The sequence below is a fragment of the Ruegeria sp. YTSC106 genome (assembly GCF_059609765.1).
This window is the reverse complement of the sequence record NZ_JBXWMI010000014.1, coordinates 1-54,374: the sequence shown is the minus strand read 5'-3', so window position 1 is coordinate 54,374 and position 54,374 is coordinate 1. Positions and strand designations below refer to the sequence as shown.

The window sequence follows — 54,374 nt, the reverse complement described above, 5'->3', positions numbered from 1 at the left end:
GCTGCCGGACATCACACGGGTGACCTTTGACTGTTTCCGCAAGATTCTTACGCCATCCGCCGAGACGGCGCGACAGATCCGCCGTCTCGGCATTCAATCCGGAAAAGTTGCGGAATCACCGCCTTTGCGGATCAGCCCCGACCCCCGGCCCTGGCCGGAAGACGAGCTTATTGAAACCACTCACACGCTTGCGGGGCGCCCGGTTTGGTTGGCGGCATGGGTTCAGGACAAGGAATTTATCTCGGTCCTGACAGCCCACCGTCAGGCGCTGCGGATGCTGCATCGGCTGGTTCTGGTGCTGCACGTCGCAGATGAACCAGAAGTGATGCCGTTAAGACGGCGATTGGAATCGATGGACCTGCGCTGCGTCAATTGGGATGAAGGGGATCTGATTGAAGATACCACTCAGGTGGTCCTGACATCGGACCCCGAAAATCTGGGCCTGTGGCATCGCATGGCAGCAGTGACCTTCATGGGCAGTTCGCTTGAACGCGGAGCGGGCGGTCAAGACCCGTCCGAAGCAATCGCGCTGGGGTCTGCGATCATGTTCGGACCGTATGTGCATCGACATCAGGAATTCTATTACAGCCTGCAACAAGTGAACGCTGCCAAGGAGGTTAAAACGGCGACCGAACTGGGCGACGCCGTTGTGCAGCTTCTGGCCCCGGATCATGCGGCTGACATGGCGTTGGCGGGATGGCAATTGTTAACCGAAGGCGCACCACAGGCTGACGCCCTGATCGAATTGGTGCAGGATATTCTGGATCAGCGGAGTGCGGATCATGCGGGCACCTGATTTCTGGAACACGACCCCGGACCAACCGGATCTGAGGGCGCGTCTGCTGGCGCCTTTTGGACGCCTTTATGCAGCGGCAACCGCGCGAAGGATCGCCTCGGAGACCGGTGAAAAGCCCGGTGTGCCAGTGATCTGTATCGGCAACCTCAATGCCGGTGGAACCGGGAAGACGCCCACGGTGATCTGGACTCTCGAACAACTTAGAAATGGCTGGCATGAACCACATGTCGTCACGCGGGGGCACGGAGGCTCTTTGGAGGGGCCGGTGCGGGTTGATCCGGCCAAGCACAATGCTGCCGAAGTTGGGGACGAGCCGCTGCTTCTGGCGATGTTCGCCGAAGTCTGGGTTGCCAAAGATCGGGCGGCAGGCGCCCGTGCAGCTGCCGGGGCCGGGGCCTCGGTAATTGTTCTGGATGACGGCTTTCAGAATCCCTCGGTTGCCAAGGATTTCTCGATCATTGTTGTGGATGCACAACGCGGGTTCGGAAACGGCTTGTGTCTGCCTGCCGGTCCGCTGCGGGAACCGGTCGACATCGGGTTGAAACGGGCCGACCTTGTGTTGTCTCTGGGTGATGAGGCTGCACAACAGGCTTTCACCGATCAGTGGGGCGACAAGTTGTCCGTTCCCCATGTCACTGGTGCAATCGAACCCCTGAAAACAGGCATGGACTGGACCGGAACACGCGGTCTGGCATTTGCCGGTATCGGCCATCCCGAGAAATTCTTCAAAACCCTGCGGCAGCTAGGCGTGGAGTTGGTCCGCGCCGAAGCTCTGGACGATCACCAGCCCTTGACTCAGGCCCTGATGACCCGACTGGAAAACGAGGCGCGCCAGCTAGGTGCTCAGATGATCACAACTGAGAAAGATGCCGTACGCCTGCCTCCGGCCTTTCGGAGCAAAGTTATCACTCTGCCCGTTCGATTGCATATTGGCCAAGCTGACGAGGTCAGGGAAATGCTGCTGAACGCAGCACCTTCACCAAAATAGGCCCGGTCGGCCCAGACAGGGCCAACCGGAAAAGGGTGGTTAGCCACCCAATTCGTCTTCGATCAGCTTTTTGAAGTCAGCGTAGGACTGGTTGTCGACTTTCTTGCCGTTCACAAGGAACGACGGAGTCGCCTGGATGCCATCACGTTCGGCGTTTTCCTGATACCACGCAGCCAATGTCCGCGCCTTGGTGCCATCTTGCAGGCAAGCCTCAAGCTGGTCGCCATCGATACCGGCCAGACGACCGATCTTGCGCAGCTCGTCCACGATCTCGGCCGGACCACCAGCACGTGACCATTCGGCTTGCCCTTCGTAGATCAGGTCTGTGATACCGAAGAACTTCTCGGGGCCGGCGCAGCGGGCCACCATCGATGCCCAAAGGCCGTAGCGGTCAAAATAGACTTCACGGTAGGTAAATTTGACCTTGCCGGTGTCGATGAAGTCTTTCTTGAGTTGTTTATAGGCGCCAGTGTGGAAATTTGCGCAATGCGGGCAGGTATAGGATGCATATTCGATGATTTCGACAGGCGCATCCTCAGCGCCCTGGACCATATCGACGATCGTCGAAGTATCCAGGTCTGCCTCCTGCGCTTCGGCAGCACTGACCAGCGGAAGGGTGACGTTGGTGTTCGACTGTGTCAGCCAATAGCCGCCAGCGGCTACGGCGACAGCCGCACAGATTACGGTTGCAATACGGCTCATTCTCAGCCCTTTCTTAGCGTTTCTGTTTGGATAAAACGTTGCGCCCGAGACGTTCAAGGGCCGCGCGCAAATCTTCATCATTTACATTGCGTGACACTTTGTCAGCCTCGGCGGCAATGTCAGGCGCAATCTTGGGTTTAGCCTGCTTCGGCTTGTGGTCGAAACTGGCCTGCCCCTCGGCAAATCCGGTCGGAGCGGTCTGGGTAATGCGGACGCGGCTGATGGCGTTATAGCCATAGACCGCATTCACCTTGCCGCGAAGCTGTTCCTTCTGCATTTCCAGCATCGGAGCCTGTGGCCCGGTCGTCAGAACGGTCAGGGTCGCACCAAAACCGCCCTTGCTATAACCCACTTTGACTGGGCGTGCGATGGCGGCGATTTCCTGGCCGACGATCTCGGCCCAATGGGTCAAAAGCCGAGAGACGGCGAAACCCCGGCTTTCCCCGGCGCGCCTGATCTGATCGTTCAGCAAGGACGCGGTGCGTTTGAACCCACGGGTCGAAGAACGTCTGCGTTGCATCTGGTTTCCAGCTCCTACACCTCTATTGTACTGAGCAGGGCACCGGGTGCCAGAGAAACCCGACAGGGAGATGGATAAAACTTGCGTGACTCTGCTGAATTGACCGTCAGTGATGCGTTGCTGGAGTGGTACGACCGCCACGCCCGCGAAATGCCATGGCGCACGGGTCCGGCGGATCGCGCCGCCGGCATTCGTCCGGACCCGTATCGGGTCTGGTTGTCCGAAGTGATGCTACAGCAAACAACAGTTGCGGCGGTGCGTGACTATTTCCTGCGTTTCACCACCCTTTGGCCCACGGTTCAGGCCCTGGCCGCCGCACCGGACGAACAGATCATGGGAGAATGGGCCGGGCTTGGCTACTACGCTCGCGCCCGCAATCTGTTGAAATGCGCGCGTGCTGTCACGCAGGATCACGATGGCCGGTTTCCCGACAACTTTGAAGCCCTGCTGGAACTACCCGGTATTGGCCCCTATACAGCGGCTGCGATCTCGGCCATTGCATTCGATCAGCCCGAAACCGTGCTGGACGGGAACGTCGAACGGGTCATGGCCCGGTTCTATGACATTCACGACCCGTTGCCCGGCTCCAAACCCGTGCTGAAAGAAAAAGCGTCGGCTCTGACTCCGACCTCACGCCCTGGCGATTACGCGCAGGCGGTCATGGACTTGGGGGCCACCATCTGCACGCCGAAGTCACCGGCTTGCGGCATCTGCCCCCTGCGTGAACCCTGCCAGAGTCGCGTCGCAGGAACCCAAGCCGACCTGCCAAGAAAAACACCCAAAAAACCCAAGCCGACCCGCTATGGGCACGTGTATGTCGCGCGTATGGCAGACGGTGCCATGGTGCTGGAACGCCGGCCTGACAAAGGTCTGCTGGGCGGAATGCTGGGTTGGCCCGGATCAGAATGGAACGATGACCCCACCGAACGTGCCCCGTTCCCTTCGACATGGAAAATCTTGCCGGGCGAAGTGCGCCACACGTTTACACATTTCCACCTGATTCTGCGGATCTGGAACACGGATGCCGTCCATCGGGACGTACCCAAACATCTGACCGTGGTAGACAAGCACAGCTTCAGACCCAGCGACCTGCCAACAGTAATGCGAAAGGTCTTTGATCTGTGGAGAGGACAATAAGTCCGCTGTGCAAGTCTTCAGGTCATGGCTAGGGTATGCTCATAAAGTCGGAGCAGAAAAGATGATCGCAACAGGCACATTGTCCCGCTGGCAATCTGCATCTCCTTTCTGGGTGTCGCTGCTGTTGGTTCCGCTGGTCTGGTTTTCAGCTGCTACCGGTGGATGGTCACTGCTGCTGGTTCCTGCCGCAACCTGGTGGGTCTTTGCAGTGATGGACCGGATCACCGGGCTCAACACTCAAAACGCCGACCCCGAGGCACCTGACACGGCGCTGCAATGGTACATTTTGCTGACAAAACTCTGGGTCCCGATCCAGTTCATCACCCTTTTTGGTCTGATCTGGTACGCAACCCACAACACCCATCTGTCAACGCTTGAGAAAATCGGCCTCTTCTTTGGCATGGGCGTCATTTCGGGCACGATTGGGATTAATTACAGCCACGAGTTGATGCACCAGAAAAGCCGCTTGGAACGCTGGCTGGGTGACATCCTTCTTGCCATGGTGCTGTATTCTCATTTTCGGTCCGAGCACCTGTTGGTCCATCACCGCCATGTCGGCACCCCGCGCGATCCGGTAACGGCGCGCTACAACGAAGGGTTTCATCGCTTCTATCCCCGCGTTCTGTGGCAATGCTGGGTTTCGGCCTTCAGCGCCGAGCGCGACAAGCTAGCCCGCGTCGACAGACCGTGGACAGATCGATCAAACCCGTTCTGGCGGTACTGGGCGCTGCAGGGTGGGATGCTGGTACTGGCCGGCCTGATCGGAGGATGGTCCGGCGTGGCGCTGTTTCTGCTACAGGCTGGTGTCGCGATCTGGCAGCTCGAGCTGGTCAACTACGTGGAACATTACGGCCTGACCCGAAAACACCTGGGCGACGGACGGTACGAGCATGTCCTGCCACGCCATTCGTGGAATGCCTCGCAGAAAGCGTCGAACTGGTTGCTGATCAACCTTCAGCGCCATTCGGACCACCATTACAAACCCAACCGCCGGTTTCCGCTGCTGCAACATCACGCGTCGGACACAGCCCCGCAATTACCTTATGGCTATCCCGTCATGACCGTGGCCGCGATGATCCCTCCGCTGTGGCGGCGAGTCATGAACCCGCGCGTTCGCGCGTGGCGACGCCACTATTATCCCGAGATCACCGACTGGCACCCCTACAACAAATCTCTGAACCCCATGCCCAAAGCGTGACCGCAGCGCGCACAGGCGCGCTGCTTGGCCCAACTGTCTGCACTGCATCCTCGATGCGGTTCTGACGGGCGGGAGGACCTCAGCTTTTCATCACCCAGACATCCATAGGTGCCTCTACCCCTCGAACGGATTGGTCGCGATAGGCGACAAAACCGGCCATGGCCTCCGACATCGACGGGTTTTCTTCCGCAACTCGCAGGCGCAAGGCATCACTGACAATGACACGCGCCTTGAAATCTCGCGTCAGCGCTTCAAGCTTGGCAGCCACATTGACCGCATCGCCAATCACCGCGAATTCCAACCGGTTGGCACCGATGTCCCCAAGTACGACCGAGCCGTAATGCACCCCAACGCCGACATGGATTTCGGGCTCTCCGGCCCTGCGGCGTTCCAGATTCCAACGGTCGATTCCACCCATCATCGCACGGGCGCATTCCAGGGCATTGCTCGCGTCCAGCGGCGTTGGCACCGGCGTGCCAAAGGTCGCCATCAAACCGTCGCCCAGGTATTTGTCCAATGTCCCATGGTGCCGGAATACCTCGGTTTCCATACGGGCATGAAACCCGCGCAGCACCTCGATCACCTCATAGGGATCCCGTCCGGCGGCGTATTTGGTGAACCCGACAATATCGATGAACAGAACGGCCACATCCGCTTTACGGACTTGTTTCAGCGGTTCATCGTTCTGACTGAGCTCATCTACCACATTGGGCGAGAAATACCGTGACAGATTGGCCCGTTCCCTTTCCAGCCCCGCGTTGTTCATCAACAATTGATTGAGTCGCCGCATCGAGATGCCCAGCGTTACTGCAACCATCATGAACACGATAACCTGCTGAATACGTTGAGGGATCATGAAATTGTTGGGATCCAACAGCTCGGCGACATCCGGGTAGCCCTGCAAGGCCTCTGCAACCTTTTCGCTGATCTCCGGAATAGGCGTGGCCACCCACCAGGCGACGATCCACCCGATCGTCCACATCATTGCCGTCCACGAACCGATGGCAATCACCGTACGCCAGGAATAAGCCAAGGTTCCAGCCGCCAGAATGACGAAAAAATACTGAAAGTTGTCAAACCGATATTGCATGGCCAGCGGCCGGACATCATCGCTGAACGGGTTGGGTACGATCATCCCAAGGGTCATGATCAACAGATCAACAAAGATCAAAAGAAGCTCGACCCGGGATTGCCCCACCCGGCCCGCGCTACGGATCAGCCATCCATTGGCACAGATCAGCAGCAGGATGAAATGATACCACAGCACATCCCATTGCGGGTTCAGAAAAATAAGCAGAGCCCCGGTCAGGGCCATGGCCACCCAGCGCGCGCGTACAGCCAGTTCAAGCCCTTCGCGCTTGTGCCGCTCTAACGCGGCCTCCGTGTACTTATTGTCCAGATCGAACGTGTCAGGTTCCGTGAAAAACAGACTGCGGCGGGGCTGCGCGGTTGTCTCGGTCATGGCCGTGATCTTTCTTGCAGTGTCAGGGTTGTCTTCATGCAATCACTGTTGATCCAAAAACAAAAGACCCCGCCGTAGGATCGGCGGGGCAAGGCGTAGTGCCTTGTGTCAGGCCACAGGCACCGGCGGTGTTCTTGAAATCAGTTCATCTCGGCCCGGATCTGCTGACGCAGGACATCGATCGGAACCGTTTTGCCGTCGCGCTTGAAGCACCAATAGGTCCAGCCATTGCAGGACGGCGCATTTTCCAGATGAGCGCCTACCTGATGAATCGAGCCTTTGACGTTGTCGCCGACCAGCGTGCCATCGGCGCGAACCTTGGCCTTGTGGCGCTGGTTCATGGAATACAGCTCTTCGCCAGGGCGCAGCATGCCGCGCTCGACCAGCTGCCCGAACGGAACACGCGGCTCGGCACGTTTGCTCGCACTTACTTCCAGAGCCTCACGGTCGAACTTACGCACCTTGGCGATGCGTTTCTCGGCCACCTTGAGATAGCTTTCCTCGCGCTCGATGCCAATGAATTCACGGCCCAGCATCTTGGCAACCGCACCAGTGGTGCCGGTGCCGAAGAACGGGTCCAGCACCACGTCGCCGGGATTGGTCGACCCGATCAGTACGCGATGAAGCAAAGATTCCGGCTTTTGCGTCGGATGCGCCTTGTCGCCATTTTCATCCTTCAGACGTTCATGCCCGGTGCAGATCGGCAGCACCCAGTCGCTGCGCATCTGAACGCCTTCGTTCAGGGCCTTCAGCGCCTCATAGTTGAAAGTGTATTTGGCCCCTTCACGTTTGGACGCCCAGATCATCGTCTCATGCGCGTTGGTGAAACGCTTACCGCGGAAGTTGGGCATCGGATTTGATTTGCGCCAGACAACGTCATTCAGAATCCAGTACCCTGCGTCTTGCAACGCCGAACCTACACGGAAAATGTTGTGGTAAGAGCCAATCACCCAGATCGCGCCGTTTGGTTTGAGCAGACGGTGCGCCGCCTTCAACCACGCGCGGGTGAATTCGTCATACGCGCCGAAGCTGGAAAACTGATCCCAGTGATCGTCGACCGCATCCACCTGGCTGTTATCCGGGCGATGCAGTTGGCCTTTCAACTGCAAATTATAGGGCGGATCCGCAAAGATCAGGTCAACGGACGCCTCGGGAAGACTGTTCATCACGTCGATGCAGTCCCCAGATAGAATCGTGTTTAAAGGGGGCGCTTTCGCGCCCTTTTTGGTGGTTGTCGTCATATCACTGCCTCAAGTGTCCACGGCGCTTTTGCGCTCATTTGGTTGAGACTAGGATGAGTCAAAGACGATTCGCCGTCAATTTCTTTTTTGAATCAGCGACTTACGATTTACTCTTGATACAAGATGTTGTGCACCGGCTTGAACGAACGTCTATGGTGTGGGGTCACGCCAAGATTTTGCAACGCTTCCTTGTGTTGTTTTGACGGATAACCGGCATTGGTTTCCCATCCATATCCCGGGTGCTGTTGCGCCAAATCCACCATCACCTGATCGCGCCAGTTTTTCGCAAGGATCGAGGCGGCTGCAATCGACACCGACCGTGCATCCCCCTTCACGACTGCCTGCGACGGAATCTTCAGGCCGCACGGAATCATGTTTCCGTCAATCAGCAGGAAATCAGGTGCCGGCGACAGCGTCTCAACCGCACGTACCATCGCCAGATGCGATGCCCTCAGGATGTTGATCTCGTCAATCTCGGCGACCGAGGCTTCGGCCACCGCGAACTCAGCGCTGTGTCGAATTTCTGCATCCAGCGCGGCCCGACGTCTGGCCGTCAGCTTTTTGGAATCATTCAACCCTTCGGGGATGGCCTGTGGGTTCAGGATCACGGCCGCGGCGACAACTGGTCCCGCCAAAGGGCCGCGCCCGACCTCATCCACACCCGCGATGCGAAAATGGCCCCGGTCCAGCAGCGCCTGCTCAAGTTCGAAATCTGGTTTTGTCATACCCTTGGAAAACCGCGTTTCGCACAGCGCCGCAAGAAAAAAGAGAGGGCAGCCCACACCGCCCTCTCTCACACGGCGCTTCTTTGGCACCGCTCCTGCTCAACCGATGTTACTGATAAACGACACGGTATCCTTTCTGACGCAGGCACGCGGGTTCATACGCCCGCTTGACCTTTTGGCCGTTCCAGAAACCGACCTTGCACTCTTGCGGCAGGCTATTGGCATGTTTGTAGTGCTTCTTGAGACATTTCGGCCCAAGTAACGGATGATCCTGTGAGTACCCGTTGAATGTACGAAGGCAACGCTGGGGCAGATCGTATCGCGCCACGCGCGGCGGCAGCGGGCGCACGGGCTGCGGCGTGTACGGTGCAGGGGTATAGGTCTGGTGGCGAGCCGCCCGATCCTTTTTCTTTTCCTTGTTATAGTAGTGAACCCCGGCACCGATAATCGCGATGGCAGCCAGCCCGCCAAGAATGTCCTTTGCATCAGCAGCCCGTGCCTGAGAAGCAGAAACCCCGGTTATTGCAACTGCGGTCACAACGATGAAAGTGATGAATTTCTTGTGCATGATGCGTGTCCTTCATAGTGTTTGGGCGACCGTGTGACGGAGCGCGTCCTGATTGCCCTGACACTGGGGGCGGTCGGCTCAGACAAGCAATAACCGCCCGGTGTTATCGGATATCAGAGGCCGCAAACCCCTTGGGTTATTGAATATCGCAGTAACTCATGCGCAGGATGCGGCCTATGAAACAGATACTCTCTTCTCTGACCTTTACGGTCCTGATATCGCTTGGCTCCACCGCGTCTGCCGCGGATTGCTACGCGGATTACAAGGCTAAGAAAGACAATCCACTGCGTCTGCATTACGGAGTCATTCAGGTCTCGAACTGCGATAAGGGCCAGGCCCGTGCAGAAATCGCCCAGCGCCTGCGCGCGTCAGGCTGGACCTTGCTTGAAGTGCAGTCCGTTTTCGGGCCGGAAGGGTTGGATCAGAGGAAGGGCAATGCCGGACAATTCTATCTCCGTTTCTGATGCGCGTCGGTCTGGTGTCAGGCTGGTTGTGCTGGGCATCGCGGCTATTGTCGCCATTCTGATCACCGCCGCGGTTTTCCTGTTCTGGACCCTGCCCGACGCCAACGCATTCAACGCGCGGGTCGAGCGATTATTCGTCGAGGCCGATCTGACCTCGCAAACTGAAATCCGGTTGCTTGAAATTCTGGCCCAGTCTGGCACCGCCTTCGCGGACACCCTGTCCAGTTATCGGATGGTGATCTTCGTGTTGCTGGTTTTCGCCAGTGCGATGATGGTCTCGGCATTGGTCTTTCTGGTAATGCTGGTTCTGCTGAACCGGCGCATGGCGCAAATCGAACGCACCGGCATTCAAGTGACATCCCTGCTGATCAGCCGCGAAGAAAATACTGTCTACCTAAACAACATGGATTTCAAACTCACACCTGCCGCCATGGAAACCCTGTCGGTTCTGGCTGAATCCCGGCTGGATGACGAGGTATTGTCCGGTGCCCAGATCGAAGCCATGATTTCCGGCCGCAATGCAGCCGATTGCGACGAAGCTGCGGGCGCGACGCGGATCAAACGGTTGCGGGATGCGCTTGGCAACCAGATGGTCAGTGAGCTTCTGGTCAAGAACATCGCCAAAAAAGGCTATATGCTGTCCATCGAAAAAGACGTCATACAGATGGTCTGAGCCTTGCTGTGTGACCGTATGAGTTGGCACTTTTCCCTTCGCCGCCTCTTGGAATGTGCGATGCAAAGCCCCATTCTAGAACAACCCCAGGCAAGGGAGGTCGCATGTGAACGTCCACGCCGCACCAAAGATCAATGGGTATGGAATATCGGTTGAATCGCTGAATGGCAGAATTGCCATTTACCGAAACGATGTGCTTTTGGCTGAAAGTACAAATGCCAAGGTGATGTATGAAACGCGCCTGCCTCCCACGATCTATGTTCCCCGCGCGGATGTCTGTGTTGATCTGAGCGAAGAAACAGACCTGCAAACATTCTGCCCGTTCAAAGGCACTGCCACTTACCACGACATCAATCTGGGTTCGGAAAATCTGGCCAATTCTGTCTGGGCCTATGAAGAAGCCCTGCCCGAAAGCGTGGCCATACAAGGCTGCATAGGGTTTGTGCCCGGCGCCTATACGAAAATCGATTTGGGCGAAAACCACCTTCGCGAACCCGATGACGGTAGTATCAGCGGGCCGCTGATCGATTGGCTGATGCGTGGTGCTTCGACCGCGATAACACCCGAGAGCTTTACCAAAGCGTTGGCTGAGAAGATGCTGGAGCATGGCATCGCGATACAACGGCTGAGCATTCTGGCCTGGTCTCTGCACCCGCTTATCGCGGGAAAGCACTATATCTGGGAAAAAGATGAAGACGAGATTCTGACCCGGGCCCCGACATACGAAATCTATGATCACCCGGCGTTCATCAACAGCCCTTTGCGACATGTCTCGAACGGTCTGGGTGGCGTGCGGCAAAGGTTGAACGATGAGAACCCGCATAACAGCTTCCCGATCATGGAGGATTTGCGGGCCAAGGGCGCGACGGATTACGTGGCCATGCCCTTGCCGTTTTCCGACGGGCGCACCAATGTTCTGACGCTGACCTGCGATCACCCGGACGGGTTCACTACCGAAAATCTGGGCCTTGTATTTGAATGTTCCTCTGTCATTGCCCGTTTCTACGAAGTGTTCATGCAGCGCGAAAACGCGCAGGTCCTGCTGGAAACCTATGTCGGCAAACGCACCGGCGCGCGTGTGCTGGGCGGCGAAATCAGGCGGGGTGACGGGGATGAGATCGACGCCGCAATCATGTTCTGTGATCTGCGCAATTCAACAAGCCTGGAAGAGAAGCTGGGCCGGGGCGAGTATATCAATCTCCTGAACGAGTTCTTTGAAACAGTCTCGGGTATTGTTCACGACAATAACGGAGAAGTTCTGAAATTCATCGGCGACGCTGTGCTGGCCGTTTTCCCGGCAACGGACGAGAATGCCAGTGCAGCCCGCACCAATGCCCAGCGCTCGGCGATCAAAATCGTAGAAACTTTGGGTGAGCTGCGCAAAGAAGGCACAGACGTGCATTGCGACTGTTCAATCGGCGTCGCTTATGGGCGTGTCACCTACGGCAATGTGGGGTCTCGTGAACGCCTTGACTTCACAGTTATCGGTCAGGCCGCGAACATCGCAGCGCGTTTGGGAGAATTCGGCAAGACGCAAGGGCACCGCATTGTCGTTTCCGAAGACATCGAACCGGCCTGTTCCAACGCCGTGCCGCTGGGCGACATCAATCTGCACAATGTGTCCCAACCCGTCAGATCTTATGCTTTACGAACAGCAGCCGATGAGATTCTGAACGGTTGAAGCCTTCCGTTTGCAGTGCTTAAGAAAAGCAGGTTTTTCGATTGACGTGATGCCGTCGCGACTAAGCACCATCAACGAAGTCGATCCGAGAACGTCCGATTCAAACAGCTCCCAGCAAGATCAATGCCGTCTGCGCTGGCGAGATCGTATTCTGAAGCTGGGCAATCTGGCTTCTGGCCAAATAAGTGTCGGTCAGTTTCTCAATGGAGTCTGGATTCGAAAACTGTGCCAGATCCTCCGAGCCAGTCAGTTTGAGCAACCTGTCCTTAAACTCGACCAGCTGCTTGTCAATGTCCAGCTGCGCAAAAGACGACGGCAAACCAAGTGCGGTTTCCATCATGCTGCGTAAGGGTGGCAGCCCCATCAGATCGAACCACTTTGTATCTGCGCTGGAGGCGCTTTTGGCGAGATCCGAAAGCTCCCGTTGTGCATAGAGCGAAATACGCATCGTCTCATCTGACGCGCCAACAGCAATTTCAAACCGGGCGGTCAAATTGGCCTGAGCGATTTGGTCCATGTTTGAAGCCAGCGCCGTTTTGCGGACAGCGCCGGGACCAAATCCAAAGGCATCCGAAAACTCCCGGTATCGTTTGTCTGCCAATCGATTGGACAACGCGTCATCCGCCTGAGTACCATCCTCAAGGATTTTCTGTATGAAAAACCGGTTTTCCACATCTCCTTCCAGCCCAAACGCACCCAAAGCGACCTGCAACAACCTGCGATCCGACACCAGCTCTTTGGCGGATTGAATTTCTCCGATGTTGTCCAGAAAGTACTTGGTCTCTCTCTCATTCACCGCTGAAGACGAAAAACTCTGGAACTGGCCCTCATAGGTACGTTGCAAGAACCGCCAGCCCACGATCCCGCCGCTTGGGATGACTGGTTGAGATGTCATTGCTGATAAGCCATCAGCCGCTCTTCCCGTGGCAGAAGCGAGCGAAGGGATTTGAGGCATTTGTAATAATGCTCCGCGACCAGGGCATCAGTGGCTTCGGCCAATACCCGTCGGCTATCAGCGTCCGTAAAAACCTGGCTCAGCTCTTCCACGCGCCGCAACATTTGCTGACGCGCTTGCCCCGGCTCCATGTCGCCGGACAATACAAGCTGAGCAGCATAGCAGACGCGGCGCACTGGCGTGTTCACTTCGTCAGGATGAATCGCGTCCCGCAGTCGCAGTACATTGGCCTGCGGCGTCATGATCGAAAAACGGCCGCGACGATCCCCGTTCTCGATCACAACTCCGTTGATCAGAACCCTTTCTTTCGGGGCAAGCTTCAGGACCAGACCGCTCATCAAGTTGCCCTCATCTGGCGCAATCCGCGCAGTACGGCTGTGTTGATTTCCACTAACGGTTCAACGGTTGCGCCGTCTCCCAAAACTCGGCTGCTGTGTTGCTCGGTGAATTCAGCAAGGTAGAAGATTCTGGCTCTCAGGTCGTTGGGCAGCGCATTATTGGAAGCGGCGACACCAGTTGCCAGCACCCCCCATAGCCGCCGGTTTTCGTGTACGGCCTGAACAAATGCCGAAAAGTCCGTTGCCTTTTGTGCAGTTGCCGCCTTCAGGCGCCGTGTGATCCTGGAAATCGCTTCGTATTCCGAATCGCGAGGCGTCCGCGTTGGCGCGGCGGTTTGCGCGTAGGTTTGATGGGCTAAGGCTTGTGGTGTCACTTGAAATCCTTCCAAAGAGCCGTCTTCAGGCAGTCATTGATGGGGCGCGAAAACCGCGCCCCAACCGGTTTCGCGATTTAGCGGAACAGCGACAGTATCGATTGCGGCGCCTGATTGGCGATCGAAAGCGATTGTGTTGCCAGCTGTTGCTGAACCTGAAGTGCCTGAAGCCGCGCGGACGTCTCTTCCATGTCCGCATCGACCAGCGAGCCAATACCTGACTTGAACGAGTCGGACAGGTTCGAGATGAACTCTTTCTGAGTTTCTATCCGGCTTTGGGAAGAACCGAAAGCAGCTGATGCGTCGATCGAAGTATCGATCAGCGACTCAACGGCAGCCAGGGCAGCGGTCGCACCCGCGCCGGTCGAGACATCAATACCGGCCAGCGCGCCCAGACCACCTGCACCGGCATTCACGAATTGAGCAGAGAACGAAATGTCAGAGCCCGTACTGTTGGTGACAGACAAGGTTCCGGCGGTGCCTGAGTCATAGTCTACGGTCAGACCGGTAATCCCAAGCTCTTCAATCTTCGATTTCAATCCAACGGCAACCAGATCACCGGTTGTTGTCGCAGCAGCGTCTTCGGCAGACACGGTATAGGATACAACCTGATCGTTAATCGCGACGACGACCTTGTCGCCGGCAGCAAAGGCACCGCTGGATTCGTCGGTGACGAGCGCCGTTGCAGCGGTCGCGCCGTTGTCGATGGTTGCGCCAACGCGATCGTTGCCTGTCGATGCGCCGGTCGAACCGTCAAAGACCTGCTTGGTGACATAACCGCCGGTTGACAGGTTCTGCCCTGCAACGGTGATCGACGATGCGGTCACGGCCCCGGTATTGTCACGATCCAACGACGCCAGAACCGATGCGGAACCGGCAGAGCCGTCAACCAGGTTCAGGCCATTGAACTGCGCTGCGCCGACAACGGACGCGATCTGATCTTTCAGAGCAGTCACGTCATCATTGATTTTGCCTCGATCAACGTTGTCTTCCTGCGCGGCGACGATCTTGCCTTTCATCTGTGTCAGCAGATCAGTGACGGTTTCCGCGGCATTTCGGGCAACGGCGACGGTCGATTCGCCAAGCGCCAGGCTGTCCTTGATGGCATTGAAACCTTTGACGTCCGACTCCATCACTTTGGAAATCGCCCATACTGCCGAGTTGTCCTTGGCCGTTGCGACATCCTTGCCGGTCGAGATTGCGTTCTGGGTCATCGCCAGGTTTTTATTGACCGACTTGAGAGTTTGCAGCGCAACCATCGCGCCATTGTTTGTCAGAATGCTGGACATAGCTTTCATCCTTTTCCGTTCGGGCCATTTTGCCCATTTTCACCCCGCACTATTTGCAGGCATTGGTGTCTTTCTGACCTGTGCGACGCGCCGCGTGGCCGTTCGCGCCACCTGCTGATTTCAGGTGCAGCACCACTTTTGAACCCGATCCCCTAACGGAGTGCTAAAACGCGCAACCCAAAATTTCGGATTTGAATCAAACTTCTACCTACGCCCGCTTTTCCAGCTTTGCAGTGTTACGAACCGTAAATTCACTCCGCTGCCCGTCTGCACCATAGGTGCTGAATTCCTGCCGAACACGCCGCAGTTCACCCATTCGGCTGGCGACTGCTCGGATGCCTTCAGCCGCGCTGTTCAGCAGCGCCTGATTGCGTTCGGCTTTCTGTTGAACGCGAATCAGTGCCTCGCTTTCCAGCACCTGAAGATCATTGATTGCACCGATCAGCTTCTCTTTTTCAGGCGCCATGCTGGACAAACGGTCCAGATCCCCCTGCACAAGTGCGACACGTTCCAAATCCAGGACTTCTTCCAAAGACTTGATCAACACTGCATCGGCCTTAGACGTCATCGGTTTTCTCCATCAGTGACTTGAACAGAATTTCGGAAAGGCCCACGCCACCGGACCGGGCCAGTTGCTGCGCCTGATGTTGAACAAGCATCGAAGAAAACTGATCTTCACCTGCGCCACCACCAAAGGACTGGCGGGTCTTGCCCAACCCGGCAGATTTCAGCATTTCACCTAGAAACGCGGCTTCCAGCTCTATGGCCACATCTTTCAGTCGGGTTTGGGATAATGGTGATTGAGATACGTGAGGAAGGGTGGAAACCTTCATGGCCTTCTCCGAATTTGCCTCGAACTTTCTCGATCAAAGGCGAAAGCGGTTAAAATAAACGTAACTTCCTGCAGGCAGTGTTCCGACCAGACACACGGAGCCGGAGCAAATGCCCAACCCCCTAACGCTGGCGAACGCAACGCCGACTTCAACCGAGAAAGCCGCCACATTTCGTAAAGCTCCGGGCCAAAAAACTGGCTCGGAGAGCTTTCAGGACGTCCTCGGACAAGAGGTTGGCGCCACTGGCCTTCCTGAAGGCGAAAACCCTGCCATCAATTCCGAGCTGACAAATGTCGAAGCGGAGCCCGAGCCTGTGCCGGGGACAACGGCTGAGGCATCAGCAGCGGCCCATCCCTCCCCGATTTCAGAACACACCGGTGAACAGCAAATCCTTTCTGCATTCCTCGAAACCCCCGGCTTAGACGAGATAACGATGGTGCCGGTTCAGATTGCGGAGGCAAATCAAGCACCCTCAAAAATACCGGATCAACCACAGGTATTGGTATCAAAAGGACTGTCCCTGCAAAGCGACTCGTCCTTCCCGGTTCCGCCGCTCTCGCAGAAGGCGCAGGATCCGACGCCCCAACCTGCGCAAATGACAAACATGACCGAAAAAGGCCAAGTGTTTGATCAGCTGGTAAAGACCAAAGGCACGGTCGAACAAATGGGGGGCATCCCGCTTCCTCTGGATCCTGAAAAGAAACTGTTGCCCGAAGTGAACATTCTCACGCCTAAACCACCAACGCCTAACCGGGCGCCCTCGGTGGCGCAGCTTCAGCTGATGGCAACTGCTGTTGAATTCGAACCGGTGGCACCCGTTGTCGAGGCTGAGGCCCTGCATGCCGCCAGAGAGGAACCTTTGCCGCTGACCTCACGCGATTCTGTGCCTCAACTCACGAGTCCGTCTTCTGCCGCCCGAGCAGAAATCGCCCGGGCGATGGCTGGTCAGCTGGCAGCAGCGGTCCAGACACGTACCGGATCAGGAGCAACGGAAATTGCGCTGAATCCGGAAGAGCTTGGGCGTGTTTCCATTGTTCTGAATGGCCGGGAGGACGGCCTGCAAATCACTATTGCGACCGAGCGTCCGGAAACCCTCGAATTAATGCGACGTCATTTATCCGTTCTGACAGAAGAGTTTCAGAAACTGGGCTATGGGGATCTGAGCTTTGATCTGGGAACCTCTTGGGGTTCTGGCGCACATCAAAAGGGTGCAGACGACCCAGACACCCAATCCCCATCACGTTCAGAAGCTGCGCCGCACGAACGGATCGATCGCACAACTTCCCATCCACAGAATTTGGCCTCGGGCCGGGGCATCGACATGAGGTTTTGACCAATGATTACGCCTTTCAACACCACGCAGCCCGTTGCGGATCAACAAAAGGCCGGGGCATCACAGAAGTCTGCGATTACTTCGGACTTTGAGACATTCTTGCTGATGCTAACGGCGCAGGCAAAGAATCAGGATCCTTTGGAGCCGATGGATTCGACCGAGTATGCGTCTCAGTTGGCGCAGTTCTCGATGGTCGAGCAACAAGTCCAGACCAATGACCTCTTGTCCACCTTGGCCAACGCATTGGGCGGTACGAAACTGAACGAACTTGCAAGCTGGGTGGGCATGGACGTCCGCTCAACCTCGGCCTTTCACTTTGAAGGCCAGCCGGTGATACTGTTTGCTCAGGCCGACCCTGATGCGGACGCAACCAAATTGGTGATCCGCGACAGTGACGGTACGGTGATCGATAAAGTCACTGTGCCCACGACGACTGAGGAGTTTGTTTGGGCGGGGGTGGATTCTTCAGGCAATCCAGTGGCATCAGGCAACTACACTGCAACCCTTGAATGCTACAAAGGCGATGAGTTGCTCTCCGAGAAACCTGTCGCCACCTACGGTCGCGTCATCGAAGCACAGGTAGGCATCGATGCTGTTTTATTGACCCTGCAAGGCGGTCAGGTAATTCCCGCAACTCAGGTCACTGCGGTCAGAACTGGTGCTTGATCTACCGGGCCGGACAGGCCAAAGCTTGGCAAATCGACTCGCCAGAAAAAGTGATGGAACCTCTGCCCAACCTGTCTGCCCCCCCTCGAGATCTGGTTGACCATCTCCATGCGCAAGCATTGGTCAACGCACATCCTCGGTTCGAGACCTTGTACGGCGGGCGCACCAACAGGGTCTGGAAGGTCAAGGGCCGCGCAAGCGACAAGGTCCTGAAACTCTACAGCACAGCATTGCGCAATCCATTGTTTCGAAATGATGCAGAGTTGGAAGTCCAATGCCTGAAGGCGCTTGGCACCACGGGTTTCGTGCCAAGGCTGCGTGCCACAGGGCAATACAATGAAGCCAGTTGGGTGTTTTACGACCACGCACCCGGAGCACCCTGGCGGCAGGGGTCAGCCCAGGTCGGTGCCTTGCTGCGCAAGCTTCATTCCCTGTCCATCGCCGTCCAAGCGCCAGTCGGATGCAATGGCAGCGAAGACTTGCGAGCTCATGGAAACAGAATTCTGCAGGGCTGTACGTCAAACACGCGTGGCAAACTCGCAGATTTGCAACCTTCAACCTCTGTCACACCTACGGAACAGACTTGTCTGATCCATGGCGACCCCGTGGCAGGTAACATCCTGGTGGCGACCGGTGGTCTGACTTTGATCGACTGGCAATGCCCAGCCCTTGGCGATCCTTGCGAAGACCTTGCGCTCTTTTTGTCGCCTGCGATGCAGCAACTTTACCGAGGCTCACCGCTGTCGAAGAAAGAGGAAGACCAGTTTCTTTCCGCCTACGGCAGACCCGAAATCGTCGCGCGCTATCTACAGCTCAAACCGTGGTATGCGTGGCGCATGGCAACGTATTGCCTCTGGCGCGCCGAAAACGGTGCGCCCGACTATGTGACAGGGTTGAATTTGGAAACCGCAATTCTGTAACGCCCCGCCTCATCGCAGGTCGGCCAGCGCCAACATGGCGTAGGCTGGCGGCATGAGCACACGGCGCCAGCGACCCAATGGAAACTGACCTGGTTTTTGCGTCATCACGGCTGGCAGCCTGGCGTCCTGCCCCAGAACCAAGCGCGCCAATGCTCGACCACAGTACGTGCCCATGGCGACGCCATTGCCGTGATATGCAAACCCGGCAAACATCCCCGGTTGTTCCGGAACGGGGCCGACGAAAGGTGTCAGGGCCCGTGACAGGCACACCAAACCGGACCAGATATGAGTGACCTCGACCGTCGACCAAGCAGGAAACATATGTTTGAAATCCTGCTGGACCTTTTGCCGAATGGCCGCTTCAGCCCCGGCCGATGACCGCAAGCCGCCTCTCATCCCAAACAGAAAGCGCCCGTCCGGCATCAGGCGAAAATAGTGCAACAGATTGCGCGTATCATAGCACATCTGATCCGTAGACCACCCTTGTACCACTTGCTCGGCTCGACCAAGGGGACGCGTTACCAAAACGGTCGACTGTGCAGGCATGTATCGTCCGGACATCCAGGCCGGGATATCCTCGCTGGAATATCCGTTGGTACACACCAACACCGCCTGCGCTTTGACTGGCCCGCTCTGCGTTTGCAACACAAAGCCGGACGCCGTTTTTTCAACGCTCAGAACCGGGGATTTCTGGAACAGATATGCGCCCATTGCTTCGGCGGCTCGGGCAATCCCGAACAGATATTTGCGGGGATTCAATCCGAAACCGATCGGCGAAGTGTAGGCACCATGAAACGCGCCACCCATGCCCTTCGCAGGCAGATCTCCGGCTTCGTGCAGGGTTCCCTTCTCGTCGGCATTCCGGCGCAACACGTCCATTGCCCTTTTGGAATGCGCCATTTGGGTTTCCCCGTTGGAGTGGGTATCCGCATCGATCTGATGCTGTGCCAACAGATCAGCGACCAGTTGAACCGCTGCCTGTTCCGCTTTCGCATAGTCCCGAGCGGCGTCGCTGCCAAATCGACGCTCCATGGATTCGTGGCCAAGTTTTGAACCCCCAAGACAGCAAAACCCACCATTGCGGCCCGAAGCACCCCACCCCGGCGCGCCGGCTTCGAACACCGCAACCGAAGCGTTCTTAGCCAAATGCAAGGCAGCAGAAACGCCTGTAAATCCGCCACCGATGATGGCCACATCCACATGCATGCCGCCTTGAACCTTTGGCCAATCCGGGCTGGCAACAGTTTCGTCCCACCAGCAGCCGTCGCGAGGTTCGCTGCCATAGGCGTAGTCTGGAAATATCCGCTTCATTCGGTGCGCGCTGCGGCCATTTCGTCCTGCTGCTGCCGCACCATCGCGCGTTTGGTCACAAGCGAAGCCGTGATTACCCCGACTGTCACCACAGCGATCATGATCGTCGACAACGCGTTGATTTCCGGGCTGACGCCAAGGCGCACGGCCGAGAATATCTTGATCGGCAATGTCGTTGCCGACGGCCCCGAAGTGAACGATGCAATCACCAGATCATCAAGTGACAAGGTGAAGGCCAGCAACCAGCCCGAGATTACCGCAGGTGCGATGATCGGCAGGGTGACAAGACGGAAGGCTTGCGCGGGCGAGCATCCAAGGTCCAGCGCAGCCTCTTCCAGCGAGCGATCAAAAGTTATGAGGCGCGAGGATACGACAACCGAAACGAAACACATCGAGAAAGTCGTGTGTGCCAGCACGATGGTCAGAATACCCCGATCCAGGCCGATGCCGATAAACAGCAGTAGCAGCGACAGGCCGGTGATCACTTCAGGCATCACCAGCGGCGCATAGATCATGCCGGAAAACAGTGTCCGGCCAAAAAAGCGCCCGCTGCGGACCATCACATAAGCGGCGGCCGTTCCCAGAATCGTAGCCAGCGTCGACGAAAAGACCGCGACCCGGATCGTGACCCAGGCGGCATCCAGGAACGCCTCGTTCTGAAGAAGCTCTCCGTACCACTTCGTCGAAAACCCGGCCCAGACCGTGACTAGCTTGCTTTCGTTGAAGCTGAAGATGATCAGGATGATCATCGGGATGTACAGAAAAGCAAATCCCAGCGTCAGCGAAACCGTGTTGAACCAACTTAATCTGTTCATCCCTCTGCCTCCGCCTGTTTCTGCTGGTTGCGCTGAAACAGCACGATAGGAATGACGAGAATCAGCAGCAGTACGATGGCCACCGCACTTGCAACCGGCCAGTCACGGTTCGAAAAGAACTCTTCCCACAGAACCTTGCCGATCATCAGCGTACCCGAACCGCCCAGAAGTGATGGGATCACGAACTCACCGATCACGGGGATCATCACAAGGAAACACCCCGCGATGATGCCAGGCTTGGACAGTGGAATGGTCACCAGCCAGAAGGCCTGAAAACGAGAACATCCCAGATCCTCCGCCGCCTCGATCAGCGATCCGTCCATACGCTCCAACGCCGAATAGATCGGCAGGATCATGAAGGGCAGATAAGTGTAAACGATGCCAATATAGACGGCGGTCGAAGTGTTCAGGATCGTCAACGGGGTCGAGATTATACCGGTCCACAGCAAAATCTGGTTGAGATACCCTTCGTTCGACAGAATACCCATCCACGCGTAAACCCGGATCAGGAATGAGGTCCAGAAGGGCAGGATAACCAGCATCATCAGTGTCGGTCGCCATTCCTGAGGTGCCCGGGCCATACCGTAGGCCATTGGGTAACCCACCAACAGGGTCAGGAAGGTCGAAATCAAAGCGATCTTCACGCTGGACAGGTAGGCTTTCCAATACAGGTCGTCTTCCGTCAGCCAGACATAGTTCTCGAAGTCCAGTTGCCCGAAGAAATCTTTGATCCCCGTCCAGCCAGCGGACAGGTCCAAAGTTGGCGTATAAGGCGGGATGGCCAGGGCGATGTCCGACAGCGAAATCTTCAGAACGATGAAGAACGGCACCAGAAACAGAGCCAACAGCCAGACGTAAGGAATGGCGATCAGAATGGCACGGCGCATCAATTGGCCAGCAGAACCGCAGCCGTGGCTGTCCAGGACAGCCAGACCGGGTCTTCCCAGGTGAACGAACGACGCGAGATGCGACGGGTGTTGGCCGTCTGTGCCTTGATGATCGTGCCGTTTGCCAATTCAACGTGATAGGTGGACAGATTGCCCAGATAGGCAATGTCGTGAACCTTGCCCTGAACAGCGTTGACCGCATCAACGGGCCGTTCGGCAGAAATCGTCACTTTCTCGGGGCGGATCGCCAGATGGCAGGACTGACCGTCTGAGAAACCAGCAGGCGATGATGCCGTCAAAGGTGCCTGACCTTCGGCCCAAACGATCTGGTAAGCGCCCTCTCCGGATGGAGTGGCGCGGCCTTCGATGATATTCACATCTCCTATGAAATCAGCGACATAAACAGATTCAGGGTTTTCATAGATGCGATCCGGTGTGGCCACTTGCTTTAACTGGCCCTGATCCATCACCGCGACACGGCTGGCGACTGTCATAGCCTCTTCCTGATCGTGGGTGACGATGACGAAGGTGGTACCCGTCTTCTCCTGAATATCCATCAGCTCGAACTGGGTATCTTGTCGTAGTTTTTTGTCCAGCGCACCCAACGGTTCATCCAGCAGCAGAAGCTTGGGCGATTTGGCCAATGAGCGCGCCAGTGCCACGCGCTGCCTCTGACCACCCGAGATCTGATGGGGTTTGCGACGGGCAAACTGTTCCAGCCGGGTCAGGCGCAGCATTTCTTCCACCCGGTCTTCCAGATCGTGCTTGGGCATGTTGTCCCGTCGCAGACCAAAGGCGATGTTTTCCCAGACACTGAGATGCGGGAACAGGGCATAGGACTGGAACATCATGTTCACGGCCCGCTTGTTTGGCGGGATGGGGTCGATATCCTGCCCGCCCAGCAGGATATGGCCTTCGGTCGGGGTCTCGAACCCGGCCAGCATCCGCATCATCGTTGTTTTGCCGCACCCTGAAGGGCCGAGCAAAGCAAAGAATTCTTTTTCGAAGATATCCAGCGACAGGTTGTCGATCGCGGTGAACTCACCAAAGCGCTTGGTCACGTTCTGGAACTGGATCAAAGGTTTCGCCTGTGGGTCTTCCCACGGCGCAAAGACATCAGAATTCAAAGCAGCCCCCGCATGGTCAGTTTGGACAATAGTGCGGCGGGGCGGTCTGGTTACCGCCCCGCGCTTATAAACCGGATCAGGTGCCTGACTTGATCTTGGTCCAAAGACGGGTCACGACCCGCTGTGTTTTCGCGGGGTACGGAGTCGTGATGTACAGGTTTTGCATCGTAGCTTCATCCGGATATATTGCCGGATCACCGATCACGTCTTCCTCAAGAAACTCCTGAGACGCCATGTTGCCGTTGGCGTAGTACACATAGTTGGACGCAGCGGCCATGTTGTTGGCATCCAGAATGAAATTCAGGAACTTGTGCGCACCATCTGGATTCGGCGCGTCGGCAGGAATTGCCATCTGGTCGAACCACATCAACGAGCCTTCTGCGAACGGATGGTATTCGATGTTCACACCGTTGTCGGCTTCGGCCGCGCGATCCCGCGCCTGCAGAATATCTCCGGACCAACCCACGGCTACGCAAATATCACCATTTGCCAGCGCGTTGATATATTCCGAGCTGTGAAACTTCTGGATGTAGGGACGAACGCTTGTCAGAACGTCTTCGACCTTCTTGATCACTTCCGGGTCGTGGCTGTCGGGGTCTTCACCGATGTACTGCAAGGCCATCGGTATCATTTCGGCTGGAGCATCAAGGAAATGAACGCCACACGAGGCCAGCTTTTCCATGTTCTCCGGTTTCAGAACCAAATCCATGCTGTTCAGGGCCACGTCGTCACCCAAGACTTCTTTGACTTTGTCGACGTTCACACCGATGCCCGTTGTTCCCCACATGTAGTTGATCGAGTAGGCATTGTTCGGATCATATCCTGCGGTGCGTTCCTGGATCACGTCCCACAGATTTCCAGCATTCGGCAACATGGCCATATCCAGTTCCTGAAACGCGCCCGCCTGAATCTGGCGCTGCAGGAATGTGCCCGATGGCACCACCACGTCGTATCCTGAACCACCGGCCAGCATCTTGGTTTCCAAAACCTCGTTGCTGTCGAACACATCGTAGATCAAAGTCAGACCGCTTTCTTCTTCGAATTTGCTCAGCAATTCTTCGTCGATGTAGTCAGACCAGTTATATACACGCACCTCTTCGGCGAATGCCGCCGAAGTCCCCAATGCGATGACCGCTGTCATGGTCAGCGTTTTGATTGTCATATTCTTCTCCCTGCAAGTGTACGGCTATTTTCCCGTTTTTTTGGATTTGATCAAGTTTTGCGTTTTTCCTCGATCCAGCGTATGGTTTCACGAGGTCTGTCACCTGACAAGTCAGGGTTAGTCGAAATAGGAAGAACCAATTGGATTTGATCAAAAATAAGGCATCTGCGTCGACAATCGACAATGGGAAACAGCCCGCGCATGAGCAGGTTTACCAAAAACTCAGATCACAGATCCTGTTCGGGGAATTGGTTCCTGGTCAGCCTGTCACGATCCAGGGCCTGACTGATTCGCTTGGCGTTGGCATGACCCCGGTACGCGAAGCCATCCGCCGGTTGATCTCGGATGGAGCATTGGTGTTTCAAGGCAATCGGCGCGTGAGTGTTCCACTGCTTTCACCAGGTGACATCCAGGAAATGATATTTGCGAGAACCGCAATAGAATCAGAGCTTTCAAGGCGCGCGACGTCGAATCTGCAAACCGAAGATATTGATCATCTGGAGCGTCTCGACATGCATCTGGACCGAATGATTGCCGACGGAGACGTGGGTGGATATCTGCGCCTGAACCAGGCGTTCCACGAAACCTTGTATTCACACGCAAACGCACCGATTCTTAGCGATCTGGCCGAAAGGCTTTGGTTGCGGTTCGGTCCGTCGCTGCGTGTCGTATGTGGCCGATTCGGAACTCAAAGTCTGCCGGATCGACACAAGGATATCATTTCCGCTTTGCGCAACGGAGACGCCGAAAAAGCCGCAAAAGCAACGACACAGGACATTGAGCAAGGCATGGAATTGATGGCGGACGCCCTAACTTCCACCTAACTCAACCCGATTCGATTGACAGCAGTGAATTTGATCATATTGTGAACCGCAACTGCGTTCTTGTAGGAGATTCTCCGATGTCCACCATAACCAACCATATGCCGACCGCCGAATTGCAGGCGCTGGATGCGGCGCATCACATCCATCCTTTCTCGGCCAATGGCGCGCTGGGACAGGAAGGGGCACGCGTGATTACACGCGCCAGCGGAGTTTACCTGACCGACAGCGAAGGTGAGGAAATTCTGGACGCTATGGCAGGTCTTTGGTGCGTCAATATCGGCTATGGCCGTGATGAGCTGGCCGATGTCGCCGCGCGTCAGATGCGAGAACTGCCCTACTACAACACCTTCTTCAAGACGACCCACGTGCCCGCAATCGCACTGGCCGCCAAGATCGCCGAGCTGGCACCGGGTGATCTGAACCAAGTCTTCTTCGCAGCCGGCGGGTCCGAGGCCAACGATACCAACATCCGCCTTGTACGCACCTATTGGGCCGAGAAGGGGCAGCCGGACAAGAATATCATCATCAGCAGGAAAAACGCGTATCACGGGTCTTCCGTCGGGTCGGCTTCGCTGGGCGGTATGGCAGGCATGCACGCGCAGGGCGGCATTCCGATCCCGAACATTCACCACATCAACCAACCGAACTGGTGGGCCGAAGGCGGCGACATGTCGCCCGAAGAGTTCGGACTGGCCCGCGCGCGCGAGCTGGAAGAAGCCATTCAGGAACTGGGTGAAGACCGTGTTGCGGCCTTTATCGCCGAGCCGGTTCAGGGCGCGGGCGGTGTAATCGTGGCGCCGGACACATACTGGCCGGAAATTCAGCGTATCTGCGATAAATACGATATCCTGCTGATTGCCGACGAAGTGATCTGTGGGTTCGGCCGTACCGGCAACTGGTTCGGATCCGAAACCGTGGGCATCAAACCGCATATCATGACCATCGCCAAGGGGCTCAGCTCGGGCTATGCGCCGATCGGCGGGTCCATCGTGAATGACGAGATTGCCGAAGTCATTGGCGGCACCGAATTCAATCACGGTTACACCTATTCCGGCCATCCGGTCGCGGCTGCTGTGGCTTTGGAAAACCTACGTATCCTCGAAGAAGAGAAGATCGTCGAGCATGTGCGCGATGTTGCTGCCCCCTATCTGAAAGAGAAATGGGAAGCCCTGGCCGATCACCCGCTGGTGGGCGAGGCGAAGATCGTTGGCATGATGGCGTCCATCGCATTGACACCCGACAAAGCCAGCCGCGCCAAGTTCGCGTCCGAGCCCGGCACGGTCGGCTATATCTGCCGAGACCGCTGCTTTGCCAACAATCTGATCATGCGCCATGTGGGCGACCGTATGATCATCTCGCCGCCGCTGATCCTGACCCCGGCGGATATCGACGAAATGTTCGTGCGCATCCACAAGTCGCTGGACGAAGCACAGGCAGAGATCATTGCTCAGGGACTGATGAAAGCCGCATCCTGAAATCAGAACGGGCTTTTTCAAGGGGGCGACCCGTTTGGATCGCCCTATTTTTTCTACCGAAGCCGCTGCAAAAGTTCCGCAGTTGGATAGCCGTCCGGCATCAAGCCCCGCGCCAATTGGTAAGCGCGGACCGCATTGATGGTGTTCGGCCCGGTGCGCCCATCGATACCCTTCGTATCAAACCCGGCCTGGGTCAGCCGGGTTTGCAACTCTTTTTTCTCGGTGAAGCTCAGCGCCCGCTCACCTCGGGGCCAGTCGGACTGAAACGGTTCACCACCCGCAAGCCGGTCGGACAGATGTCCGATACCGATCACATAGGCATCGGCACCGTTATAGGCCTCGATCACGCTGAAATTGTCAAAAATCATCAGCGCTACGCCCTGCCCCCCTGCCGGAAGCAGAATCGCCGCCTTCCCATGATCCGGCACGGCTTGGCCGTTCCCGGCCACCACACCCCGAGCGGCCCATGCAGACGGCAGCAGGGTATAGTCACGACGGGCTGCCGCGTAATCGAAATCGGCAGGCAAGCGCACCTCAACGCCCCAGGGCTGCCCCTTTTTCCATCCGTGCCGCGCCAGATAGGACGCGGCCGAGGCCAGAGCATCCGTCGGGTCGTCCGACCAGATGTCACGCCGACCATCGCCATCAAAATCAACCGCGTGATCCAGATATGAGGTCGGCATGAATTGCGTGTGCCCCATCGCGCCTGCCCAGCTGCCCAGCATGTTTCCGGCAGTGACATCCCCAGCCTGAACGATCCTCAGGGCGGCGATCAACTGAGTTTCAAAGAACTGCGCCCGCCGCGCATCAAAGGCCAGTGTCGCCAGGGAACTCAGCGTCCGGTTGCTGCCACGATAAGAGCCGAAAGATGTTTCCAGCCCCCAGATTGCCGTGACCACTTCCTTTTCAACGCCATATTCAGCCTCGATTTGCTTCAACACCAGCCGATGTTGCTGCATGGCGACACGACCATTGGAAACGCGCGAGTCCGAGACTGCGGAATCCAGATACTCCCAGATCGGTTTCGAGAATTCCGCCTGATTGCGGTCACGTTTCAGGATATCCTCGTCAAAGGTCATGTCCGAGAACACCCTGTTCAACGTTCTTTCCGTTATGCCCTGCTGTTGCGCGCGTTTCTGAAACGCACCGAGCCAGGCCTGAAACCGTGCGCTCACTGCCGCGGACACCCGCAAAGCCTCAACGGCCGGGCGCGGGACCGGACGGATCGAAACCGTCACATCCGCCGAGGCCAGCTGGATCGTTTCGCCGGTCACTGCACTGTCTGGCCATTTCGTGTTTTCTGATGTTTCCGCCTGCACTATGGATGCCCACAATGCGACGGTCATGACGCCGCCTACGCATTTATGCATTCCGATTTTTCCTGATTACTGCTCAACCTCAGGGTAGCGCAAAATCGGTGAATCATAAAGTCTCAGACGTCCACTTCGCGCTCCTGTGCGTCGCGCTCTGCGCGGATTTGCGCCAAAACCTCGCGCAGCATGGGCACGCGGTTCGGTCTAAAGCTTTGATCTGTAACAGACATGTCCTGCATACGATCCAACCGGAAGACGCGAAAATCCTGTCTTAGGTGGCACCAGCCGAGCAACACATTTGATCGATCCATGTAGACGATGCTCAGCGGGTTGATCCGTCTTTGTGTGGCATCGCCTTTTGCGTCCGTGTACGAGAACTCGACCGCGCGTTCGTCCCACGTCGCCTGCCGCAAAACGGCCACGTCGATTGTCGGCGCGGGCGGGCGATTGAACCGCGTTGCCGCCAGAACCGCGTGGCTCAGCCGATGGGACTGACGCTGTGGCAATCGCCCCTGCAATTTCCGTAGGGCGGCGCTGGCTGCATCTGACAAGGCAGGATCACCAATCACCTGTACTTCGCGAAGGCCGAGAACAAGGGCCTCAAGCTCGTCATCAGTGAAACCCAATGGCGGCAGTGTGGCATCTTCGATCAGAGTGAATCCAAACCCCGCTTCACCGTCGATAACGGCCCCCAGACCACGCAGCGCGTCAATATCCCTGTGAATTGTTCTGGCAGAAACACCCAGATCCTGTGCCAACTGTTCAGACGTTCTGGGCGATGGGCCAGAACGCAGGGCTTGCATCAGTTGGAACAATCGGGCGGTGCGGGACATGATGAACCCTAGCCTACCCCTAGTGACAGAAACTGTCATTAGGTCGGTTTATTCATCTGGCACGTCAAAAAAATACGGAGCCATGCGATGCTGACCCTTCTCACCTATCCTTCTGCCTTCGGGCTGTTCAGCGCCAGCCCGTTCTGCGTCAAGACAGCCTTGATGCTTCAACACTCCGGTCAGGTCTGGCAGCGTTCGGACATGCTTGACCCGCGCAAGATGCCGCATCAAAAACTACCAGTGCTGCGAACGCCAGAGCGGTTGATACCGGACAGCGATCTGATCCGCCATTGGCTGGAACAGAAGGGGGCGGAGTTCGATCAGGGGCTTTCGGATGTGGAAAAAGCGCAATCCCGCGCGCTGGTGCGCATGGCCGAAGAGCATCTGTATTTCCACATCGTTCTGGACCGCTGGGGCAATAATGAGGTCTGGCCAATCCTTCGCGAAAACTTTTTCACTGGAATTCCAGCCATAATCCGAAAGCCGGTGTCCAATGCGATCCGAAAATCCGTTCTGAAAGGGATCTCGTCACAAGGGATCGGACGGTTCTCGTTGCCCGAGCGTATGGACCGGGTCGAACGCGATCTCGAGTCGATCTCGGCCTATCTGTGGCAATCCCGCTTCCTGCTGGCGGATCAACCGACATCAGCAGACATGAGCGTCGGCCCGATGCTCGCCGCTATGCGTGCAACGCCTGCAGATACCCCACTGACCCGCAGGATCAAACAGGATAACCTGTTGAACAGTTACGTGGACCGGATGGAACAGGCGATACCGATTGCATGAAACCGTTTGATGACCCCTCAGTCGCCTCGGCCTTTGAAGCCCTGCCCCCGCAAGCACGCGTCGGGGCTCTGGCGCTTCGCGATCTGATCTTTGAAACGGCAAACTCTCTGCCCGCTGCCAATCCACTGCGTGAGGAGTTGCGCTGGGGCCAGCCCGCCTACCTTGCCCCCAAAGGATCAACGATCCGGCTGGGGGCTCACAAATCAGCAGGTTTCGCGCTGTTCGTACACTGCCAAAGCCGATTGATCGGTGATTTCACCTCAGCTTTCCCGGGAGAGGACCGGATCGACGGGAACCGGGCCATTCTGTTCGATGGCCCAGGCCAGATCGATGAAACCCGCCATGGCTGGCTGATTGCCCGGGCGCTGACCTATCATCTTTGACGGCGCTTGCGTTCGACCTTGCGCTTGATCTTGTCCTTCTTGCGCTTGGTGCTGGCTGCCTTGCGTCGCGTCAACCGCTTGGCAGGCCCGCGCCCGCGCGGCAGGGCCTGATCGTCGATGGACAGCAGTTCCAGTTCCAACCCGCCGGTCACAGGCGTCGCCTCGGTCAGCCGCACCGTGACCCGCTGGCCGATGGCGATGATCAGTCCGGTGTCCGAACCCATCAGCGTTCCGGCCTCCCGATCAAAATGGAAGAATTCACGCCCCAAAGACCGCACGGGCACCAAACCATCCGCGCCCGTTTCGTCCATTTTCACAAAGGCCCCGAACCGGGCAATACCACTGATCCGCCCGGTGAACTCGTTGCCCACACGCTCGCTGAGATACGCGGCCAGATAGCGGTCGGTCGTGTCGCGTTCAGCCATCATCGAGCGGCGTTCGGTATCCGAGATGTGCGCGGCCGTCTCTTCGAGCCGGGCAATTTCGTCCTCGGTCAGCCCGTCCTCGCCCCAGCCATGAGCCGAGATCAGCGAGCGATGCACGATCAGATCGGCATAGCGCCGGATGGGCGAGGTGAAATGCGCGTAATTGCGCAGCGCCAGCCCGAAATGGCCGAAGTTTTCCGGGCTGTAATAGGCCTGCGCCATCGACCGCAAGGTGCTGAGGTTGATCAGCTCGGCATCCTCGGTCCCGGCGGCGGCATTCAGCAGTGCGTTCAGATGACGGGTTTGCAGGACCTGCCCTTTAGCCAGGTTCAACCCCGCCGCCAGCGCCGTTTCCCGCAAGCTTTCCAGCTTCTCGGGCGCGGGCTCCTCGTGCACGCGGAACAATAGCGGGCGACGCTTGGCGATCAGGGTTTCGGCAGCTGCGACATTGGCGAGGATCATGAATTCTTCGATCAGCTTATGCGCATCCAATCGGTCGCGGAAAGCCACGCTTTCGACCTCACCTGTATCGCTGAGCACGATCTTGCGTTCAGGCAGGTCCAACTCCAAGGGCTGCCGTGCGGATCGCGCCTTTTTCAGCGCGTCATACGCGGCGTAGAGCGGTTTCAGAACCGTCTCGAGCAACGGCCCTGTGCGGTCGTTCGGATTACCGTCGATGGCCTCCTGCACTTCTGTATAGTTCAACGAGGCGGCCGAGCGCATCAGACCGCGCACGAACCGGTGACTGATCTTGTTGCCATCGGCGTCGATCTGCATCCGCACCGCGATGCAGGCGCGCGGCACGCCTTCGTGCAGCGAACACAGATCACCCGACAGGCGGTCCGGCAGCATCGGCACCACACGGTCGGGGAAATAGCTGGAATTGCCCCGCTTGCGCGCCTCGCGGTCCAGCGCGCTGCCCGGGCGCACATAGGCGGCCACATCGGCAATCGCGACCCAGATCACATAGCCGCCCGGGTTTTTCGGGTCGTCATCAGCATGGGCATAGCAGGCGTCGTCATGATCACGCGCGTCCGATGGGTCGATGGTCAGCAACGGCAAATCCCGCAGATCCTCGCGCCCTGTCAGGCCGGCGGGTTTGGCCTGATCGGCCTCAGCAATCACCTTGTCAGGAAAATCATCCGGGATACCATGCTGATGGATCGCGATCAACGAAACAGCCTTGGGCGCAGTCGGATCACCCAACCGTTCAATGATGCGCGCGCGTGGCAGCCCCATGCGGTTCTTCGGTCCGGCTTGTTCGGCCTCGACCAGTTCTCCGTCCCTGGCCCCAAGAACGGCTCCGTCCGCGACCAGCCATTCGGTTTGGCCCGCCTTGTCGATCGGAACAATCCGCCCGCCTTCGGCTCCTTTCCGGAAGATACCCACAATTTTACGAGGGTTCGTCCCGATACGACGGATCAGGCGTGCTTCGTAATTGTGGTCTTCCTCATGCACGGCCGTCAGACGGGCCAGAATGCGGTCACCCTCGCCCAGCGCCGGGTCACTGGCGCGGGCAATGATCAAAACGACGGGCTCGACCCCCTCGCCATGCCATTCCAGCGGCCGCGCAAACAGGTCTCCATCCTTATTCGGAGCTTTTACCTGCAACACACTGACCGGCGGCAGACGATCCGGGTCGCGATAGCTGCGCTTGCGTTTTTCAAGATGCCCTTCGGCCTCAAGCTCCTTGAGGATGCGTTTAAGATCAATCCGATCCGCGCCCTTGATGCCAAAAGCCTTGGCGATATCGCGTTTCGAGGTCAGGGTGGGGTTCGCCGAGATCCAGTCAAGGACCTCTTGCTTGGTAGGAATTCGAGTCATACGTCCGGCCTAGCATGCGTTTGCGACCGCGTCATGACCAAAAAACCTCAGGGCTTAAGATCGGCAACCGTATCGACATCGCGCAACTGATCAAGCAAAGACACACGGCAGCCTGGGATCGAAGCAAGCGTGTCAGCCAATGCGTGTTCCGACGACCAGCGTACATTGCGAAACAGACCCGCTGGCAAGCCTGTATACCGTTGCGCTCCGACCAGCCAATAGCCACCATCTGGGGCTGGCCCAAACACCATTTGAGAATGCCCCAATGCATCGAAAGCACGGGCAATATGGGGGCGCGAAATCCCTAGTATATCCGCGCCGATCAGGCAAACCGGACCTTTGGGCATCCCGCGCAGCATCCGCGCCATACGATCCCCCAGATCCCCACGCCCCTGCGCCGCGCGCGGCAGGTCAGCTGGCCAGACGCGACTTTTCAGACCTTCCTGATCGGGCGAGACGGCCAGCACGATGTGCCAGCTGGGATCGCGCAGCCGCCGGATCAAGGACCGGGTCTGATGCCGAAACCACCACGCGGCTGCGACCATGCCAATTTCTCGTCCAAGCCGCGTTTTGACGCGGCCCGGACGAGGTTCCTTTACCATGATCACCAATGTGCGTTGCATGGGTCAGGCGAAATAGTCGGTCAGGATACGGGTATAAATCGACTTGAGCTGTTCGATCTGGCCCACCTCGACACACTCGTCGACCTGATGCATCGTACGCCCGACCAGACCGAACTCAATAACCGGGCAGTGGTTCTTGATGAAACGCGCATCCGACGTACCACCGGTCGTCGAAAGCTCGGGCGTTGCGCCTGTTTCTACCTTCACCGCCTTGGCCACCAGATCCGACAATGGCCCCGGCGGAGTCAGAAAGCTTTCGCCTGAAATCTTGATTTTGGCATCTATTTCAACGCCGAACTGAGCGGCCACCTGATCTGCCTCCAGTTTCAGCCAATCACTCAGGCTGGCCCCGGAATGCAGATCATTGAATCGAATATTCACTGTTCCCTTGCACTGCGCCGGGATTACGTTGGTTGCCGCATTCCCGGTGTCGATTGTCACCACTGCCAATGTCGAGGCATCGAAGTGATCCGTGCCCTGATCCAGTTCGTGACCCGCCAACCGATCCATCAGCCGTGCCATAGCTGGCAAAGGATTTTTGGCACGATTTGGATAGGCCGAATGGCCCTGAACACCTGTGATCGTAAACCACGCAGTCATCGATCCGCGACGGCCGATCTTCATCATTTCACCCATCTTGCTCGGGCAGGTGGGCTCACCCACCAGGCAGACTGACATACGTTCATCCGCGCCGTTCATGTAATCGAGCAAGGCGGTCGTGCCATCCAGCGCATCGCCTTCCTCGTCGCCGGTTATGGTCAGGATAATGGCGCCGTCCGGCGGTGTGTCACGTACGAAATCGATTGCCGCAGCGGCAAAAGCCGCAACACCGGATTTCATATCCGTTGCGCCGCGCCCATACATCACACCATCCCGCATTTCGGCCCCAAAAGGCGGCATCGTCCAAGCGGACTCATCGCCGACCGGAACAACATCCGTGTGACCGTTGAACCCGAAGCTCCGAGCATGGCCTTTCCGGCCCCACCGTGCGAACAGGTTGCTGACGCCACCGCGGTCGACACGCGTGCATTCAAACCCGGCATCCGCCAGCACCGCCTCGAGCAGCAGCAGCGCGCCGCCTTCGGCAGGTGTGACCGATGGGCAACGGATCAGATCGGCAGTCAATTGAACGGGATCGGTCATGCAATGGCCTCTGGAACAGTGTCTTTCGCGGGTTCACGCACAGATTCAACGAATTGGCCGGTTTTCCAACCCCAATCCACAAAAAAACCTTTCAACCAACTGAGAAGATATAAAAGCGACACCCTAATAATTCATAGCGATTTACCCCACGACCATCTTGCGGCCCACTGTACAATCGCGTTACTGGGCCGCGAAACAGGTGAATGAATATGAAGCGCGCATTCTTCGCACTGATCTGCCTGACTTTCGCCGTCCTAGCACAGCAGAGCATGGCACAATCCCTCACGGTCACAACGGTGACCCGCCCCCCGTTTTCCTATGTCGAGAACGGTGCGGAAACCGGTTTTTCGATGGATCTGCTTGCTGCGTTGGCCGAGTCGCTGAACTGGGATTACACTGTCAATCGGGTCGATTCATTCTCGGAAATGCTGGACGCGGTGCGGGATGGATCTGCGGATCTTGCAGTTGCCAATATCTCGATCACTGCCCAGCGGGAAACGCAAATGGACTTCACCCAACCGATCTTTGAGGCGGGTCTGCAGATCATGGTGCCATCTGAGGCCAAGCGGCAGCCGTCGCTTCTGCATGCGCTTTTCTCCACAGAGCTGTTCATCGCCATTGGCCTGGCATTCGCCATCCTGCTGGGCGGTGGCATGCTGATGTGGAGCTTTGAGCGCCGCGCCCAACCCTATTTCGACCGCAAGCTGAACGAAGCCTGGTTTCCCTCGTTCTGGTGGGCGCTGAACCTTGTCGTGAATGGCGGTTTCGAAGAGAGGATGCCGCGCACGCCCTTCGGCCGTCTTCTGGGTGTCGTTCTGGTTGTTTCGTCACTGTTCATTGTGTCAGTTTTCACGGCCCGCATCACGTCGGTCATGACCGTGGAAGCGATCACCGGCAGCGTGAATTCCGTGAACGACCTGTATGGCAAGAGTGTCGGGACAATCTCAAACTCAACTGCAGCAAACTTTCTGAACCGACGTGAGATCGAATTCACCGGCTATCCCGGGTTGGAACAGATGCTGGACGCGTTCGAGTCCAAGCAACTTGACGCTGTGGTATTCGATGCACCGATCCTGTCCTACTATGCGGCCCATGAAGGCCGGCGGATTGCATCGATGACAGGAGGCGTCTTCCTGCGCGAGAACTACGGCATCGCTTTCCCGACCGGGTCGCCTCTGGTCGAAGATGTCAACCAGGCCCTGCTTTCGTTGCGTGAAGACAGAACTTATGACGAAATCTATCGCAAGTGGTTCGGCATGCGGAACTAGGCCTGCGCCTCGTCTCCAAAAAACGGTGTCATCTGCGCAACGATCACGGCGTTTTCATCCAGCGCGCGCTGCATCAGGACACGTTCGTCCGGTTCTATGTCATGCCCCTGCGCCTCACGTTCGGCCAGGGTCCCATAGCCGGTGACATCCAAAGGTGCGGTGTCGGCCTGTTTTAGAATAGCCACTGTCTCGCGCACAGCCTCGGCTTCATCCACGCCACTGGCGTAGCAGATCAGTGCCGCCCCGGTCGCACCGTCCGGCAGACCGTCGCCATCCTTGCGGCCGATCTGGACCAGAAGGGTATAGACTTGCTGACGCGAGGGCTTCTTTTGCTTTTCCATGGGCCATGCATTACGCGCGGTATTTTGAAGGGTCAACTGCTTCCATTGATCCCGGCAATGAGTTTGGGGTCTTCAGCGAACCACGACCCTGCCGCGAAGCACAGAGCGCTTGCAAGAAAGCGACTCAGTAAACTCCATTCCCCGATTTCGCTCAATAATTGAGCAGCGTTTCAGTTCAACTCCCAGAGTTGAATCGGGCACATTTTCGCCGCAGTTTGGCCTTATTTTTGGCCATTTCCTGCTGGGTTCGACGCGTTTCTGGCCTTTCATAACAGTGGGGGAAGCCATCTCTACGCTGGGGCCACTGCGTAAGTCATTTTGAAACAGGAGAATTAGAATGAGTGTTCTGTCCAGATTAATGATGACAACTGCAAGTGTGATTGCGCTTTCCGGAGTACCTGCTGTCGCTGTGCTGTCTTTTGTGACGCCAGGTGCGGTTTACGCCCAAGACGGCGGCGGCGACAGCGAAAGCGGCGGCGACAGCGAAGGCGGCGGCGACAGCGAAGGCGCGGAAACCAATGCAGAAAACTCAGAAGTTGATGCAATGCAAGGTGAAAGCCGCTGACCCCCCAAAGGGTGATCCTCTGAGCTGAACATCATGCTCAGGACAGGTTAGGGTCAGGGTTTGGCCTCACCTTGAACGACACCCCAAAAAAATCGAAAGGCCGGAGCGGGTTTGCTCCGGCCTTTCTGTACAACCGGAAAGATCAGTCCCGCAGCAATTCGTTGATGCCGGTTTTCGAACGGGTCTTTTCATCCACCCGCTTCACGATCACGGCACAATACAGGCTGATGTTGTTCTTTGATGGCATCGAGCCCGCGACGACCACAGAATAGGGCGGGACTTCGCCATATGTCACTTCGCCGGTTTCCCGATCCACGATTTTGGTGGATTTACCGATGAACACGCCCATCCCCAGAACCGAGCCTTCGCGGACGATGCAGCCCTCGACCACCTCGGAGCGCGCGCCAATAAAGCAGTTGTCCTCGATGATGGTCGGGCCGGCCTGCATCGGCTCCAGCACGCCGCCGATGCCTACACCGCCCGACAGGTGGACGTTTTTGCCGATCTGAGCGCATGAGCCGACGGTCGCCCAGGTATCGACCATGGTGCCTTCATCCACATAAGCGCCAAGGTTGACGAAGGACGGCATCAGCACCACGCCCGGCGCGATATAGGCCGACTTGCGGACAACGCAGTTGGGAACCGCGCGGAACCCGGCCGAGCGCCATTGGTTTTCACCCCAACCGGCGAACTTGCTGTCCACCTTGTCCCACCAGCCGCCGTCCTGCGGACCACCAGTCTGGATTTCCATGTCCTTGATACGAAAGCCCAGCAGAACCGCTTTCTTCGCCCACTGGTTCACGTGCCAGTCACCGTTTTCCTGCTTTTCAGCAACACGCAGCGACCCGCTATCCAGCGCGTTCAGCGTATCTTCGATCGCTTCGCGTTGTTCACCTGCAGTGGCGGGTGAGATCGTGTCGCGCGCCTCCCAGGCGGCTTCGATGGCGGCTTCCAGTTGCGCGTTGGACATGGGGCGTCTCCCTACAGAATCTGTTCATGTTGGTTTGGCCTATACGCAAGCCGGGCCCATGGCGCAATGCGACGAACACGGGCCGTTTTGCGTCTGAAAGGCCCGCAATCAGCTGGCGCGGCGTATATGTCGGGTCAGAATACCTTTTGCCGTACCCAGGTCCTTCCTCTTGAGTGCCTGAACAAGTGCCGCGTGATCCTTGTCTGTCTGCTGCACCCATTTCGACCGCCAGTGCGCAAACAAATGGCGTGCGCTTGCGATATGCAGGTCGTCAATTGCATGCAAAAGCCGGGGCAACCCGCAAGGTGTCAGAATGGAGCGATGGAACGCTCTGTTCAAAGCCTCCCATTTGGGCATCGTCTGCGCTTCATCACAGGCGGCGCGCGCTTGGTCGATCTTTTCCAACGCTACAGGAGACATGTTTTGCACCGATTGCTGCAACGCCAGTGTTTCCAACGCCACGCGCATTTCGATGACCTCGCGGACCTCTGCCGGGTCCAGCGCTGTGACCCGCATCCCCCGTCGCGGCTCATGCCGGGCCAATCCATGCGCCTCAAGCCGCAACAAGGCTTCACGCACCGGAACATGGCTGGTGTCGAAGGCGCGGGCAATATGATCCTGCCGCAGCTTTTCCCCGGCGCTCAGCTCTCCGGTGATGATCTGCTGGCTGAGGTTTTGGTAAATCGTGTCGGAAATCGTGGCCGTCATGAATTATAGATAAAATCCACAACGACCATCCACAACCCGGTAATTCACCCTGCAAGCGGGTCTGGCGCAATATTCGCGCCGCACACCAGAACGGCCACGCGTTCGCCCGGTTCAGGTCGGTACACGCCCGAGGTCAAGGCTGCCAACGCCGTGGCGCCCGCCGGTTCCACCAGAATGCGATGCGTCTGCCACAACATCTTCTGAGCTGCCGCGATGGCATCATCCGACACCAGAACCGATGTCATCCCCCGCGCCAGGTCAAAACAGATCTGCCCGATCCGGCGCGCGCCCAGGGCGTTGGCCGCGATGCCGGATACCGAGACATCTACCGGTTCACCGGCCTGCAACGCCGCATTCAATGCGCAAGAGGTCTCGGGTTCGATCGCCACGACCTTGCGCGCACCGTCGAACCACGCCAATGCCCCGGCGATCAGTCCGCCACCGCCCACGGCGACCAGAACCGTGTCTGCCTGCAGGCCCTGCGCATCCCATTCCGCAAAGCAGGTCCCCTGCCCCGCCACAGTAGCCGGCGCATCATAGGCGTGTATCTGCATCGCTCCGGTTTCAGCTTCATGCGCCTGGGCCTGTGTCAGCGCATTGGCGTATTCGCCGGACACAACGCTCAGATCCGCGCCGGTTTGACGGATCAATGCAATCTTGGAAGAGCCGGCCAGTTCGGGCACGAAAATCTTGGCCGGATAACCAAGCGCCTGCGCCGCAAAGGCCGCCGCTGCACCATGATTGCCGCCGGATGCAGCCACGACACCTGCATCGGGTACGTCGAGGCTCAGCAACGTATTGAACGCACCTCTCGCCTTGAAACTGCCCGTGTGCTGCATGTTCTCCAGCTTCAGTTCAATGGGATAGCCCGGAATTCGGCTCTCGATCACCGGCGTCACTTGCGTATGTCCGTCGATACGATCCTGCGCCGCTGAAATTTCGTTCTTCCAATTCATTCTTGTCTTTCCGTGACTGGCACTCTGCCCGCGAACCCTATAGCTGTTTGGAAAACACGCAAGCAGGGATCGATCACCCATGAGAGAAGACCGCCACAATCCGTTTCGCGATGCGCAGACAGATCGCTCGACAGCGAGCGAAGTGCCGGACACGCCGCAAACGCGATCGTCCGCCTATCGCCTTGCCTTTGCCGATGAGGAATTCCTGTGCCGGGACGAACTGCGCCCGGTGCGTCTGCAACTGGAATTGCTGAAACCCGAGATGATCATGAGCGAACGCGAGATCACCTCGACCATCGTGATGTTCGGCGGCGCGCGCATCCCTGAGCCATCGCAGAAACACACCGCGCGAACGGAAACGCTGGCTGGTCTGTCGACCTATTATGATGAGGCGCGCGAGTTCGCGCGGCTGATGACCGTGAAATCGAACGATACCGGGTGCCGCGAAAACGTGATCGTCACGGGCGGCGGTCCCGGTGTGATGGAGGCCGGCAACCGAGGCGCACAGGAAGCGGGCGGCTGCTCCATCGGTTTGAATATCGTTCTGCCGCACGAGCAGGCCCCGAACCTCTATGTGACGCCAGATCTCAGTTTCAACTTTCACTATTTTGCCATCCGCAAGATGCATTTCCTGATGCGGGCCCGTGCGATCACAATCTTCCCCGGCGGCTTCGGGACAATGGATGAGTTATTCGAATCTCTCACTCTAATTCAGACCGGCCGGATGGAGCGCGTGCCTTTCCTGCTGTTCGGACGTGATTTCTGGGAGAGGGTCATAAACTGGAAAGCACTGGCCGATGCCGGCACCATCTCGGACGAGGATCTTGACCTGTTCCGCTTTGTGGACACGGCGCAGGAAGCGGTCGAGATCATCGAAAACTGGGAACCCGCCCCGCCCCGCGACGAAATTCCAGGGCGCTGAACCATGGCCCCCAAGACCGGAGAGATGCTGCATCTGCGCGGAAATGCTCTGAGCAAGGGCGAACCTGTGGCGCTGCCGCTGATACAAAGCAGCATGTACCACCTGCCGGGTGCCCCGGATGGACAGGCAAGTTACGGCCGCGTCGACAACCCGACCTGGGTGCATCTGGAACATGTTCTGTCGCATTTGGAAGACGCGCCGTGCCTCAGCTTTCCATCAGGCATGGCAGCGATTTCTGCGGCGTTGTTCGCCACGGTGCAAGCCGGGTCACGCCTGCTGATCCCCTCCGACGGCTATTACGTGACGCGCCTTTTGGCCGATCGTTTCCTGTCGCGACTGGGTGTGATCGTTGAGGAACGCCCCACCACCGCTTTTACCGACGGCGGTTTTGACCGGTTCGATGTGGTCTTTGTAGAAAGCCCCTCGAATCCGGGGCTGCACATGATCGATCTGACAGCGGTCGCCGATCAGGTACGTGCTGCCGGGGGCGTAACCATTGCCGACAACACGACGATGACGCCGCTTGGTCAGCGCCCTCTGGATCTGGGCATCGATGTGGTTGTCTCGTCCGATACCAAGGCAATGGGCGGGCATTCCGACATGCTGATGGGCCATGTGGCCAGCCGCAAAAGCAACATCATGGAAAGGGTCGAGGAATGGCGAAAAGTGTCCGGCTCGATCCCCGGACCACATGAGGCATGGCTGCTGCATCGCGGGCTCGAAACACTGGACGTTCGGTTTGACCGGATGTGCAACTCCGCACAGAAACTGGCCGAACGATTGGCGGAACATCCCGCAGTGAAACAGGTTCGCTATCCCGGGCTGGCCGGTGACCCGTCGCACAAACTGGCGCAAGAGCAGGCCACGCGGTTCGGATTTCTGTTATCCCTGACGCTGGACAGCGAAGACAAAGCCGAAGCCTTCATCAACTGCTGCCCGCTTCTGCGCCCGGCCACGTCATTCGGAGGCGTCCACAGCTCGGCCGAGCGTCGCGCGCGCTGGGGCGACGACGTTGATCCGGCCTTCATCCGCCTGTCCGTCGGATGCGAACCAGTCGACGAACTATGGCACGCTATCGAAACCAGCCTGAACGCTGTATGATTACTTTTTGGGTTCACGCAGCTCTTTGAACACGTAGATCGGCAACACCACGCTGGCGATCAACGCCCCCAACCAGACCAGCAGCGTCGCAGCCAGCAGGTTCGAAACCCCACCCACGGTCAGCCCGGCGGCGACCAGGTCGGTCACGAAAAGACCCACGAAGGTCACGATCAAGGCGATCCCGCCCTTCAGGGCAGGTGCTTTCTTTTCGCCCAGTTTCAGGATCAGGGGTTCGGCCACAACCTGCACAACGGTGAAGACAATCACCACTACGATGAACGAGATCGGCTTGATCGCAAATCCAGACAATATCAGAGAGGCAAGCAACAACCCAATGGCATTTCCGGCCAGCAGAGCCAGGGCGGATTTTATTCTGCGCGTCATGCGGCGATCTCCGTCAAACAATAAGTATAAACATGCAGATATTATCAAGTCTGCGGGATTTTACGAAACAATTCAATCGCCTCTTTCGTTTTACCCGTTGAAATCGCATGGTAGAACACCTTCATCCTGATCAAACCTGTCCCTGACCTGAGAGAGTGATATGAGCGACGACCCCTACACCGTTCTTGGTGTATCGAAGGACGCCAGCGCAGCCGAGATCAAAAAAGCCTACCGGCGCATCGCCAAGGATTGCCATCCGGATCTGAAACCGGGCGATGACGCGGCTGAGGCAAAGTTCAAGGCCGCTGCCGCAGCCTATGATCTATTGAAAGACCCTGAAACACGTGCGCGTTTTGACAACGGAGAAATTGACGCTTCGGGTCAGGAGCGCCCGCAACAGCAATATTACCGAGAGTATGCCGAGGCCGCTGGAAACCCCTATCGGGGGCGTCAGGCGGATCCCGACGACATGTCAGATATCTTCGCGGAGTTCATGCGCGGTCGCGGCGGTTTTGGCGGTCAGCGCAGCCACGAGTTTCACGCTCCGGGTCACAATCTGAACTACACCCTGCAAATCAGCTTTCTGGACTCCGTTTTCGGCGCCAGTCAGAAATTGACTTTGCCGGATGGAGATCGGATCGAGGTCAAAATCCCCGCTGGTATCACCGACGGGCAGACCATCCGGCTGCGTGGCAAAGGGGCCCCGGGATACGGCGAAGGTCCTCCAGGTGACGCTCTGGTGACTGTTTCGGTCGCCAAGCACCCGGTTTTTGAACGTCAGGGCGACGACATCCATATCACGCTGCCCATCACAATCGACGAGGCCATTCTGGGCGGAAAAGTCCCGGCCCCCACGATAGACGGCGGTGTGAATGTCAACGTCCCAGCGGGCACCAGCAGCGGCAAAACGCTCCGGTTGCGCGGTAAGGGAGTAAAGAAGCGCGGCTCGTCCGGTCGTGGGGACCAGTTGATTGAGCTGACTATAACGACACCGAACAAGATTGATGACGAACTGAAGCAGCTCATGGAAACCTGGCGTGAAAAGCACCGCTATGATCCGCGGAAAGGAATGCAGTCATGACCCTGACCGAAAAGGAACTGATCGAAACGGTTTCCCGCCTGACCTCGGACCGCCTGACCGAATACCTGGCGGCGGAAATCGTCATTCCGGAACAATCGGATCAAGGGCTGGTTTATCACAATATCGACGTTGCCCGTCTGGAACTGGCCTGTGAGTTGCACGAACAGTACGACATGGAGACCGATGCACTGTCGATGATGATCTCTCTGATCGACCAGTTGCATGGGCTGCGGGCTGAACTGCGCGAGGCTCTGAACGCAATCGAGGCGCAACCCGAACCTGTGCGGCAGCAACTGGTCAAGGTCATCGGTACAGCGCGATTCCGTCGCAGATAACGGGGTTTTGGGCGCGAATTATTTGGCGTAGAAGGCCGCCTTGATCCTTTGACAGGTAGCGCCATGACTCAGTCCAGATCTGAATTGCTGATGCCTGCGGGCAATCTGCGCAAGCTTAAACTCGCTGTCCTTTACGGGGCGGATGCGGTGTATCTGGGCACGCCCGATATGTCGCTGCGCACGAAATCCGAGTTCTCGCTGGAAGAGGTGATCGAAGGCATCGAGTTCTGCCACAGCCATGGCCGGCGCGCCTATCTGACGCTGAACCTGTTTTCGCACAACAAGGACATCCCGAAGCTGGACGAATACATTGACACCGTCCGCAAGGTGCAGCCGGACGGGTTGATCATCGCCGACCCCGGCGTGTTCCAGTACGTCCGCGACCGCGCACCGGAACTGCCACTGCATATCTCGACCCAGGCCAATATCTGTTCGTGGCTGTCGGTAAAGTTCTGGCAGGATCAGGGCGCGGAACTGGTGGTTTTGGCGCGAGAGGTTTCCTACGCCGAGCTGGTCGAGATTCGCGAAAAATGCCCCGACATCAAGCTCGAGGCCTTCGTCCACGGCGCCATGTGCATGACCTATTCGGGCCGCTGCCTGCTGTCGAACTTCATGGCCGAGCGCGGCGCCAATCAGGGTAATTGCGCCAATTCCTGCCGCTGGAACTATGGGCTGAAACTGCGCCTCAAGGACGGCACCCATCAGGAACTGCGGATCACCGAGGAAAACGCCGACCTATTCGAATTCCTGCTGGAAGAAGGCTGCCGCCCCGGTGATCTGATGCCCATCGAAGAGGACGATCGTGGTGCGTACATCCTAAATTCGCGTGATCTGTGCATCATGCCCAAGCTGGACGAATACCTGAGGATCGGTGTTGACAGCCTCAAGGTCGAGGGGCGCGGTAAATCGGAATATTACGCCGCCATCGTCGCGCGGGCTTATCGCATGGCCATCGATGACTATTTCGCAGACCCCGAAAACTGGGGCCCCAAGCCTTACATGCGTGAACTCGAAACCGTCGGAAATCGCGGCTACACGCTGGCCTTCCACGAAGGCCGGCTGACCAATTATGCGCATGATTACGAACACACCGCGTCGATCGCACAGTGGGAATATGCCGGGATTGTCACCGACGTGACCGAGGATGCGTTTCTGGTCGAGGTGAAAAACAAGCTGGAACCGGGTGATGTGCTGGATTTCGTCTCACCCATCTCGCGCGAGACGGTTCTGCTGCGGGTTTACGACTTTGAACGCGCATCGGACAACGCGCGCGTGGACGCAGTTCACGGCAGCACGAAAACTGTTATCCGCCTGCCTTTCACCCTGTTCGACCACGAGGATACCGACGATCTGCGCACCCGTTTTCCGATCTATTCAGTGCTGCGCAAAGAACGCGCCCTGACCGACGAACACTGGAGCCGCATTCGGTTCGACAAGCTGGTGCAGGGATTGGAAACCTCGGGCCGCGACAATCCCGCGGCCTATGCGCGCCGCCGCGACGAACTGGTCGAGAAGATCGGCGAAGACGGCAACGAACGCCGGTTCAAGACCAACCGCATCGGCACAGAAGGCTGCTGCGGTAAGGGCTGCAACGGTTGCCTGATCTTCTGGCAGGACGACAAATACGCCTTGGCCCGTGAGGTGCTGTCCAAGCGAAAACAAGGGGAACAGCTCAGCCGCCGCGAGGCGACGGAATTGAAGCTGCCGGGCGAAAACGCCTGAGCCGGTTCAGTTGGGCGTTCGAGAGTTTTCCGGCACGTAAAACGTATAGTCCCGATCTGCCACCTGTTCGTGACAGACATGGCAATACGCCACGGCGCCAGCGCGGTCGCCCATAGTGTCCCCAAACACCGAACCGTCCGGCAGGACCATAAGGTAACGCCAGTCTGCCGTGTCCGGGCTGGCACCTTCTGTCAGTTTCTCCATTATGAACATGGCCCCGGGATGTACGTGACCTTCATCTGTCACGGTCATGCTGTCCTTGGCAAGAACCGACCCCATGGGAAGTTCTTCACCTTCCTGCAACGTCCCGTAGTTATGCGCCATGCGATTGGCATAGCTGTTCACATACCGCTGCCCGTGCGTTGCCGAGATATAGGGCGCATCGTTGAAAAGCGGCCAGCTTTGGTAGTTTAGGATCAGGTCCAGTTGTGCCACGGCGTACCCACGCGCCATGCGGCGATTGAGCGATCGGTAGTGTTCCAGAGCCTCTTCCTTGCTCAGCTCGGCAGGGTTTTCGATTGCGATATGAGCGTCCTGACCTTCAGCAAAGGCCAAGCCTGAACCTGAGACAACAGCAAGCGCAGCGGCTCCGTAACGGATGATCGTAAAAAAACTTTTATTCATAATCGTGGCCCACCTGAAATTCAGTTCGCCTGAGCGCCTTCTGACACCACTTGGAACAGTCTAGCGGTATCGCAAAAACTTGCCAGCTCTGACCCGGACAGTTCACCGGCTTGTGCATCAATTTGAAGAAGCAGAGCCCGGCGACGGGCACTGGAAATATAGCAAATTTTGCATGTGGTTTCAGCATCTGAAACATTAAGTTTACAGAAACACTTATGACGTGCAGGCGGATCTGGAAAACACTTAAAGCGCGATCCGGCCAAGCCAGGCCGAGATCGGCCGAACTCTACTGGCTTAGGCCCGTTTCGGCCTCGATTTGTTTGCGCGATTTGCGCGCCCTCTCGGTCGCCGACTTCAACTGACCACAGGCTGCCATGATATCCTCACCGCGCGTCTTGCGGATGGGTGAGGCATAACCTGCCTGATAGATGATGTTGGCAAAGGCGCGGATACGGTTGTTCGAACTGCGCTTGTACGGCGCCCCGGGCCATTCGTTGAATGGGATCAGATTGATCTTGGCCGGAATGTTGTGGCGCTTGATGTGGGCGATCAGACGATGCGCATCTTCGTCGCTGTCATTCAAACCATCCAGCATCACATATTCAAAAGTGATCCGTTCAGAGTTCGACACGTTGGGGTAGCTGGCCAGTGCTTTCAGCAGTTCCTCGATGTTCCAACGCTTGTTGATCGGCACCAGAACGTCGCGCACCTCGTCGGTGGTGGCGTGGAACGAGATCGCCAGCAAGCAGCCGATCTCTTCTGCCGTACGGGCAATTTCGGGCACAACGCCCGAGGTCGAGAGTGTGATACGACGACGCGACAGGGAAATCCCCTCGGGGTCCATGGCGATCTTCATCGCGTCGCGGACGTTTTCGAAATTGTATAGTGGCTCACCCATGCCCATCAGAACGATGTTGGACAGCAGGCGGGTCTCATCCTTGGGTGCGCCGGGGGTCGGCCATTCCTCAAGATCGTCGCGGGCCATCATGATCTGACCTACGATTTCGGCGGATGTCAGGTTTCGTACAAGTTTCTGAGTTCCGGTATGACAGAATGAACAGGTCAGCGTACAGCCTACCTGAGACGAGATGCACAGGGTTCCGCGATCGTCCTCGGGGATATAGACCACCTCGACCTCATGCCCGCCGGCGATGCGACACAGGTATTTGCGGGTGCCATCCTCGGAAACCTGACGTGTCACCACCTCGGGGATTTCGATCACGAAATGCTCGGCCAGTTGTGCACGATAGGCTTTGGCGAGATTGGTCATCTGGGCAAAGTCGCGCACACCCCATTGATAGATCCATTGCCAGATCTGGCCTGTGCGCATCTTGGCCTGTTTCTCGGGCGTGCCGTGTTCAATCAAGGTCTCGCGCAACCTGTCGCGCGAAAGACCGACAAGGTTCACCTTCCCGTCGGGCAGTTTGCGCGGGATGGTCATGACGTCTTGGGTGATCGGCGCTTTGGGCGACATTGGCGTATCTCAAAGGAATCGGGCTTGGGATGCGCCTCTATATAGGAACCTGCGCAAAGATCAAAAGGTTTCCTAAGCTGAGTGGCCCGGCACGATTTACATGCCGGGCCTTTTTGATCAGTTTACCGGCGGCGGTGTGTAGCAATCATTGGCGTCCAGGGTCTGAACCGGATCTTCCGGGCCACATTGCTCGCCCGATATCGGATAGGAATCCGCGGTCTTCTCGCAAGCGCTCAGTGCTGCGACGGATGCGGCCAGAACCAGAGCGATCCAAGTTTTCTGTTTCATCACGATGTCCTCTCTCAATGGCTGAACCACTTAGTTCACGTTGCCGGATGCGAAACCTTGATACGGATCAAAAATGGCAGATGACCAAACGTCAAAATCCCCGCGACCAAGCGGGGCCATTTGAACAATCGGCACACTGAGATCAGTTGGTGCAGCGCTTCTCAGCGTCTTCTATCGCAGCGGTAAAGCCCAGCAGCGAGAAGGTGTCTTTCGTCTGCGTCCCGCGCTCGGACCGGGCGGTCAGAACAGCCTCGGTTCCGCGTTTCAGGGCGGTGATGATCTTGGCATCATCCGCATCCGATGCGGCCCAGGCCCATTCGCCTTCCGTGAACAGTTCGAACTCGGTGCCGTCGACATTCAGGTTAACCGTCGAACCCGCAGCAAACGGATAGCCGCCAGTAAAGGTCAATTGGCCTTTTACCTCGGCATTCGGACGATAGAACACAAACAGCAGGATATCGCTGCGCCGTACAGAAACCACGCGTCCACCACGGGTGTTCACGGTTTCCTTGGGTGCCGAGACGCTCCAGCATTCGGTAGGATCGTCTTCGACAAAAACGCTCCAATCCGTTTTTGCAGCAACACGGTTTGTGCTTGTCGCCTGTTGGGCGATTGCAGAAGTCGCGGCGATGCCTGCCACACACAGGCCCGCAATCGTACGAACGAGCTTTGATCCCATTTGTCCAGCCTCCTAGCTCGACCCTTACCTCATACCCATCGGACACGTCTGCGAACCCTGCCGGTTCGTCTATTCGTTTGCGTATTCCGATGATTGCCGACATACACACACTAACGCAGGTTTCGCCACAGGCGAAAGGGCGATTGGCAGAATTTTGCGCATAAATTTCGGAGGTCCAGATGACGCAGCCCATACCCATGACAGAACTCTGGCGCGGCGCGCTGCTGGAAAGTCTTCATCTGGGTCATGCGGTGATTTGCGATGACACGGGTCAGATCGTGCGCAGTTGGGGCGACCCGCAATCCATCATATACCCGCGGTCATCCGCCAAGATGATTCAAGCGCTTCCGTTGGTCACATCAGGGGCGGCGGCGAAATACGGGCTGACCAGCGAACACCTGGCGTTGGCCTGCGCCTCGCACAATGGGGCAGCGATCCACACGGATCGCGTGACGGCGTGGCTGGACCATCTGGGGTTAAACGAGCACGATCTGCGGTGCGGCCCACAAGAGCCCGCTGACACAGCCGCGCGCGACCGGCTGATCCTGGCCGACGATACGCCTTGCCAGATCCACAACAATTGTTCCGGCAAGCATTGCGGCTTTCTGACTCTGGGCCAGCACATGGGCGCAGGGCCGGAGTATCTTGAGATTGATCACCCGGTACAACAGGCCTGCCTGTCTGCCATCGAAGAAACGACGGGCGAGACCAGCCCGGCATACGGCATCGATGGCTGTTCGGCCCCGAATTTCGCCACATCGCTCGTCGGTCTGGCGCGGTCGATGGCATGGTTTGCCAGCGCTTCGGATAGGTCTGATCGCTTCAGCGACGCCGCAGCTCAGCTGGTTGGGGCCATGGTCAAACACCCGGAACTTGTTGCCGGTGAGACCCGGGCCTGCACCGAGCTGATGCGCGCAATGAACGGACGTGTTGCCATCAAGACCGGGGCCGAGGCCGTGTTCGTGGCCATCGTCCCGGAAAAACGCATGGGCGTTGCGCTGAAGATCACCGATGGCACCACCCGCGCCAGTGAATGTGCGATCGCCGCGATACTGGTAAGCCTTGGCGTGCTGGAGGCCGATCACCCGGCCACCCGCAGATTCATGAACGCCACGCAATACAGCCGTCGCGGGCTGGAATGCGGCGTGATCAAACCAGCAACGGGTTTCCCCGACTAAGGCCCTTACATCTCGATTTCGTGGATTTCGGCCATTTCAACCGAGCCTGTCCCGTTGACGACCATCGGGCAGCCTTTGGCCATCTCGGTCGCAGCGTCGATACTGTCAGCCTTGATCACAGTGAAGCCCGAGGCCGGGTTCGCGCCGCCGTTATCGACCACTCCGTTGCTGCTGACTGTGTGAGACTGCCCAACCGGGTTGCCGGGGATAACGAGGGCTTCGCCCATATTTTGAAACCAAGCCCCCCAAGCGGCCATGGTCGCCTCGATCTCGGCGGGGTCGGTCGGCGTGTGACCCCCATGATAGACAAACAAAAACTGGGGCATATCGCTCCTCCCTGATGAAATCCTATTTGCAAAGTGCTTCGAGTTTGCGCAGCGAAGACGTCCAACCCTGATTGTGGTTCGCGGATGCTTCGGCATCGGCCAATTCGCGGTGGTCCAGCACAAGGTGGGCACCGCTTTCGGTCGCAGCAACGGAAAGGGTCACATGGCTTTCGGCACCGCGTTGATCCTGATCGTCATGCCAACCCCATGTAAAACCCACCGACTTCGGCGGGTCGACATGTGTCACGTGGCCCGAGACCTTGTATCGCTGGCCCTCGCCATTCTCCATCACCGAATACCAAGGGCCGGTGCGTGAGAAATCCAGGTTGTGTTCCGGCACGTGCATCCCTTCGGGCCCCCACCATTGCAACAGCTTGGCACCATCGCTGATCCATGCAAACAGTTCTTCGGGACTGACGGGGAATTCCCGCTCCAGTTTCAGGTCGGCCATGAATTCTCCCTTTCGATAATATCACTCAGACGGTCGAGGCTACCTTCCCAGAATTGCCGCTTGGAAATCGTCCAGTCGGCAATCGCCCGCAATCCTTCGGATCGGATGGAATACATGCGTTGTGTGCCTTGCACACGCTGCTGCACCAACCCGGCTTCGCGCAGCACCTTGAGGTGGCGTGAAATCGCGGCGCCGGACATGCCGCGCCCTTCGATCAGATCACCGGCAGGCAGCTCGCCCTGCTCCATCAATTGCTCGACAATCGAGAATCGGGTGGCATCGGACAAAGCGGAGAACGTGGTCAGAAGTGTGCTCATATCCACTATTTAACACTAATGTTAAATAAAAGATAGTCCTGATCAGCCGCCTACAAAATCGGCGCGGCAATAGCCTTGCAGGTAAAGCAGCGCCGTCAGGTCGCCGTGATTCACCCGCACGTCGCATTTCGCGGCCACCGACGGCTTGGCATGAAGGGCAACCCCGGTTCCGGCCCGACCAAGCATTCCAAGGTCGTTGGCCCCGTCACCCACGGCGATCGCGTCACTTTCAGACAGGCCAAGCCGCGCCGTAATCTGCTCGAGCGCTTCGATCTTGGCCTGACGCCCCAAAATAGGACGCGCGACGTCTCCGGTCAGCTTGCCATCTTCAGCCAGCAAAGTGTTGGCGCGGTTTTCATCGAATCCCAAAAGCTCTGCCACCCGCGCGGTAAAGGCCGTAAAGCCACCGGATACCAATGCTGTATAGGCCCCGTTGGCCCGCATCGTCGCCAGCAATTCCCTGCCTCCGGGCATCAGAGTGATCCGTTCCCGCAGAACTTTGCCGATGACGCTTTCATCCAAATGCTTCAGCAAACCAACCCGCTCGATCAGGGCACCTTCGAAATCAAGCTCTCCGTTCATGGCGCGAGCCGTTATGTCCTTGACCCGGTCGCCGACGCCGGCCTCATCCGCCAATTCGTCGATGCATTCCTGCTGGATCATCGTGCTGTCCATGTCGGCCAGCAGCATCTGTTTGCGCCGTCCTTGCGCGGGTTGCACAATCAGGTCCACCCCCATCCCTTGCAGGTCTGCCCAAACGTCCCACCGATTGTCGGGGATGGCGTTCAACTCAAACTCTGCCGCCTCATCCGGGTTGAGCCAGAGGGCCTCTCCACCACCCCACGCATTACGCAAGGACTCAGTCAATGCGCTGTCCAGCGACGGCGCTGCCGGATTGGTCAGCAAAGTGGCGACATACATATTCAATCTCCAGTGTCCTACCCGAACGGGGTGACTTAGGGGGTCAACGCTAAACGGCCCTGATCGGTCAATTCCCAGCAGGACTGCCCTTCGAACACCGCAACACCCACCGGGCGTCCGTATCCGGCACCTGTGTCCAGATTGACGCGATTTCCATAATGCGTTGCCCGATCCACCGGAGTATGACCATGCACGATCAGCTTGGGATGCGGGCCCGGATGGGCATGGAAATCCTGTCTGATCCAGACCAGATCGTTGGCGCGCTGCTCTTTGAGCGGCACGCCCGGACGAATGCCCGCATGAATAAAGGCTAGCCCGGGCGTCTGATGCATCAGAACCAGATCGCGCAGAAAGGTCAGGTGCGATTTCGGCACCGCCGCCTGCGCCATCTGATGCAGATCTTCCAGACGGATCTGGCCTTCGAATTCCACGCCATAACTGCGCAGGGTCTCGACCCCGCCCAGCCTTTCATGCAGCCAATGATACCCGACAAGCAAATGCGGATCGTGACGTGGCGTGTCCTCCATGAACCAGGCGAACATGCGATCATGGTTGCCCAGCAGAGTGATCCAGTTCAGGCCCGCATCGCGCCCGGCAATCAGGCGCTCGATCAGCCCGCGGCTGTCGGGGCCGCGATCCACGTAATCACCCAGAAACACGATCTGGGCATCCGGGCCGCCATCGCCCTGGATCAGAAACAGCGCGCGCTCCAGCTCGGCCACCTGCCCGTGCAGATCACCAACAACGTAGATAGGCTGTGTCATAGATCCTCCGACGGTAAGATTCAGCTTGCTTGTGCCGCAGATTGCAGCCTGAGAAAACAAAGGACCCGGGCCTTCGGTCAACCGGGTCCTGAACTGTTTCTCAAACTCTACAGGCCACGTCAGGTGACATCAAACTCCAACGGCTTGATCTGTGTGAACAGACCCGTTTCCGCCAGCTTGGCGCGTGCCTCAGCCGGAACCGGTTCGTCAACATAAAGCAACGCAATTGCTTCTCCGCCGGCCTCGGATCGACCCAGGGTAAAGTTCGCGATGTTGACGTTGTTCTCACCCATTGTCCGCCCCAGAGCACCGATGATGCCCGGCACGTCTTCGTTGGTGGTGTAAAGCATATGGGCGCCGACCTCAGCGTCGATATTGATGCCCTTGATCTGGATGAAACGCGGTTTGCCGTCACTGAACACGGTGCCACCGATGGAACGCTCGCGTTTGTCGGTCACAACGGTAACTTTGATATAGCCCTCGAAAGCACCCGATTTGTCCTGATTGGTGGTCGAGATCTTGATCCCGCGCTCTTTGGCGACAACCGGGGCCGACACCATGTTCACCTCGGGGTTGAACTTTTTCATTATCCCGGCGACCACGGCGCAGTTCAACGCCGCCAGGTTCATTTCAGCGGCAACACCATCATACAGGATATTGATCGCCTTGACCGGCTCATCGGTCATCTGGCCGATGAAGCTGCCGAGATGGCCGGCCAGCTTGATCCACGGCCCCATCACCTTGGCTTCTTCCGCCGTCACACTGGGCATGTTCAAAGCGTTCTCGACCGCACCTGTCAGCAGGTAGTTCGAGATCTGCTCGGCCACTTGCAGCGCCACATTCTCCTGCGCTTCAGTCGTTGCTGCACCAAGATGTGGCGTGCAGACCACGTTGGGCAGGTTGAACAAGGGGTTGTCCTTGGCGGGTTCTTCACTGAACACGTCAAACGCGGCGCCCGCAACATGACCGGATTGCAGCGCCTCTGCCAACGCCTCCTCATCTACCAGACCACCACGAGCGCAGTTGATGATGCGCACGCCTTTCTTGGTTTTGGCGAGGTTCTCGCGGCTCAGAATACTACGGGTCTGATCCGTCAGCGGCACGTGCAGGGTGATGAAGTCGGCGCGAGACAGCAACTCGTCCAGCTCAACCTTTTCCACGCCCATCTTGGCGGCTTTCTCTTCGCCCAGATAGGGATCATAGGCGATGACTTTCATCTTCAGGCCAAGCGCGCGCTCGCACACGATGCCGCCGATGTTACCCGCACCAATGACACCGAGCGTTTTGTTCGTCAGCTCGATCCCCATGAACTTGGACTTTTCCCACTTGCCCGCATGGGTCGAAGTCGAGGCCTCGGGGATTTGCCGCGCCACGGCGAACATCATCGCAATCGCGTGTTCTGCGGTGGTGATCATGTTGCCGAATGGCGTGTTCATCACGATCACACCTTTTTTCGACGCCGATTCCTTGTCGATATTGTCAGTGCCGATTCCGGCGCGGCCGATCACCTTCAGCTTGTCGGCTTTTTCCAGAATGGTCGGCGTGACCTTGGTAGCCGAGCGGATGGCAAGACCGTCATATTGACCGATCACCTCGGCCAATTTGTCCTTGTCCTTGCCCAGATCGGGCATGAAATCCACGTCAATGCCGCGATCACGGAAAATCTGAACGGCGGTTTCGCTGAGTTTGTCGGAAACGAGTACTTTGGGAGCCATGTCTGTGGTCCTTGAATGTAATGAGAAATCCGAGCCGATGCGGCCCGGTGAAGATGGGATGCGATCAGGCGGCTTCTGTTTGCGCCGCGATTTCGGCCTCAAAGGCCCATGCCAGCCAAGGCAGCATCGCTTCGATATCCGAGGTCTCGACCGTACCGCCGCACCAGATCCGCAAGCCCGCAGGCGCATCGCGATAGGCACCGATATCCAGCGCGATATTCTCGGCTTCCAGCCGTTTGGCCACAGCCTTGGCAAAGCTTGCGCCGTCCTGAATACGGGCATCTGTGAATTTCAGACAGACGGATGTGTTCGACCGCGTCTCAGCGTCTTCGGCCAGGTTTTCGATCCAGTCGTTCTTATCGCAGAACGCATGCACGGCACCGGCATTGGCGTTCGCACGGGCAATAAGGCCCTTCAGGCCACCGACCGAACGCGCCCAATCCAGTGCAAACAGATAATCCTCAACGGCCAGCATTGACGGCGTGTTGATCGTAGCCCCCGTGAAGATACCTTCGATCAGCTTGCCACCCTTGGTCAGGCGGAAAATCTTGGGCAGCGGCCATGCCGGCGTGTAGCTTTCCAGACGCTCAACAGCACGGGGCGAAAGGATCAGCATCCCATGCGCAGCCTCACCCCCCAGAACTTTCTGCCAGCTGAAGGTGGCCACATCCAGCTTGTCCCAGGGCAGGTCCATCGCAAACGCCGCCGAGGTCGCATCACAGATCGTCAGACCCTGACGGTCATCCGCAATCCAGTCGCCATTCGGCACCCGCACGCCCGAGGTCGTGCCGTTCCATGTGAAAACCACGTCATTGGCGAAATCAACAGACGCCAGATCCACGATCTGCCCGTAGTCGGCGGTCTTTATCTCGGCATCGATTTTCAGCTGCTTGACCACGTCGGTGACCCAACCGGACCCAAAGCTCTCCCACGCCAGCATCTCGACCTTGCGCTCGCCCAGCAACGACCAAAGCGCCATTTCGACCGCGCCGGTGTCAGACGCAGGGACGATGCCAATCCTGTAATCAGCTGGAATGCCCAGGATCTCACGCGTGCCCTCAATGGCCGCCTTCAGCTTGTCCTTGCCAACAGCGGCACGGTGCGAACGCCCCAGGGCGGCATCGGCCAGTTTGGTCAGATCAAATGTGGGGGGTTTGGCGCAGGGGCCCGAAGAAAAACGCGGATTTGCCGGCCGCGTCGCCGGTTGTTCGATCGTCATGTGTATTACCCTTCCAGATACACGCCCCTCGTTGGGGAGGGGTGTCCCACGCACAGGGCTATGGGTCCTTCGCACCCGCAGCAAGCGGAAAAGACTCTTCGTTGAGTGAAAACGACATCTAAAAAGGGCTCAGATCGGAACAGGAGTTTCCGATTGGCGAAAACCCCGCCGAAGTCCGGCGGGGTTTTCGATTTTATTCCGCGGCTTCTTCGTATGCATCCATTGGGGGGCATGTGCAGACGAGGTTTCTGTCGCCGTATGCGTTGTCGAC

General features: G+C 57.6%; 60 protein-coding genes (1 of these 60 running past the window's edge). 22 read left to right on the top strand and 38 right to left on the bottom strand.

Annotated elements, in window-relative coordinates:
• Positions 1–796 carry the 3' portion of a 3-deoxy-D-manno-octulosonic acid transferase gene (locus tag AC2FEB_RS17775; protein WP_496675463.1) on the top strand. 443 nt of this gene lie to the left of the window's left edge, so only the last 796 of its 1,239 coding nucleotides appear in the window; its start codon lies beyond the left edge, outside the window; its stop codon occupies positions 794–796.
• Complete coding sequence (gene lpxK, locus AC2FEB_RS17770) at positions 783–1,784, top strand: tetraacyldisaccharide 4'-kinase (RefSeq protein WP_496675461.1); 1,002 nt, start codon at positions 783–785, stop codon at positions 1,782–1,784. Before AC2FEB_RS17775 ends, lpxK begins: the two co-directional genes overlap by 14 nt.
• 39 nt (positions 1,785–1,823) lie before the next feature.
• On the opposite strand, the gene AC2FEB_RS17765 is transcribed toward lpxK, so the two are convergent.
• Together AC2FEB_RS17765 and AC2FEB_RS17760 are read right to left on the bottom strand one after the other, a co-directional pair.
• Complete coding sequence (locus AC2FEB_RS17765; protein WP_496675459.1) at positions 1,824–2,486, bottom strand: DsbA family protein; 663 nt, start codon at positions 2,484–2,486, stop codon at positions 1,824–1,826.
• Positions 2,487–2,499: 13 nt separating this feature from the next.
• Positions 2,500–3,006 carry a DUF721 domain-containing protein gene (locus tag AC2FEB_RS17760; protein WP_496675457.1) on the bottom strand — a complete coding sequence of 169 codons (507 nt, stop codon included), beginning with the start codon at positions 3,004–3,006 and terminating at the stop codon, positions 2,500–2,502.
• Between the two features lie 81 nt (positions 3,007–3,087).
• On the opposite strand from AC2FEB_RS17760, the gene mutY reads away from it, so the two are divergent.
• Together mutY and AC2FEB_RS17750 are read left to right on the top strand one after the other, a co-directional pair.
• Entirely contained in the window at positions 3,088–4,143 is a 1,056-nt protein-coding gene (gene mutY / locus AC2FEB_RS17755; RefSeq protein ID WP_496675455.1) for an A/G-specific adenine glycosylase, read from the top strand.
• Positions 4,144–4,204: 61 nt separating this feature from the next.
• The gene (locus AC2FEB_RS17750) at positions 4,205–5,341 is read left to right on the top strand and encodes an alkane 1-monooxygenase (RefSeq protein ID WP_496675453.1); all 1,137 of its coding nucleotides are present in this window, start codon (positions 4,205–4,207) and stop codon (positions 5,339–5,341) included.
• A gap of 79 nt (positions 5,342–5,420) precedes the next feature.
• Here AC2FEB_RS17750 and AC2FEB_RS17745 read toward each other — a convergent pair whose 3' ends face one another.
• The 4 genes from AC2FEB_RS17745 to AC2FEB_RS17730 all read right to left on the bottom strand — a co-directional run bounded on the left by AC2FEB_RS17745 (position 5,421) and on the right by AC2FEB_RS17730 (position 9,337).
• Positions 5,421–6,803, bottom strand: coding sequence for an adenylate/guanylate cyclase domain-containing protein (locus tag AC2FEB_RS17745; RefSeq protein WP_496675451.1), 1,383 nt, complete (start codon positions 6,801–6,803; stop codon positions 5,421–5,423).
• Between the two features lie 140 nt (positions 6,804–6,943).
• Positions 6,944–8,044, bottom strand: a complete 1,101-nt coding sequence (locus tag AC2FEB_RS17740) for a site-specific DNA-methyltransferase (protein WP_496884247.1) — start codon at positions 8,042–8,044, stop codon at positions 6,944–6,946.
• Between the two features lie 107 nt (positions 8,045–8,151).
• Positions 8,152–8,769: a ribonuclease HII gene (gene rnhB, locus AC2FEB_RS17735; protein WP_496675449.1), complete on the bottom strand. Its 618-nt coding sequence runs from the start codon at positions 8,767–8,769 to the stop codon at positions 8,152–8,154.
• Between the two features lie 109 nt (positions 8,770–8,878).
• On the bottom strand, positions 8,879–9,337 hold the full coding sequence (locus tag AC2FEB_RS17730; RefSeq protein ID WP_117871997.1) for a hypothetical protein: 459 nt from the start codon (positions 9,335–9,337) through the stop codon (positions 8,879–8,881).
• A 176-nt stretch (positions 9,338–9,513) separates the two neighbouring features.
• Here AC2FEB_RS17730 and AC2FEB_RS17725 point away from each other — a divergent pair, with 176 nt between their 5' ends.
• The 3 genes from AC2FEB_RS17725 (at position 9,514) to AC2FEB_RS17715 (ending at position 12,155) form a co-directional block, all read left to right on the top strand.
• Positions 9,514–9,801, top strand: coding sequence for a hypothetical protein (locus AC2FEB_RS17725; RefSeq protein ID WP_117871995.1), 288 nt, complete (start codon positions 9,514–9,516; stop codon positions 9,799–9,801).
• The gene (locus AC2FEB_RS17720) at positions 9,773–10,474 is read left to right on the top strand and encodes a winged helix-turn-helix domain-containing protein (protein WP_117871993.1); all 702 of its coding nucleotides are present in this window, start codon (positions 9,773–9,775) and stop codon (positions 10,472–10,474) included. The genes AC2FEB_RS17725 and AC2FEB_RS17720 overlap by 29 nt, the downstream gene beginning before the upstream one ends.
• Before the next feature lie 106 nt (positions 10,475–10,580).
• Complete coding sequence (locus AC2FEB_RS17715; protein WP_496675446.1) at positions 10,581–12,155, top strand: DUF427 domain-containing protein; 1,575 nt, start codon at positions 10,581–10,583, stop codon at positions 12,153–12,155.
• A gap of 100 nt (positions 12,156–12,255) precedes the next feature.
• On the opposite strand, the gene AC2FEB_RS17710 is transcribed toward AC2FEB_RS17715, so the two are convergent.
• The 6 genes from AC2FEB_RS17710 to AC2FEB_RS17685 all read right to left on the bottom strand — a co-directional run bounded on the left by AC2FEB_RS17710 (position 12,256) and on the right by AC2FEB_RS17685 (position 15,944).
• Positions 12,256–13,050 carry a DUF1217 domain-containing protein gene (locus AC2FEB_RS17710; protein ID WP_496675444.1) on the bottom strand — a complete coding sequence of 265 codons (795 nt, stop codon included), beginning with the start codon at positions 13,048–13,050 and terminating at the stop codon, positions 12,256–12,258.
• Entirely contained in the window at positions 13,047–13,448 is a 402-nt protein-coding gene (gene flbT / locus AC2FEB_RS17705) for a flagellar biosynthesis repressor FlbT (RefSeq protein WP_496675442.1), read from the bottom strand. The genes AC2FEB_RS17710 and flbT overlap by 4 nt, the downstream gene beginning before the upstream one ends.
• Positions 13,448–13,822, bottom strand: coding sequence for a flagellar biosynthesis regulator FlaF (flaF, locus tag AC2FEB_RS17700; RefSeq protein ID WP_496675440.1), 375 nt, complete (start codon positions 13,820–13,822; stop codon positions 13,448–13,450). Before flaF ends, flbT begins: the two co-directional genes overlap by 1 nt.
• A 77-nt stretch (positions 13,823–13,899) precedes the next feature.
• The gene (locus AC2FEB_RS17695) at positions 13,900–15,111 is read right to left on the bottom strand and encodes a flagellin N-terminal helical domain-containing protein (RefSeq protein WP_496675438.1); all 1,212 of its coding nucleotides are present in this window, start codon (positions 15,109–15,111) and stop codon (positions 13,900–13,902) included.
• 208 nt (positions 15,112–15,319) lie between these two features.
• Complete coding sequence (locus tag AC2FEB_RS17690; RefSeq protein ID WP_299901030.1) at positions 15,320–15,679, bottom strand: flagellar biosynthesis protein FlgN; 360 nt, start codon at positions 15,677–15,679, stop codon at positions 15,320–15,322.
• Positions 15,669–15,944 carry a rod-binding protein gene (locus tag AC2FEB_RS17685; RefSeq protein ID WP_299901033.1) on the bottom strand — a complete coding sequence of 92 codons (276 nt, stop codon included), beginning with the start codon at positions 15,942–15,944 and terminating at the stop codon, positions 15,669–15,671. The genes AC2FEB_RS17690 and AC2FEB_RS17685 overlap by 11 nt, the downstream gene beginning before the upstream one ends.
• Positions 15,945–16,053: 109 nt before the next feature.
• On the opposite strand from AC2FEB_RS17685, the gene AC2FEB_RS17680 reads away from it, so the two are divergent.
• From AC2FEB_RS17680 to AC2FEB_RS17670, 3 genes are read left to right on the top strand one after another with little or no spacing between them, the layout of a single operon-like run.
• Positions 16,054–17,277 (top strand): flagellar hook-length control protein FliK, encoded by a 1,224-nt coding sequence (locus tag AC2FEB_RS17680; protein ID WP_496675436.1) that lies wholly within the window; start codon positions 16,054–16,056, stop codon positions 17,275–17,277.
• Between the two features lie 3 nt (positions 17,278–17,280).
• Positions 17,281–17,943 (top strand): flagellar hook capping FlgD N-terminal domain-containing protein, encoded by a 663-nt coding sequence (locus AC2FEB_RS17675; protein ID WP_496675434.1) that lies wholly within the window; start codon positions 17,281–17,283, stop codon positions 17,941–17,943.
• A gap of 53 nt (positions 17,944–17,996) precedes the next feature.
• Positions 17,997–18,863 (top strand): phosphotransferase, encoded by an 867-nt coding sequence (locus AC2FEB_RS17670; protein ID WP_496675432.1) that lies wholly within the window; start codon positions 17,997–17,999, stop codon positions 18,861–18,863.
• 9 nt (positions 18,864–18,872) lie between these two features.
• On the opposite strand, the gene AC2FEB_RS17665 is transcribed toward AC2FEB_RS17670, so the two are convergent.
• The 5 genes from AC2FEB_RS17665 to AC2FEB_RS17645 all read right to left on the bottom strand — a co-directional run bounded on the left by AC2FEB_RS17665 (position 18,873) and on the right by AC2FEB_RS17645 (position 24,165).
• Positions 18,873–20,174 carry an NAD(P)/FAD-dependent oxidoreductase gene (locus tag AC2FEB_RS17665; protein WP_496675431.1) on the bottom strand — a complete coding sequence of 434 codons (1,302 nt, stop codon included), beginning with the start codon at positions 20,172–20,174 and terminating at the stop codon, positions 18,873–18,875.
• Positions 20,171–20,989 (bottom strand): ABC transporter permease, encoded by an 819-nt coding sequence (locus AC2FEB_RS17660; RefSeq protein ID WP_117871973.1) that lies wholly within the window; start codon positions 20,987–20,989, stop codon positions 20,171–20,173. Before AC2FEB_RS17660 ends, AC2FEB_RS17665 begins: the two co-directional genes overlap by 4 nt.
• Positions 20,986–21,876, bottom strand: a complete 891-nt coding sequence (locus AC2FEB_RS17655; RefSeq protein ID WP_299638174.1) for an ABC transporter permease subunit — start codon at positions 21,874–21,876, stop codon at positions 20,986–20,988. Before AC2FEB_RS17655 ends, AC2FEB_RS17660 begins: the two co-directional genes overlap by 4 nt.
• Entirely contained in the window at positions 21,876–23,003 is a 1,128-nt protein-coding gene (locus AC2FEB_RS17650) for an ABC transporter ATP-binding protein (protein WP_496675428.1), read from the bottom strand. The genes AC2FEB_RS17655 and AC2FEB_RS17650 overlap by 1 nt, the downstream gene beginning before the upstream one ends.
• A 76-nt stretch (positions 23,004–23,079) precedes the next feature.
• Entirely contained in the window at positions 23,080–24,165 is a 1,086-nt protein-coding gene (locus AC2FEB_RS17645; RefSeq protein ID WP_496675426.1) for a polyamine ABC transporter substrate-binding protein, read from the bottom strand.
• Positions 24,166–24,305: 140 nt separating this feature from the next.
• Between AC2FEB_RS17645 and AC2FEB_RS17640 the strand changes: the two genes are divergently transcribed.
• Both AC2FEB_RS17640 and AC2FEB_RS17635 read left to right on the top strand, forming a co-directional pair.
• Complete coding sequence (locus AC2FEB_RS17640) at positions 24,306–24,989, top strand: GntR family transcriptional regulator (RefSeq protein ID WP_299901055.1); 684 nt, start codon at positions 24,306–24,308, stop codon at positions 24,987–24,989.
• A 77-nt stretch (positions 24,990–25,066) separates the two neighbouring features.
• Positions 25,067–26,464, top strand: coding sequence for an aspartate aminotransferase family protein (locus AC2FEB_RS17635; protein WP_496675423.1), 1,398 nt, complete (start codon positions 25,067–25,069; stop codon positions 26,462–26,464).
• Positions 26,465–26,517: 53 nt separating this feature from the next.
• Here AC2FEB_RS17635 and AC2FEB_RS17630 read toward each other — a convergent pair whose 3' ends face one another.
• Positions 26,518–27,834, bottom strand: a complete 1,317-nt coding sequence (locus tag AC2FEB_RS17630) for a lytic murein transglycosylase (RefSeq protein ID WP_496675421.1) — start codon at positions 27,832–27,834, stop codon at positions 26,518–26,520.
• Between the two features lie 62 nt (positions 27,835–27,896).
• Complete coding sequence (locus tag AC2FEB_RS17625) at positions 27,897–28,610, bottom strand: helix-turn-helix transcriptional regulator (protein WP_117871958.1); 714 nt, start codon at positions 28,608–28,610, stop codon at positions 27,897–27,899.
• 87 nt (positions 28,611–28,697) lie between these two features.
• Here AC2FEB_RS17625 and AC2FEB_RS17620 point away from each other — a divergent pair, with 87 nt between their 5' ends.
• Positions 28,698–29,396, top strand: coding sequence for a glutathione S-transferase family protein (locus AC2FEB_RS17620; RefSeq protein ID WP_496675418.1), 699 nt, complete (start codon positions 28,698–28,700; stop codon positions 29,394–29,396).
• Positions 29,393–29,779 (top strand): DUF1801 domain-containing protein, encoded by a 387-nt coding sequence (locus tag AC2FEB_RS17615; RefSeq protein ID WP_496675416.1) that lies wholly within the window; start codon positions 29,393–29,395, stop codon positions 29,777–29,779. Before AC2FEB_RS17620 ends, AC2FEB_RS17615 begins: the two co-directional genes overlap by 4 nt.
• On the opposite strand, the gene rnr is transcribed toward AC2FEB_RS17615, so the two are convergent.
• From rnr to dapE, 3 genes are read right to left on the bottom strand one after another with little or no spacing between them, the layout of a single operon-like run.
• Positions 29,770–32,028, bottom strand: a complete 2,259-nt coding sequence (gene rnr, locus AC2FEB_RS17610) for a ribonuclease R (protein WP_496675414.1) — start codon at positions 32,026–32,028, stop codon at positions 29,770–29,772. The two genes, AC2FEB_RS17615 and rnr, sit on opposite strands and share 10 nt — an antisense overlap.
• Positions 32,029–32,075: 47 nt before the next feature.
• Positions 32,076–32,651, bottom strand: a complete 576-nt coding sequence (locus AC2FEB_RS17605; protein ID WP_496675412.1) for a TIGR04282 family arsenosugar biosynthesis glycosyltransferase — start codon at positions 32,649–32,651, stop codon at positions 32,076–32,078.
• A 3-nt stretch (positions 32,652–32,654) separates the two neighbouring features.
• The gene (gene dapE / locus AC2FEB_RS17600) at positions 32,655–33,794 is read right to left on the bottom strand and encodes a succinyl-diaminopimelate desuccinylase (RefSeq protein WP_496675410.1); all 1,140 of its coding nucleotides are present in this window, start codon (positions 33,792–33,794) and stop codon (positions 32,655–32,657) included.
• A gap of 209 nt (positions 33,795–34,003) precedes the next feature.
• Between dapE and AC2FEB_RS17595 the strand changes: the two genes are divergently transcribed.
• Entirely contained in the window at positions 34,004–35,062 is a 1,059-nt protein-coding gene (locus tag AC2FEB_RS17595; RefSeq protein ID WP_496675408.1) for a transporter substrate-binding domain-containing protein, read from the top strand.
• On the opposite strand, the gene AC2FEB_RS17590 is transcribed toward AC2FEB_RS17595, so the two are convergent.
• Positions 35,059–35,403 (bottom strand): DUF8846 family protein, encoded by a 345-nt coding sequence (locus AC2FEB_RS17590; RefSeq protein WP_496675407.1) that lies wholly within the window; start codon positions 35,401–35,403, stop codon positions 35,059–35,061. The two genes, AC2FEB_RS17595 and AC2FEB_RS17590, sit on opposite strands and share 4 nt — an antisense overlap.
• Positions 35,404–35,740: 337 nt before the next feature.
• Between AC2FEB_RS17590 and AC2FEB_RS17585 the strand changes: the two genes are divergently transcribed.
• The gene (locus tag AC2FEB_RS17585; RefSeq protein WP_496884246.1) at positions 35,741–35,968 is read left to right on the top strand and encodes a hypothetical protein; all 228 of its coding nucleotides are present in this window, start codon (positions 35,741–35,743) and stop codon (positions 35,966–35,968) included.
• Between the two features lie 142 nt (positions 35,969–36,110).
• On the opposite strand, the gene dapD is transcribed toward AC2FEB_RS17585, so the two are convergent.
• The 3 genes from dapD to AC2FEB_RS17570 all read right to left on the bottom strand — a co-directional run bounded on the left by dapD (position 36,111) and on the right by AC2FEB_RS17570 (position 38,602).
• On the bottom strand, positions 36,111–36,938 hold the full coding sequence (dapD, locus tag AC2FEB_RS17580) for a 2,3,4,5-tetrahydropyridine-2,6-dicarboxylate N-succinyltransferase (protein ID WP_496677579.1): 828 nt from the start codon (positions 36,936–36,938) through the stop codon (positions 36,111–36,113).
• Positions 36,939–37,046: 108 nt separating this feature from the next.
• A complete protein-coding gene (locus tag AC2FEB_RS17575) occupies positions 37,047–37,646 on the bottom strand; it encodes a GntR family transcriptional regulator (protein WP_496677577.1) in 600 nt (199 codons plus the stop codon).
• A 44-nt stretch (positions 37,647–37,690) separates the two neighbouring features.
• Entirely contained in the window at positions 37,691–38,602 is a 912-nt protein-coding gene (locus tag AC2FEB_RS17570) for a threonine/serine dehydratase (RefSeq protein ID WP_496677574.1), read from the bottom strand.
• A gap of 79 nt (positions 38,603–38,681) precedes the next feature.
• Here AC2FEB_RS17570 and AC2FEB_RS17565 point away from each other — a divergent pair, with 79 nt between their 5' ends.
• Both AC2FEB_RS17565 and AC2FEB_RS17560 read left to right on the top strand, forming a co-directional pair.
• Complete coding sequence (locus AC2FEB_RS17565) at positions 38,682–39,524, top strand: LOG family protein (RefSeq protein ID WP_496677572.1); 843 nt, start codon at positions 38,682–38,684, stop codon at positions 39,522–39,524.
• 3 nt (positions 39,525–39,527) lie between these two features.
• On the top strand, positions 39,528–40,625 hold the full coding sequence (locus AC2FEB_RS17560; protein ID WP_496677569.1) for a cystathionine gamma-lyase: 1,098 nt from the start codon (positions 39,528–39,530) through the stop codon (positions 40,623–40,625).
• Here AC2FEB_RS17560 and AC2FEB_RS17555 read toward each other — a convergent pair whose 3' ends face one another.
• The gene (locus tag AC2FEB_RS17555; protein ID WP_117871931.1) at positions 40,626–41,009 is read right to left on the bottom strand and encodes a hypothetical protein; all 384 of its coding nucleotides are present in this window, start codon (positions 41,007–41,009) and stop codon (positions 40,626–40,628) included.
• A gap of 160 nt (positions 41,010–41,169) precedes the next feature.
• On the opposite strand from AC2FEB_RS17555, the gene AC2FEB_RS17550 reads away from it, so the two are divergent.
• The 3 genes from AC2FEB_RS17550 (at position 41,170) to AC2FEB_RS17540 (ending at position 44,147) form a co-directional block, all read left to right on the top strand.
• Positions 41,170–42,090, top strand: a complete 921-nt coding sequence (locus AC2FEB_RS17550) for a DnaJ C-terminal domain-containing protein (protein WP_299902478.1) — start codon at positions 41,170–41,172, stop codon at positions 42,088–42,090.
• Positions 42,087–42,425, top strand: a complete 339-nt coding sequence (locus AC2FEB_RS17545; RefSeq protein ID WP_117871922.1) for a hypothetical protein — start codon at positions 42,087–42,089, stop codon at positions 42,423–42,425. Before AC2FEB_RS17550 ends, AC2FEB_RS17545 begins: the two co-directional genes overlap by 4 nt.
• Positions 42,426–42,488: 63 nt before the next feature.
• On the top strand, positions 42,489–44,147 hold the full coding sequence (locus AC2FEB_RS17540; protein WP_496677565.1) for a U32 family peptidase: 1,659 nt from the start codon (positions 42,489–42,491) through the stop codon (positions 44,145–44,147).
• A gap of 6 nt (positions 44,148–44,153) precedes the next feature.
• Here the strand turns inward: AC2FEB_RS17540 and AC2FEB_RS17535 are convergent, their stop codons facing one another.
• The 4 genes from AC2FEB_RS17535 to AC2FEB_RS17520 form a co-directional block, all read right to left on the bottom strand.
• Complete coding sequence (locus AC2FEB_RS17535; RefSeq protein WP_496677563.1) at positions 44,154–44,771, bottom strand: cytochrome P460 family protein; 618 nt, start codon at positions 44,769–44,771, stop codon at positions 44,154–44,156.
• A gap of 286 nt (positions 44,772–45,057) precedes the next feature.
• Entirely contained in the window at positions 45,058–46,245 is a 1,188-nt protein-coding gene (gene rlmN, locus AC2FEB_RS17530) for a dual-specificity RNA methyltransferase RlmN (protein ID WP_496677560.1), read from the bottom strand.
• Positions 46,246–46,362: 117 nt separating this feature from the next.
• Positions 46,363–46,533: a hypothetical protein gene (locus AC2FEB_RS17525; RefSeq protein ID WP_162896866.1), complete on the bottom strand. Its 171-nt coding sequence runs from the start codon at positions 46,531–46,533 to the stop codon at positions 46,363–46,365.
• 142 nt (positions 46,534–46,675) lie between these two features.
• Entirely contained in the window at positions 46,676–47,212 is a 537-nt protein-coding gene (locus tag AC2FEB_RS17520) for an invasion associated locus B family protein (RefSeq protein WP_117871914.1), read from the bottom strand.
• A gap of 179 nt (positions 47,213–47,391) precedes the next feature.
• Between AC2FEB_RS17520 and AC2FEB_RS17515 the strand changes: the two genes are divergently transcribed.
• Positions 47,392–48,390 (top strand): asparaginase, encoded by a 999-nt coding sequence (locus AC2FEB_RS17515; RefSeq protein WP_496677557.1) that lies wholly within the window; start codon positions 47,392–47,394, stop codon positions 48,388–48,390.
• Positions 48,391–48,395: 5 nt separating this feature from the next.
• Here AC2FEB_RS17515 and AC2FEB_RS17510 read toward each other — a convergent pair whose 3' ends face one another.
• The 7 genes from AC2FEB_RS17510 to AC2FEB_RS17480 all read right to left on the bottom strand — a co-directional run bounded on the left by AC2FEB_RS17510 (position 48,396) and on the right by AC2FEB_RS17480 (position 54,103).
• Positions 48,396–48,716 (bottom strand): YciI family protein, encoded by a 321-nt coding sequence (locus tag AC2FEB_RS17510; RefSeq protein WP_496677555.1) that lies wholly within the window; start codon positions 48,714–48,716, stop codon positions 48,396–48,398.
• A gap of 22 nt (positions 48,717–48,738) precedes the next feature.
• Positions 48,739–49,167: an SRPBCC family protein gene (locus tag AC2FEB_RS17505; RefSeq protein WP_496677552.1), complete on the bottom strand. Its 429-nt coding sequence runs from the start codon at positions 49,165–49,167 to the stop codon at positions 48,739–48,741.
• Positions 49,155–49,484: an ArsR/SmtB family transcription factor gene (locus AC2FEB_RS17500; protein ID WP_117872947.1), complete on the bottom strand. Its 330-nt coding sequence runs from the start codon at positions 49,482–49,484 to the stop codon at positions 49,155–49,157. Before AC2FEB_RS17500 ends, AC2FEB_RS17505 begins: the two co-directional genes overlap by 13 nt.
• Before the next feature lie 42 nt (positions 49,485–49,526).
• Positions 49,527–50,405, bottom strand: a complete 879-nt coding sequence (gene serB, locus AC2FEB_RS17495) for a phosphoserine phosphatase SerB (protein ID WP_496677549.1) — start codon at positions 50,403–50,405, stop codon at positions 49,527–49,529.
• A 35-nt stretch (positions 50,406–50,440) separates the two neighbouring features.
• Positions 50,441–51,169: a metallophosphoesterase family protein gene (locus AC2FEB_RS17490; protein WP_496677546.1), complete on the bottom strand. Its 729-nt coding sequence runs from the start codon at positions 51,167–51,169 to the stop codon at positions 50,441–50,443.
• Between the two features lie 119 nt (positions 51,170–51,288).
• Complete coding sequence (serA, locus tag AC2FEB_RS17485) at positions 51,289–52,884, bottom strand: phosphoglycerate dehydrogenase (protein ID WP_117871904.1); 1,596 nt, start codon at positions 52,882–52,884, stop codon at positions 51,289–51,291.
• 64 nt (positions 52,885–52,948) lie between these two features.
• Positions 52,949–54,103 (bottom strand): phosphoserine transaminase, encoded by a 1,155-nt coding sequence (locus AC2FEB_RS17480; protein ID WP_496884245.1) that lies wholly within the window; start codon positions 54,101–54,103, stop codon positions 52,949–52,951.
• Positions 54,104–54,374: the final 271 nt, after the last annotated feature.

What these genes read in the sequence shown, in the direction of transcription:
- AC2FEB_RS17620 (WP_496675418.1), top strand. Translation starts at nt 28,698, where the DNA reads ATGCTGACCCTTCTCACCTATCCTTCTGCCTTCGGGCTGTTCAGCGCC.
- AC2FEB_RS17585 (WP_496884246.1), top strand. Translation starts at nt 35,741, where the DNA reads ATGAGTGTTCTGTCCAGATTAATGATGACAACTGCAAGTGTGATTGCG.
- AC2FEB_RS17505 (WP_496677552.1), bottom strand. Translation starts at nt 49,167, where the DNA reads ATGGCCGACCTGAAACTGGAGCGGGAATTCCCCGTCAGTCCCGAAGAA.
- AC2FEB_RS17675 (WP_496675434.1), top strand. Translation starts at nt 17,281, where the DNA reads ATGATTACGCCTTTCAACACCACGCAGCCCGTTGCGGATCAACAAAAG.
- AC2FEB_RS17595 (WP_496675408.1), top strand. Translation starts at nt 34,004, where the DNA reads ATGAAGCGCGCATTCTTCGCACTGATCTGCCTGACTTTCGCCGTCCTA.
- AC2FEB_RS17570 (WP_496677574.1), bottom strand. Translation starts at nt 38,602, where the DNA reads ATGAATTGGAAGAACGAAATTTCAGCGGCGCAGGATCGTATCGACGGA.
- AC2FEB_RS17480 (WP_496884245.1), bottom strand. Translation starts at nt 54,103, where the DNA reads ATGACGATCGAACAACCGGCGACGCGGCCGGCAAATCCGCGTTTTTCT.
- dapD (WP_496677579.1), bottom strand. Translation starts at nt 36,938, where the DNA reads ATGTCCAACGCGCAACTGGAAGCCGCCATCGAAGCCGCCTGGGAGGCG.
- AC2FEB_RS17525 (WP_162896866.1), bottom strand. Translation starts at nt 46,533, where the DNA reads ATGAAACAGAAAACTTGGATCGCTCTGGTTCTGGCCGCATCCGTCGCA.
- AC2FEB_RS17500 (WP_117872947.1), bottom strand. Translation starts at nt 49,484, where the DNA reads ATGAGCACACTTCTGACCACGTTCTCCGCTTTGTCCGATGCCACCCGA.
- AC2FEB_RS17520 (WP_117871914.1), bottom strand. Translation starts at nt 47,212, where the DNA reads ATGGGATCAAAGCTCGTTCGTACGATTGCGGGCCTGTGTGTGGCAGGC.
- AC2FEB_RS17630 (WP_496675421.1), bottom strand. Translation starts at nt 27,834, where the DNA reads ATGCATAAATGCGTAGGCGGCGTCATGACCGTCGCATTGTGGGCATCC.
- AC2FEB_RS17685 (WP_299901033.1), bottom strand. Translation starts at nt 15,944, where the DNA reads ATGAAGGTTTCCACCCTTCCTCACGTATCTCAATCACCATTATCCCAA.
- AC2FEB_RS17555 (WP_117871931.1), bottom strand. Translation starts at nt 41,009, where the DNA reads ATGACGCGCAGAATAAAATCCGCCCTGGCTCTGCTGGCCGGAAATGCC.
- serB (WP_496677549.1), bottom strand. Translation starts at nt 50,405, where the DNA reads ATGTATGTCGCCACTTTGCTGACCAATCCGGCAGCGCCGTCGCTGGAC.
- serA (WP_117871904.1), bottom strand. Translation starts at nt 52,884, where the DNA reads ATGGCTCCCAAAGTACTCGTTTCCGACAAACTCAGCGAAACCGCCGTT.
- AC2FEB_RS17690 (WP_299901030.1), bottom strand. Translation starts at nt 15,679, where the DNA reads ATGACGTCTAAGGCCGATGCAGTGTTGATCAAGTCTTTGGAAGAAGTC.
- AC2FEB_RS17605 (WP_496675412.1), bottom strand. Translation starts at nt 32,651, where the DNA reads ATGCAACGCACATTGGTGATCATGGTAAAGGAACCTCGTCCGGGCCGC.
- AC2FEB_RS17575 (WP_496677577.1), bottom strand. Translation starts at nt 37,646, where the DNA reads ATGACGGCCACGATTTCCGACACGATTTACCAAAACCTCAGCCAGCAG.
- flbT (WP_496675442.1), bottom strand. Translation starts at nt 13,448, where the DNA reads ATGAGCGGTCTGGTCCTGAAGCTTGCCCCGAAAGAAAGGGTTCTGATC.
- rlmN (WP_496677560.1), bottom strand. Translation starts at nt 46,245, where the DNA reads ATGTCGCCCAAAGCGCCGATCACCCAAGACGTCATGACCATCCCGCGC.
- AC2FEB_RS17680 (WP_496675436.1), top strand. Translation starts at nt 16,054, where the DNA reads ATGCCCAACCCCCTAACGCTGGCGAACGCAACGCCGACTTCAACCGAG.
- AC2FEB_RS17535 (WP_496677563.1), bottom strand. Translation starts at nt 44,771, where the DNA reads ATGAATAAAAGTTTTTTTACGATCATCCGTTACGGAGCCGCTGCGCTT.
- AC2FEB_RS17670 (WP_496675432.1), top strand. Translation starts at nt 17,997, where the DNA reads ATGGAACCTCTGCCCAACCTGTCTGCCCCCCCTCGAGATCTGGTTGAC.
- AC2FEB_RS17545 (WP_117871922.1), top strand. Translation starts at nt 42,087, where the DNA reads ATGACCCTGACCGAAAAGGAACTGATCGAAACGGTTTCCCGCCTGACC.
- AC2FEB_RS17625 (WP_117871958.1), bottom strand. Translation starts at nt 28,610, where the DNA reads ATGTCCCGCACCGCCCGATTGTTCCAACTGATGCAAGCCCTGCGTTCT.
- AC2FEB_RS17635 (WP_496675423.1), top strand. Translation starts at nt 25,067, where the DNA reads ATGTCCACCATAACCAACCATATGCCGACCGCCGAATTGCAGGCGCTG.
- AC2FEB_RS17565 (WP_496677572.1), top strand. Translation starts at nt 38,682, where the DNA reads ATGAGAGAAGACCGCCACAATCCGTTTCGCGATGCGCAGACAGATCGC.
- rnr (WP_496675414.1), bottom strand. Translation starts at nt 32,028, where the DNA reads ATGACTCGAATTCCTACCAAGCAAGAGGTCCTTGACTGGATCTCGGCG.
- dapE (WP_496675410.1), bottom strand. Translation starts at nt 33,794, where the DNA reads ATGACCGATCCCGTTCAATTGACTGCCGATCTGATCCGTTGCCCATCG.
- AC2FEB_RS17720 (WP_117871993.1), top strand. Translation starts at nt 9,773, where the DNA reads ATGCCGGACAATTCTATCTCCGTTTCTGATGCGCGTCGGTCTGGTGTC.
- AC2FEB_RS17750 (WP_496675453.1), top strand. Translation starts at nt 4,205, where the DNA reads ATGATCGCAACAGGCACATTGTCCCGCTGGCAATCTGCATCTCCTTTC.
- rnhB (WP_496675449.1), bottom strand. Translation starts at nt 8,769, where the DNA reads ATGACAAAACCAGATTTCGAACTTGAGCAGGCGCTGCTGGACCGGGGC.
- AC2FEB_RS17615 (WP_496675416.1), top strand. Translation starts at nt 29,393, where the DNA reads ATGAAACCGTTTGATGACCCCTCAGTCGCCTCGGCCTTTGAAGCCCTG.
- AC2FEB_RS17590 (WP_496675407.1), bottom strand. Translation starts at nt 35,403, where the DNA reads ATGGAAAAGCAAAAGAAGCCCTCGCGTCAGCAAGTCTATACCCTTCTG.
- AC2FEB_RS17765 (WP_496675459.1), bottom strand. Translation starts at nt 2,486, where the DNA reads ATGAGCCGTATTGCAACCGTAATCTGTGCGGCTGTCGCCGTAGCCGCT.
- lpxK (WP_496675461.1), top strand. Translation starts at nt 783, where the DNA reads ATGCGGGCACCTGATTTCTGGAACACGACCCCGGACCAACCGGATCTG.
- AC2FEB_RS17710 (WP_496675444.1), bottom strand. Translation starts at nt 13,050, where the DNA reads ATGACATCTCAACCAGTCATCCCAAGCGGCGGGATCGTGGGCTGGCGG.
- AC2FEB_RS17665 (WP_496675431.1), bottom strand. Translation starts at nt 20,174, where the DNA reads ATGAAGCGGATATTTCCAGACTACGCCTATGGCAGCGAACCTCGCGAC.
- AC2FEB_RS17510 (WP_496677555.1), bottom strand. Translation starts at nt 48,716, where the DNA reads ATGCCCCAGTTTTTGTTTGTCTATCATGGGGGTCACACGCCGACCGAC.
- AC2FEB_RS17490 (WP_496677546.1), bottom strand. Translation starts at nt 51,169, where the DNA reads ATGACACAGCCTATCTACGTTGTTGGTGATCTGCACGGGCAGGTGGCC.
- AC2FEB_RS17695 (WP_496675438.1), bottom strand. Translation starts at nt 15,111, where the DNA reads ATGTCCAGCATTCTGACAAACAATGGCGCGATGGTTGCGCTGCAAACT.
- AC2FEB_RS17550 (WP_299902478.1), top strand. Translation starts at nt 41,170, where the DNA reads ATGAGCGACGACCCCTACACCGTTCTTGGTGTATCGAAGGACGCCAGC.
- AC2FEB_RS17740 (WP_496884247.1), bottom strand. Translation starts at nt 8,044, where the DNA reads ATGACGACAACCACCAAAAAGGGCGCGAAAGCGCCCCCTTTAAACACG.
- AC2FEB_RS17560 (WP_496677569.1), top strand. Translation starts at nt 39,528, where the DNA reads ATGGCCCCCAAGACCGGAGAGATGCTGCATCTGCGCGGAAATGCTCTG.
- AC2FEB_RS17540 (WP_496677565.1), top strand. Translation starts at nt 42,489, where the DNA reads ATGACTCAGTCCAGATCTGAATTGCTGATGCCTGCGGGCAATCTGCGC.
- AC2FEB_RS17730 (WP_117871997.1), bottom strand. Translation starts at nt 9,337, where the DNA reads ATGCACAAGAAATTCATCACTTTCATCGTTGTGACCGCAGTTGCAATA.
- AC2FEB_RS17745 (WP_496675451.1), bottom strand. Translation starts at nt 6,803, where the DNA reads ATGACCGAGACAACCGCGCAGCCCCGCCGCAGTCTGTTTTTCACGGAA.
- AC2FEB_RS17645 (WP_496675426.1), bottom strand. Translation starts at nt 24,165, where the DNA reads ATGACAATCAAAACGCTGACCATGACAGCGGTCATCGCATTGGGGACT.
- AC2FEB_RS17515 (WP_496677557.1), top strand. Translation starts at nt 47,392, where the DNA reads ATGACGCAGCCCATACCCATGACAGAACTCTGGCGCGGCGCGCTGCTG.
- AC2FEB_RS17725 (WP_117871995.1), top strand. Translation starts at nt 9,514, where the DNA reads ATGAAACAGATACTCTCTTCTCTGACCTTTACGGTCCTGATATCGCTT.
- AC2FEB_RS17655 (WP_299638174.1), bottom strand. Translation starts at nt 21,876, where the DNA reads ATGCGCCGTGCCATTCTGATCGCCATTCCTTACGTCTGGCTGTTGGCT.
- AC2FEB_RS17760 (WP_496675457.1), bottom strand. Translation starts at nt 3,006, where the DNA reads ATGCAACGCAGACGTTCTTCGACCCGTGGGTTCAAACGCACCGCGTCC.
- AC2FEB_RS17660 (WP_117871973.1), bottom strand. Translation starts at nt 20,989, where the DNA reads ATGAACAGATTAAGTTGGTTCAACACGGTTTCGCTGACGCTGGGATTT.